General features: G+C 71.8%; 44 protein-coding genes (1 of these 44 cut by a window edge). 21 read left to right on the top strand and 23 right to left on the bottom strand.

Features of this window, described 5'->3' with window-relative positions; translation table 11 throughout:
• Nucleotides 1-96 precede the first annotated feature (96 nt).
• The 5 genes from ACZ43N_RS31580 to ACZ43N_RS31560 form a co-directional block, all read right to left on the bottom strand.
• Nucleotides 97-2,028 carry a protein-arginine deiminase domain-containing protein gene (locus tag ACZ43N_RS31580; protein ID WP_468102466.1) on the bottom strand — a complete coding sequence of 644 codons (1,932 nt, stop codon included), beginning with the start codon at nucleotides 2,026-2,028 and terminating at the stop codon, nucleotides 97-99.
• Between the two features lie 148 nt (nucleotides 2,029-2,176).
• Nucleotides 2,177-3,430, bottom strand: coding sequence for an MFS transporter (locus tag ACZ43N_RS31575; RefSeq protein ID WP_468102463.1), 1,254 nt, complete (start codon nucleotides 3,428-3,430; stop codon nucleotides 2,177-2,179).
• Nucleotides 3,427-4,752 (bottom strand): GH1 family beta-glucosidase, encoded by a 1,326-nt coding sequence (locus tag ACZ43N_RS31570; protein WP_468102462.1) that lies wholly within the window; start codon nucleotides 4,750-4,752, stop codon nucleotides 3,427-3,429. The genes ACZ43N_RS31575 and ACZ43N_RS31570 overlap by 4 nt, the downstream gene beginning before the upstream one ends.
• Nucleotides 4,753-4,839: 87 nt before the next feature.
• Complete coding sequence (locus ACZ43N_RS31565; RefSeq protein WP_468102461.1) at nucleotides 4,840-5,106, bottom strand: protealysin inhibitor emfourin; 267 nt, start codon at nucleotides 5,104-5,106, stop codon at nucleotides 4,840-4,842.
• Nucleotides 5,107-5,126: 20 nt separating this feature from the next.
• Entirely contained in the window at nucleotides 5,127-6,197 is a 1,071-nt protein-coding gene (locus ACZ43N_RS31560) for a M4 family metallopeptidase (RefSeq protein WP_468102460.1), read from the bottom strand.
• Nucleotides 6,198-6,596: 399 nt separating this feature from the next.
• Here ACZ43N_RS31560 and leuA point away from each other — a divergent pair, with 399 nt between their 5' ends.
• The 3 genes from leuA (at nucleotide 6,597) to ACZ43N_RS31545 (ending at nucleotide 10,800) form a co-directional block, all read left to right on the top strand.
• The gene (gene leuA, locus ACZ43N_RS31555) at nucleotides 6,597-8,327 is read left to right on the top strand and encodes a 2-isopropylmalate synthase (protein WP_468102459.1); all 1,731 of its coding nucleotides are present in this window, start codon (nucleotides 6,597-6,599) and stop codon (nucleotides 8,325-8,327) included.
• A 183-nt stretch (nucleotides 8,328-8,510) separates the two neighbouring features.
• Complete coding sequence (locus ACZ43N_RS31550; RefSeq protein ID WP_468102458.1) at nucleotides 8,511-9,263, top strand: tellurite resistance TerB family protein; 753 nt, start codon at nucleotides 8,511-8,513, stop codon at nucleotides 9,261-9,263.
• A gap of 202 nt (nucleotides 9,264-9,465) precedes the next feature.
• The gene (locus ACZ43N_RS31545; protein ID WP_468102457.1) at nucleotides 9,466-10,800 is read left to right on the top strand and encodes a cytochrome P450; all 1,335 of its coding nucleotides are present in this window, start codon (nucleotides 9,466-9,468) and stop codon (nucleotides 10,798-10,800) included.
• Nucleotides 10,801-10,991: 191 nt separating this feature from the next.
• Here the strand turns inward: ACZ43N_RS31545 and ACZ43N_RS31540 are convergent, their stop codons facing one another.
• From ACZ43N_RS31540 to ACZ43N_RS31520, 5 genes are read right to left on the bottom strand one after another with little or no spacing between them, the layout of a single operon-like run.
• On the bottom strand, nucleotides 10,992-11,927 hold the full coding sequence (locus tag ACZ43N_RS31540) for a dihydrodipicolinate synthase family protein (protein WP_468102456.1): 936 nt from the start codon (nucleotides 11,925-11,927) through the stop codon (nucleotides 10,992-10,994).
• 9 nt (nucleotides 11,928-11,936) lie between these two features.
• The gene (locus ACZ43N_RS31535) at nucleotides 11,937-13,010 is read right to left on the bottom strand and encodes an oligopeptide/dipeptide ABC transporter ATP-binding protein (protein WP_468102455.1); all 1,074 of its coding nucleotides are present in this window, start codon (nucleotides 13,008-13,010) and stop codon (nucleotides 11,937-11,939) included.
• A complete protein-coding gene (locus tag ACZ43N_RS31530) occupies nucleotides 13,007-15,058 on the bottom strand; it encodes a dipeptide/oligopeptide/nickel ABC transporter permease/ATP-binding protein (RefSeq protein ID WP_468102454.1) in 2,052 nt (683 codons plus the stop codon). The genes ACZ43N_RS31535 and ACZ43N_RS31530 overlap by 4 nt, the downstream gene beginning before the upstream one ends.
• Nucleotides 15,048-16,007, bottom strand: a complete 960-nt coding sequence (locus ACZ43N_RS31525; protein ID WP_468102453.1) for an ABC transporter permease — start codon at nucleotides 16,005-16,007, stop codon at nucleotides 15,048-15,050. Before ACZ43N_RS31525 ends, ACZ43N_RS31530 begins: the two co-directional genes overlap by 11 nt.
• Before the next feature lies 1 nt (nucleotide 16,008).
• A complete protein-coding gene (locus tag ACZ43N_RS31520; RefSeq protein WP_468102452.1) occupies nucleotides 16,009-17,637 on the bottom strand; it encodes an ABC transporter substrate-binding protein in 1,629 nt (542 codons plus the stop codon).
• Nucleotides 17,638-17,950: 313 nt separating this feature from the next.
• Here ACZ43N_RS31520 and ACZ43N_RS31515 point away from each other — a divergent pair, with 313 nt between their 5' ends.
• Together ACZ43N_RS31515 and ACZ43N_RS31510 are read left to right on the top strand one after the other, a co-directional pair.
• Nucleotides 17,951-18,706: a FadR/GntR family transcriptional regulator gene (locus ACZ43N_RS31515; RefSeq protein WP_468102451.1), complete on the top strand. Its 756-nt coding sequence runs from the start codon at nucleotides 17,951-17,953 to the stop codon at nucleotides 18,704-18,706.
• 144 nt (nucleotides 18,707-18,850) lie between these two features.
• The gene (locus ACZ43N_RS31510) at nucleotides 18,851-19,249 is read left to right on the top strand and encodes a protein-tyrosine phosphatase family protein (protein ID WP_468102465.1); all 399 of its coding nucleotides are present in this window, start codon (nucleotides 18,851-18,853) and stop codon (nucleotides 19,247-19,249) included.
• Nucleotides 19,250-19,466: 217 nt separating this feature from the next.
• Here ACZ43N_RS31510 and ACZ43N_RS31505 read toward each other — a convergent pair whose 3' ends face one another.
• The 3 genes from ACZ43N_RS31505 to ACZ43N_RS31495 all read right to left on the bottom strand — a co-directional run bounded on the left by ACZ43N_RS31505 (nucleotide 19,467) and on the right by ACZ43N_RS31495 (nucleotide 24,438).
• Nucleotides 19,467-20,126: a M15 family metallopeptidase gene (locus ACZ43N_RS31505; protein ID WP_468102450.1), complete on the bottom strand. Its 660-nt coding sequence runs from the start codon at nucleotides 20,124-20,126 to the stop codon at nucleotides 19,467-19,469.
• Between the two features lie 409 nt (nucleotides 20,127-20,535).
• Complete coding sequence (locus ACZ43N_RS31500; RefSeq protein WP_468102449.1) at nucleotides 20,536-23,625, bottom strand: AfsR/SARP family transcriptional regulator; 3,090 nt, start codon at nucleotides 23,623-23,625, stop codon at nucleotides 20,536-20,538.
• Nucleotides 23,626-23,865: 240 nt separating this feature from the next.
• Nucleotides 23,866-24,438: an antibiotic biosynthesis monooxygenase gene (locus ACZ43N_RS31495; RefSeq protein ID WP_468102448.1), complete on the bottom strand. Its 573-nt coding sequence runs from the start codon at nucleotides 24,436-24,438 to the stop codon at nucleotides 23,866-23,868.
• A 289-nt stretch (nucleotides 24,439-24,727) separates the two neighbouring features.
• Here ACZ43N_RS31495 and ACZ43N_RS31490 point away from each other — a divergent pair, with 289 nt between their 5' ends.
• The 4 genes from ACZ43N_RS31490 to ACZ43N_RS31475 are packed head-to-tail and all read left to right on the top strand — an operon-like array spanning nucleotide 24,728 to nucleotide 27,166.
• A complete protein-coding gene (locus ACZ43N_RS31490) occupies nucleotides 24,728-24,958 on the top strand; it encodes a hypothetical protein (protein WP_468102447.1) in 231 nt (76 codons plus the stop codon).
• A gap of 56 nt (nucleotides 24,959-25,014) precedes the next feature.
• Complete coding sequence (gene recO, locus ACZ43N_RS31485) at nucleotides 25,015-25,764, top strand: DNA repair protein RecO (protein ID WP_468070697.1); 750 nt, start codon at nucleotides 25,015-25,017, stop codon at nucleotides 25,762-25,764.
• Between the two features lie 43 nt (nucleotides 25,765-25,807).
• Nucleotides 25,808-26,644, top strand: a complete 837-nt coding sequence (locus tag ACZ43N_RS31480; RefSeq protein WP_468102446.1) for an isoprenyl transferase — start codon at nucleotides 25,808-25,810, stop codon at nucleotides 26,642-26,644.
• A 3-nt stretch (nucleotides 26,645-26,647) separates the two neighbouring features.
• Nucleotides 26,648-27,166: a YcxB family protein gene (locus ACZ43N_RS31475; RefSeq protein WP_468102445.1), complete on the top strand. Its 519-nt coding sequence runs from the start codon at nucleotides 26,648-26,650 to the stop codon at nucleotides 27,164-27,166.
• An 84-nt stretch (nucleotides 27,167-27,250) separates the two neighbouring features.
• Here ACZ43N_RS31475 and ACZ43N_RS31470 read toward each other — a convergent pair whose 3' ends face one another.
• From ACZ43N_RS31470 to ACZ43N_RS31455, 4 genes are all read right to left on the bottom strand, one after another.
• Nucleotides 27,251-27,673: a Fur family transcriptional regulator gene (locus ACZ43N_RS31470; RefSeq protein WP_468102444.1), complete on the bottom strand. Its 423-nt coding sequence runs from the start codon at nucleotides 27,671-27,673 to the stop codon at nucleotides 27,251-27,253.
• A 70-nt stretch (nucleotides 27,674-27,743) separates the two neighbouring features.
• On the bottom strand, nucleotides 27,744-28,688 hold the full coding sequence (locus ACZ43N_RS31465; protein WP_468102443.1) for a metal ABC transporter permease: 945 nt from the start codon (nucleotides 28,686-28,688) through the stop codon (nucleotides 27,744-27,746).
• 13 nt (nucleotides 28,689-28,701) lie between these two features.
• Nucleotides 28,702-29,469: a metal ABC transporter ATP-binding protein gene (locus ACZ43N_RS31460; RefSeq protein ID WP_468102442.1), complete on the bottom strand. Its 768-nt coding sequence runs from the start codon at nucleotides 29,467-29,469 to the stop codon at nucleotides 28,702-28,704.
• Between the two features lie 19 nt (nucleotides 29,470-29,488).
• Complete coding sequence (locus ACZ43N_RS31455; RefSeq protein WP_468102441.1) at nucleotides 29,489-30,451, bottom strand: metal ABC transporter substrate-binding protein; 963 nt, start codon at nucleotides 30,449-30,451, stop codon at nucleotides 29,489-29,491.
• 183 nt (nucleotides 30,452-30,634) lie between these two features.
• On the opposite strand from ACZ43N_RS31455, the gene ACZ43N_RS31450 reads away from it, so the two are divergent.
• Entirely contained in the window at nucleotides 30,635-32,017 is a 1,383-nt protein-coding gene (locus tag ACZ43N_RS31450; RefSeq protein WP_468102440.1) for a glycine--tRNA ligase, read from the top strand.
• A gap of 126 nt (nucleotides 32,018-32,143) precedes the next feature.
• Here ACZ43N_RS31450 and ACZ43N_RS31445 read toward each other — a convergent pair whose 3' ends face one another.
• Entirely contained in the window at nucleotides 32,144-33,259 is a 1,116-nt protein-coding gene (locus ACZ43N_RS31445; RefSeq protein ID WP_468102439.1) for an endonuclease/exonuclease/phosphatase family protein, read from the bottom strand.
• A 222-nt stretch (nucleotides 33,260-33,481) separates the two neighbouring features.
• On the opposite strand from ACZ43N_RS31445, the gene ACZ43N_RS31440 reads away from it, so the two are divergent.
• From ACZ43N_RS31440 to ACZ43N_RS31430, 3 genes are all read left to right on the top strand, one after another.
• Nucleotides 33,482-34,480, top strand: coding sequence for a DUF4394 domain-containing protein (locus ACZ43N_RS31440; protein ID WP_468102438.1), 999 nt, complete (start codon nucleotides 33,482-33,484; stop codon nucleotides 34,478-34,480).
• 78 nt (nucleotides 34,481-34,558) lie between these two features.
• Complete coding sequence (locus ACZ43N_RS31435; RefSeq protein ID WP_468102437.1) at nucleotides 34,559-35,569, top strand: aldo/keto reductase; 1,011 nt, start codon at nucleotides 34,559-34,561, stop codon at nucleotides 35,567-35,569.
• A gap of 26 nt (nucleotides 35,570-35,595) precedes the next feature.
• Nucleotides 35,596-36,183, top strand: coding sequence for a TetR/AcrR family transcriptional regulator (locus ACZ43N_RS31430; protein ID WP_468102436.1), 588 nt, complete (start codon nucleotides 35,596-35,598; stop codon nucleotides 36,181-36,183).
• A gap of 301 nt (nucleotides 36,184-36,484) precedes the next feature.
• Here ACZ43N_RS31430 and ACZ43N_RS31425 read toward each other — a convergent pair whose 3' ends face one another.
• Entirely contained in the window at nucleotides 36,485-36,943 is a 459-nt protein-coding gene (locus tag ACZ43N_RS31425; protein WP_468102435.1) for a VOC family protein, read from the bottom strand.
• Nucleotides 36,944-36,964: 21 nt separating this feature from the next.
• On the opposite strand from ACZ43N_RS31425, the gene ACZ43N_RS31420 reads away from it, so the two are divergent.
• Nucleotides 36,965-37,642, top strand: coding sequence for a CGNR zinc finger domain-containing protein (locus ACZ43N_RS31420; RefSeq protein WP_468102434.1), 678 nt, complete (start codon nucleotides 36,965-36,967; stop codon nucleotides 37,640-37,642).
• A gap of 4 nt (nucleotides 37,643-37,646) precedes the next feature.
• Nucleotides 37,647-38,045: an SRPBCC domain-containing protein gene (locus ACZ43N_RS31415; RefSeq protein ID WP_468102433.1), complete on the top strand. Its 399-nt coding sequence runs from the start codon at nucleotides 37,647-37,649 to the stop codon at nucleotides 38,043-38,045.
• A 13-nt stretch (nucleotides 38,046-38,058) separates the two neighbouring features.
• Here the strand turns inward: ACZ43N_RS31415 and ACZ43N_RS31410 are convergent, their stop codons facing one another.
• Entirely contained in the window at nucleotides 38,059-38,265 is a 207-nt protein-coding gene (locus tag ACZ43N_RS31410) for a hypothetical protein (RefSeq protein WP_468102432.1), read from the bottom strand.
• Nucleotides 38,266-38,568: 303 nt separating this feature from the next.
• Here ACZ43N_RS31410 and ACZ43N_RS31405 point away from each other — a divergent pair, with 303 nt between their 5' ends.
• Nucleotides 38,569-39,603: a helix-turn-helix domain-containing protein gene (locus ACZ43N_RS31405; protein WP_468102431.1), complete on the top strand. Its 1,035-nt coding sequence runs from the start codon at nucleotides 38,569-38,571 to the stop codon at nucleotides 39,601-39,603.
• A gap of 5 nt (nucleotides 39,604-39,608) precedes the next feature.
• On the opposite strand, the gene ACZ43N_RS31400 is transcribed toward ACZ43N_RS31405, so the two are convergent.
• Nucleotides 39,609-41,054 (bottom strand): MFS transporter, encoded by a 1,446-nt coding sequence (locus ACZ43N_RS31400; protein WP_468102430.1) that lies wholly within the window; start codon nucleotides 41,052-41,054, stop codon nucleotides 39,609-39,611.
• A 188-nt stretch (nucleotides 41,055-41,242) separates the two neighbouring features.
• Here ACZ43N_RS31400 and dusB point away from each other — a divergent pair, with 188 nt between their 5' ends.
• Both dusB and ACZ43N_RS31390 read left to right on the top strand, forming a co-directional pair.
• Nucleotides 41,243-42,463: a tRNA dihydrouridine synthase DusB gene (dusB, locus tag ACZ43N_RS31395; RefSeq protein WP_468102429.1), complete on the top strand. Its 1,221-nt coding sequence runs from the start codon at nucleotides 41,243-41,245 to the stop codon at nucleotides 42,461-42,463.
• Nucleotides 42,464-42,710: 247 nt separating this feature from the next.
• A complete protein-coding gene (locus tag ACZ43N_RS31390) occupies nucleotides 42,711-43,787 on the top strand; it encodes a polysaccharide pyruvyl transferase family protein (RefSeq protein WP_468102428.1) in 1,077 nt (358 codons plus the stop codon).
• A 36-nt stretch (nucleotides 43,788-43,823) separates the two neighbouring features.
• Here the strand turns inward: ACZ43N_RS31390 and ACZ43N_RS31385 are convergent, their stop codons facing one another.
• Nucleotides 43,824-45,764, bottom strand: a complete 1,941-nt coding sequence (locus tag ACZ43N_RS31385; RefSeq protein WP_468102427.1) for an amylo-alpha-1,6-glucosidase — start codon at nucleotides 45,762-45,764, stop codon at nucleotides 43,824-43,826.
• Nucleotides 45,761-47,245: an MGH1-like glycoside hydrolase domain-containing protein gene (locus ACZ43N_RS31380; protein ID WP_468102426.1), complete on the bottom strand. Its 1,485-nt coding sequence runs from the start codon at nucleotides 47,243-47,245 to the stop codon at nucleotides 45,761-45,763. The genes ACZ43N_RS31385 and ACZ43N_RS31380 overlap by 4 nt, the downstream gene beginning before the upstream one ends.
• 229 nt (nucleotides 47,246-47,474) lie before the next feature.
• On the opposite strand from ACZ43N_RS31380, the gene ACZ43N_RS31375 reads away from it, so the two are divergent.
• The 3 genes from ACZ43N_RS31375 to ACZ43N_RS31365 form a co-directional block, all read left to right on the top strand.
• Complete coding sequence (locus ACZ43N_RS31375; RefSeq protein ID WP_468102425.1) at nucleotides 47,475-48,674, top strand: ROK family transcriptional regulator; 1,200 nt, start codon at nucleotides 47,475-47,477, stop codon at nucleotides 48,672-48,674.
• 674 nt (nucleotides 48,675-49,348) lie between these two features.
• A complete protein-coding gene (gene ppdK / locus ACZ43N_RS31370) occupies nucleotides 49,349-52,105 on the top strand; it encodes a pyruvate, phosphate dikinase (protein WP_468102424.1) in 2,757 nt (918 codons plus the stop codon).
• A 273-nt stretch (nucleotides 52,106-52,378) separates the two neighbouring features.
• Nucleotides 52,379-52,548 carry the 5' end (the start) of a hypothetical protein gene (locus ACZ43N_RS31365; RefSeq protein ID WP_468102423.1) on the top strand. It continues 196 nt past the right edge of the window, so 170 of the gene's 366 nt are visible here — the first part of the coding sequence; it begins with the start codon at nucleotides 52,379-52,381; its stop codon lies off the right edge, out of view.

Below are 52,548 nucleotides of genomic sequence, written 5' to 3'. Positions count from 1 at the left end.
TGTCGCAATCCACACCAGGCCAGAAGGCCCTCACCCATTTCAAGATCGGTCAGCCGTGAGCCCTGTCACCGTCCACAACCTCCCGGGACAGAACAGCTAGCGCGTCCACCAGGCGGCCGACGCGTCGCGCAGGGTGTTCGTACCGCAGTGGATCTCGCCCATGCCCAAGTGGTACGTCTCCCAGTCGTCGATGTACGACACCTGCATGCCGGCGGCGGTGTACGCGGCCGTCACCGCCTCGGTGAAGATGTCCTTGCCGCCGATGACGGGGCCCCACTGGCGCGGCGCCAGGTAGTGGGTGCGGCCGAGGACGATGCCGTTGACGGCGCCGGGAACGTAGGCGCTGGTCATGACGGGCGGGGCCGGGGCCGCGGGGCTGCCGACGGCGCCGTCCGCCGACGGGGCGGGGCTGCCCGGCGTGGCCCGGTCGAGCTCCCGCTGCTGGCCGTGCTCGCGGGCCACCTCGGGAAGTTCGGCACCCGCGCCGAGGCGGCTCAGCCGGGGGAGGCGCAGCTTCTCGTCACCCGACTCGCCCCGCTGCTCCCGGCCCTGGGTGAACAGGGCCGGGACGCGCACCACCTCGGCGTCCGTGACGCCCGTCTCGCGCTTGAGGATCGCGAGGTTCGCCTCGATGCGGCGCGTGGCGAGGTTGTTGTCGGAGATCAGCGTCTTGGAGGCGAGCGCCTGGTTGATCGTCTCCCGGGGACCGCCCGGCACCGAGAACATCCGCTTGGAGCCGTGACCGGCGCTCTTGGCGTCCCGCAGCAGCCGCAGACCCGCCTCGGGGTCGGCGATGGCGAGCTTCCAGCCGCGCGGGGTGTCGGCGGGCAGGAACTGCACGAACTCGTCGACGTGGCCCACGTGCAGCCAGGAGGTGTCCAGGAACAGCGGGTCCTGAAGGCCCTGCGACTTCAGGAACGTCCGCATCACCTTGGCCGGCTTGGAGCCGACGTCGGGGCGGTGGCCCATGATGATCCGGCCCGCGGGGAAGGAACGGTCGCCGTGGGCGTAGGGCGGAATGGTCTCCACGTTGCCCATGGAGTTGAGCGTCCACTCCTCGGACGGGCGGGCGCCGGTCACCTGCACGGCACCGACGTTCGGGCCGCGCATTTTCTCGAAGAGCTCCCGGCCCGCCTCGCGGTCCATCTGCGCCGAGCGCAGCATCACCCGCATGACCTGCCGCTGGCCGTCCGCGCCGGTCATGCTGACGTAGCCGGGCTCCACGAAGTCCTGGGCCCAGACGTCCTGGTACTTGGTGAACTCGATCGTCGGCTTGGTGATGCCGGCGGCCCGCGCCTCCTTGGCCAGGCCCTCGCGGAAGGCGCGGTTGAGCTTGGCGTAGTCGTCGGTGCCGGGGATCTTGGTGACCAGCATCTGCTGCGCGTTCTGCAGGTGGTGGTGGGTGAGGACCGGCGCCACGCGGAGGGTGACCGTGTCGGAGGAGGTGCCGGCGGAGGACTTCACGGTCAGCCGGATCCGGGCGGTGCCGTCCCACTTGGCGGTGTCCCGGATGACGTCCCGCGCCTCGACGCCGAACTCCACGCCCGCGCGCAGCTCGGCGCGGGTCAGCCGGGTCTTCGCGGTGACGGGCACCCATGTGTCGGCCCGCTTGACGAACACCCGGGCCTTGTCGGCGCCGGCGGTCACCTTCACGGTGCCCTGCGCGCCGGCCGGCAGGCTCCTCATCGGCACGGACCGGATCCGCGCCAGGTCGGCGGCGTCGGCCGTGCCGTTCACCTTGGTGTCGGAGGCGTCGTTGCAGGCGGCCAGCTTGGCGTCGGACAGCGGCTTGCCGCCCGCACCCTTGGTGGGGCAGCGCTTGGTGTCGTCGTCGATGTTGGGCAGCATCAGCGCGCCCCGGCCGACGGTCCAGCCGTTCTCCCCGGCGGTGTCCGTGGTACCGGTGAGGTCGACCTGACCGTCCCGGTTCGCGTCCACCCGCAGATCGGTCGGCGGTGCCCCGTCCGCGAAGGCGACGGGTGCCGCGAGCGACGGTACGGCGAGCAGGGTGCCGGAGACGGCGAGCACGGCTATCGCACGCCGTGCGGGGCGGGTGAGGGCGGATCTCGGTGAACGCGTGGGCACAGGGCGTCCCTTCAGCGACGGGGGTGGTCGTCACAGAAGAGGGCCGAACCGGCGAATCAGTTCCCTGTGCGCCGTCTGTGCGCCGAGTGATCTACTCCACTGCGCGGATCCGCCCCACGAACACCGCCCCCGCCAGCCCGATCACCGCCGCCACGAGGTACAGCGTCCGATAGCCGCCGAGGTACGTCACGATCGGCGCGGCGAGCACCGGCGCGGCCACCTGGGGAAGGGAGTTGGCGATGTTGATGACACCGAGGTCCTTGCCCCGGTCGCGGGCCCTGGGCAGGACGTCGGTCATGAGGGCGAAGTCGACGGAGGCGAACACGCCGAAGCCGAGCCCGAGGAGCGCCGAGGCGACGATCGTGCCGGGCCAGGTCGGCCAGAGCGCGATCAGCCCCGTGGCGGCCGCCATCAGCATGCCCGACCAGTACACGAACGGCTTGCGGCGTCCCACCCGGTCCGACCACACCCCGGCGACCACCACCGTCGCCAGCAGCGTCGCCGCGTTCACCGCCGTCAGGATCAGCACCCCCTGCTCGGGGTCGGGGTACCGGACGCGGTCCCGCAGGTAGAAGAGCAGGTAGAGCAGGCCGATGCTGTTGCTCAGGTTCACCAGGAAACGCGTCAGCCACGCCCAGGCGAAGTCCGGGTGCCGGCGCGGACTCAGCCAGAAACCGGCGAGGAAGCCCCGCCACGACCACACCGGCCGGTCCGTCACCGGCAGCCGCGGGTCGGGGTGGCCCAGCACGTACGGCAACACGCCCGCCAGCGTGAACACCGCGCACGCCGCGTACCCCGTGCCCACACCCCCGCCCAGTGTCGCCAGCCCTGTGCCGGCGACCACGCCCAGGATCTGAGCGGCACCCAACCAGCCGCCCACCGAGCCGCGTTGGAGCCGCGGCACCCGGTCCGGCACCGCCGCGGTGACCGCCGCCCAGGACGCGTTGAGCGTCAGCTGGACCAGACACCAGCCGGCCGCCAGCGTCCACAGCCCGCCCGCGCCCGCGAGGAGCAGCAACGCCACCGCTCCGCCCGCCGAGCCCGCCACGATCCATGGGGTACGGCGTCCCCGGCGGGACGTCGTACGGTCCGACAGCGCGCCGAACAGCGGTGTGGCGACCAGGGAGACGACCGCGCCGGCGCCCGTCACCCAGGCCAGCATCGTCTCCTTCGACATGCCGGCACCCGGCGCGAAGTCCTCCGCCTGGGAGGCCAGCAGGATCTGCAGCGGGCCGTACCAGCCCACCCAGATGGCGGCGTTGGCCAGGGCCAGCGTGGCGGTCCAGCCTGCGCCGACCCGTGCGACGGGTTCGGCGAGGGCGTCGACCGGCTGTGTCGTCGTCATGCCCGGCGCTGCGCTCTGAGCAGGTCCCGGTACCACCCGTACGACGCCTTGGGCGTGCGCTCAAGCGTCTCGTAGTCGACGTGCACGAGTCCGAACCGGCGGGCGTATCCCTCCGCCCACTCGAAGTTGTCGAGCAGCGACCACACGAAGTACCCGCGGACGTCGACGCCCGCCTCCACGGCCCGGTGCAATGCCCGGACATGGCCGTCGAGGTAGGCGATGCGCTCCTGGTCGTCGACTCCCTCGTACGAGCAGCCGTTCTCGGTGATGACCACGGGCGGCAGCCGGTCGCCGTAGCGCTCCCGGAAGCCGGTGAGGAGGTCCGTCAGGCCCGACGGCACGACCGGCCAGCCGAAGTCCGTCGTCGGAACACCCTCGATCTCCTTCACGGTGAAGGGAAGTTCGGCGGGGATCGTCACGCCGCCGAACTCGATGTCCGTGCCCTCGGGGGCGCCCACCCGGGTCGGCGCGTAGTAGTTGATCCCGTACCAGTCGATCGGTTCGGCGATCACCTTCAGGTCCGCCGACACGTCGTCGCCGGGCATCAGCTCGCCGATGCCGTCCGGGTACTCGCCGAGCAGTACCGGTTCCGCGAACAGCCGGTTCAGCAGCAGGTCGTAGAAGGCTGCCGCCTCCACGTCCTGCTGTTCCCCGGACGCGGCCCACGTCGGTCCGTGCGAGTTGGCGATGCCGATGTCCGAGGCCCCGGCCGCGCGCAGCGCCCGTACGGCCAGACCGTGGCCCAGCAGCTGGTGGTGGGCGGCGGGGAGGGCGTCGAACATCAGCTGCTTGCCCGGCGCGTGGGTGCCCAGCGCGTGGCCCAGCAGGGTGTGCTCGGCGGGCTCGTTGAGGGTGATCCACTTGGTGACCCGGTCACCGAGGCGGGCGGCGACGACGGCGACGTACTCGGCGAACCGCTCGGCGGTCTCCCGGTTCAGCCAGCCGCCCGCCTCCTGCAGCGACAGCGGCAGGTCCCAGTGGAAGAGGGTCGGCACCGGCCGTACGCCCGCACCGGCCAGCTCGTCCACCAGCCGGTCGTAGAAGTCGAGTCCGCCGGGTGAGTTCACCCGGGGCCAGGACACCGAGAAGCGGTACGCGTCCACGCCCAGCTCGCGCAGGAGGGCCACGTCCTGCGGGTAGCGGTGGAAGTGGTCGCAGGCCACCGCCGCGTTCGAGCCGTCCTTGATGCGGCCCTCCTCGGCCGTGAAGGCATCCCACACGGAGGGCTCGCGCTGGTCCGCTGCACCCTCGATCTGGTGCGCGGAGGTCGAGACGCCCCACAGGAAGCCGGCCGGGAACTGGGGGATCGGGTTCGTCGCCATGCGCGGATCATCCGTACCACGGGTAACGGAAGTCAACGGCCCAGAGACAATGCCCTGTTACCGCCCGGTATCAAAGGGGTGAGGGACTCATGCCCCTTCCTTGAGCACCCTTCTGATCAGCTCCCGCTGCGCCTCCGTCAGCCCGGGGTCCGCGCAGTGGACGGTCCGCCCGTCGACCGTGATCTCGTACGAGAACCCGTCCGGCACTCCCGGCCCAGCCGCGCCCCGGCCGTCGGCGAGTGCGCCCTCGGCCAGAGCGCGCCAGTCCCGGGCATCGGGCCGCCCGGCGGTGTCCACCACCGCGTGCCGCTCGATGCCCGCGAAACCACCCGTGCGCCGCACCTCAATCCGCATGGGTCATGTCTAGTACGGAACTACAGCGTGCGCACGCCCACCTGCTCCCAGGCCTTCAGCACGGCCGTCAGTTCGTCGCCCTGCCCGTACCGCTCCTTCGTGGCCTTCACCGTCAGCGTCGCGAAGTCCACGAACAGCGCCTGCTGCTTGAGTTCGCCGCCGGTCAGGACGTCGTACCAGATCTGCCCGGCCCGCTCCCAGGCATAGCCGCCGAGCGCGGTGGCCGCCAGGTAGAACGCGTGGTCGGGGATCCCGGAGTTGATGTGCACGCCGCCGTTGTCGCGGCCCGTGCGGACGTAGCCGTCCATCGTCGCCGGCTGCGGGTCCTTGCCGAGGACGTCGTCGTCGTACGCCGTGCCGGGGGCCTTCATCGAGCGCAGTGCGACCCCCGTGACGCGCGGGGCGAGCAGGCCCGCCCCGATCAGCCAGTCCGCCTCGGCGGCGGTCTGGCCCAGCGTGTACTGCTTGATCAGGGCACCGAAGACGTCCGACATGGACTCGTTGAGGGCGCCCGGCTGGCCGAAGTACGTCAGGTTCGCCGAGTACTGCGTCAGGCCGTGGCTGAGTTCGTGGCCGATGACGTCGACCGGGATGGTGAAGTCGAGGAAGATCTCACCGTCACCGTCGCCGAACACCATCTGCTCGCCGTTCCAGAAGGCGTTGTTGTAGTCGCGGTCGTAGTGCACGGTCGCGTCCAGCGGCAGCCCGTTGCCGTCGATCGAGTCGTGTCCGTACGCCTTGAGCAGCAGCTCGAACGTCGCCCCCAGGCCCGCGTAGGCGCGGTTGACCGTGGCGTCCCCGCCGGGCTCGTCGCCCTCGCCGCGCACCTTGCGGCCGGGGAGGTCCGTGCCGTGCTCGGCGTCGTGGATGGTGCGGTGGGGCTTGCCGGCCTCGGCGTCCGCGGGCGCGGCGATGGCCGGGGCGCCGATGACCGTGGTCAGCCGGCGGCGGGTGCGTTCGAGCGCGTCGCGCTCCAGGGTGCGGCGGGCCGCGCCGGAGAGCGCGGAGTCCTCGGCCTGGGCGAGCTTGTCGAGGACGTGGGGCGGTACGACTGTGCAGAAGACGGGCTCTTGGCCCCCGTTGGTCGTCATGTTTCGCACGATCGCACTCCGTTAGGGGTGTGTCACTAGGGGCAACCTTGATTGGTGAAATATGGCCGTATGGGTTGCGTTTCGTCATCGTCGTGTTACGGAGGGTGTCGGTCGGCCTGTGGGTCGGTGTGGCTGGTCGCGCAGCCCCCGCACGCCGCTTCATGGTGGACCGGTGTGGCCTTGCGCACCTTTTGTCCCGGTTGCTTCCTTGGTCCCGCATACTGATACGACCCCGCGCGACAGAAGAGACTCGGCTACGCTGCTCCGCATCATGCGTTTCGGGCTGCTTCTCCTTAGCTGCCGCGGCGAGGGCCTGTAGTCGAGGCCGACCCCCTCCCCGCGGTGCTCTGGCGTTGCGTTGTCGGCCGTCCTTTCGGACCATCGAGGAGCCCACGCATCATGGCGAACCGCCAGCAGCCCACGTCCATGCCGATCCACAAGTACGGGCAGTACGAGCAGGTCGACATCCCCGACCGCACCTGGCCGGACAACCGGATCACCGTCGCCCCCCGCTGGCTCTCCACCGACCTGCGCGACGGCAACCAGTCCCTGATCGACCCGATGTCGCCCGAGCGCAAGCGCCGGATGTTCGACCAACTGGTCAAGATGGGCTACAAGGAGATCGAGGTCGGCTTCCCGGCGTCGGGGCAGACCGACTTCGACTTCGTACGGTCGATCATCGAGGAGCCGGGCGCCATCCCGGACGACGTCACGATCTCCGTACTGACCCAGGCCCGTGAGGACCTGATCGAGCGGACCGTGGAGTCGCTGAAGGGCGCCAAGCGGGCCACCGTGCACCTGTACAACGCCACCGCCCCCGTCTTCCGCCGCGTGGTGTTCCGCGGCTCCAAGGACGACATCAAGCAGATCGCCGTCGACGGCACGCGGCTGGTCATGGAGTACGCCGAGAAGCTGCTGGGCCCCGAGACTGCTGGTACGACGTTTGGCTACCAGTACAGCCCCGAGATCTTCACCGACACCGAGCTGGACTTCGCGCTGGAGGTCTGCGAGGCGGTCATGGATGTGTGGCAGCCCGGACCGGGCCGCGAGATCATCCTCAACCTGCCCGCCACCGTGGAGCGTTCGACGCCGTCCACGCACGCGGACCGCTTCGAGTGGATGGGCCGCAACCTGTCCCGCCGCGAGCACGTCTGCCTGTCGATCCACCCGCACAACGACCGCGGTACGGCCGTCGCCGCCGCCGAGCTGGCGCTGATGGCCGGCGCCGACCGCGTCGAGGGCTGTCTGTTCGGGCAGGGCGAGCGCACCGGCAACGTCGACCTGGTCACCCTGGGCATGAACCTGTTCTCCCAGGGTGTCGACCCGCAGATCGACTTCTCCGACATCGACGAGATCCGCCGCGTGTGGGAGTACTGCAACCAGATGGAGGTCCACCCGCGCCACCCGTACGTGGGCGACCTGGTCTACACGTCCTTCTCCGGCTCCCACCAGGACGCCATCAAGAAGGGCTTCGACGCGATGGAGGCCGACGCGGCCGCCAAGGGCGTCACCGTCGACGACATCGAGTGGGCGGTCCCCTACCTGCCGATCGACCCCAAGGACGTCGGCCGCTCCTACGAGGCCGTCATCCGCGTCAACTCGCAGTCCGGCAAGGGCGGTATCGCGTACGTCCTGAAGAACGACCACAAGCTGGACCTGCCGCGCAGGATGCAGATCGAGTTCTCCAAGATCATTCAGGCGAAGACGGACGCCGAGGGCGGCGAGGTCACCGGCGCCGACATCTGGGCGGTCTTCCAGGACGAGTACCTGCCGAACCCGGACAACCCCTGGGGCCGCATCCAGGTCCGCAACAACCAGTCGACCACCGACAAGGACGGTGTGGACACGCTGACCGTGGAGGCCGAGGTCGACGGCGCGCAGACCACCCTGGTCGGCACCGGCAACGGCCCGATCTCCGCGTTCTTCGACGCGCTGCAGGGCATCGGCGTCGACGCCAGGCTGCTGGACTACCAGGAGCACACGATGAGCGAGGGCGCCTCCGCGCAGGCCGCCTCTTACATCGAGGTCGCCATCGACGGCAAGGTCATGTGGGGCATCGGAATCGACGCGAACACGACGCGAGCCTCCCTGAAGGCCGTCGTCTCGGCCGTCAACCGCGCGACGCGCTGACCAGCCTCACCGGTGGTTTGCAGGCCCCGTTCGCCGAATTCCGGCGGACGGGGCCCGTCGTTTACCGGCCAAACCCTGTGGAGGTCACGGGAAGGCATCGTCCGGAGTACTGACTCCGCCTTGCCGATGTGGCTAACATCACGCAAGCGCGGCGACGTTGCCGTGGAGTTACGGAGGTGCGACGTGCTGCCAGGACGGGGACCAATCGGCCGTGCCGCCGAACTCTCGCGCGGCGGACCGGCCGGACGCGGTGGTCCGACCGGAGGTGCCGCGCGGCTCTCGCGCCTCCTGGGCACCCGGATCGCGTGGACCGGCGTCGGAGACGGCGAGTTCTTCTGCCCCGGCTGCGGAGGCGACCGCAACTACCAGCGCCTCACCGGACGCCGCCGCTTCACCCTCCTCGGCGTCCCCGTGCTGCCGCGCGGCGAGACCGGCCCGGTCGTGGAGTGTGCGGCCTGCCGCCACCACTACGGCACGGAGGTCCTCGACCACCCCACCACCGTCCGCCTCTCGGCGATGCTCCGCGACGCCGTCCACACCGTCGCGCTGGCCGTCCTCGCGGCCGGCGGTACCCGCACCCGTACGTCCCTGAGCGTCGCCGCCGGCGCCGTGCGCTCCGCCGGCTTCGACGACTGCACCGAGGAACAGCTCGACGCCCTCGTCGAGGCCCTGGCCGCCGACACGGGCCGCCTCTTCGGGGAACCCTGCGGTGCGGCCGGGCTGTCCATAGAGCTCCACGAGGCCCTCGACCCGCTCGCCCCCCACCTCGCCCCCGCGGGCCGGGAGGCGATCCTCCTCCAGGGCGCCCGGATCGCCCTGGCGGACGGGCCCTACACACCCGCCGAGCGGGACGTCCTCTCCACGGTCGGGGCGGCGCTCACCATCGGCGGGGACGAGGTGGAACGGCTGCTGGCGGCGGCCCGGACACCGTCCTGACGCCCACCTGGGAATCCAGCCCAGGGGCGCACTCCGTACTGGGGCGTGAACGATCAGGGAGTGGGCGATTCCGTTCACCCATGCGCATTTTTCGATCGCGCAGATGCTTCATGCGCTGTGCACCCACATCCCCATGCGCTTGATGGGACCGGTGACGGCAACGGAGAGTTGAGGTACGTCGCTCCCCGTACTGGAGGTCCCGGTGCCCAAAGTCGACACGGTTCCCGTCGCCGCGGGAGCCCTTCCGCTCATAGGCCACGCGGGACGGCTGGCGCGCGACCGTCTCGGCTTCCTGGAGGAGATACGCGCGCTCGGGCCCGTCGTCCGCATAAGACTGGGGCGCGCGACCGCGTACGTCGTCCACACCCCCGAACTCGTCCAGCGGATGCAGGTCGCCGGCGACGGCATGGAGTTCGACAAGGGCGGCCCCTTCTTCGACCAGGCCGCCCGCATCGTGGGCGACGGGCTCTCCACCGCCACCGCCGAACCCCACCGCCCGATGCGCGCCCGGCTGCGCCCCGTCTTCACCCGGCGACAGGTCGCCCACCACACCGAGCGGTTCCGCGACTGCGCGGACGAACTCTCCGCGCAGTGGCGACCGGGCCTGGTGATCGACGCGTACACGGAGATGAAGCGCTTCGCCGTCGCCGTCCTGGCCCGCACCCTGTTCCTCGCCCCCGGCGACCGGCACACCGTCGAAGTCGTCCAGCGCAACGCGCCGCTGATGCTCTCCGCCCTTGCGCACCGCATGACGGTGCCGGGCAGCCACCTCCTGCCCACCGCCGAGAACGTGCGCTACGCGCGTGCCGCCCGCGAGACCCGCTCCGCCGTCGGCGCGATGGTCCGCCGGCGGCTGAGGGACACCGCCGACCACGGCGACCTGGTGTCGGCGCTGGTACCGCCGGGCCACCCGCACACCGGCACCGAACGGGACGTCTACGACCAGGTCATCACCTTCTTCATCGCCGGCACCGAGACCGTCGCGTCCCTGCTGGCCTGGACCCTGCACCTGCTGAGCGAGCACCCCCGGGAGTACGAGCGGGTGGAGGCCGAACTCGGCGAGGTGCTCGGCGACCGGCCCGTCACCTACCAGGATTTACCCCGGCTGACCCACCTGAGGCAGGTGCTGAACGAGTCACTGCGGCTGCACCCTCCCGTCTGGCTCCTCAGCCGCGTCACCCTCGTCGACACCGAACTGGGCGGCCACCCGCTGCCCGCCGGGGCGGGAGTCCTGTTCAGCCCCTACACCCTCCACCGCGACCCGGACGTCTTCACCGAGCCGGACCGGTTCGACCCCGGCCGCTGGGACGAGGGGAGGGTCGGGCGCCGGCAGCGCGAGGCGTTCATCCCCTTCGGAGCGGGTCCCCGCCGGTGCATCGGCGACAACTTCGGGTTCGCCGAGGCGCAGGTGGCCCTCGCGGTGCTCCTGCGCCGATGGCGCATCCGGCGGCAGCCGGGCGCCCGCCCCGAGCCACTGCTGCGGATGACCATGCGGCCGAAGGGGGTCCGGCTGGTCCTCGACCAGCGGAAGGGCTGAGCCGTCGCCACCCGGCGCACCCACGGCCGGGCTGGTCCCCTGGCAGCACGCCCGGTACTCCCCGGGGAGCAGCCCGCCCCCGGTGCCGCCCGTGGCACGTCCGCACTGCACCCACGGTGCCGCACCGGACTTTCACGCCCCCGGGTCGCCGTCGGGGCCGGCGGCGACACTGCGCGACTGTCAGCGGCCCCCTACAGCAGTCCCGCCGCCGCAAGGAACTTGCCCACCCTCGCGACCTCGTCGTCCGACAGCGGCACCTGGGGCTTGGCCGTGGCCGGACAGGCGATGACGCCGCGCAGGTGCAGGGCCGCCTTGAAGGCGCCCAGAGCCGAGGAGCTGGGGCCCATGCGGTGCGGGTCGCCGGCGTGGACCATGCCGAAGAGCGCGCACAGCCGCTCCTGTTCGGCGCGCGCCCGGTCCCGGTCGCCCGCCCGGTACAGACGGTGGAGGCGCACGTAGCCGGCGGGGTCGACGTTGGCCAGGCCGGGGACCGCGCCGTCCGCGCCCATGGCGAGCGCCGAGTCGACGAGCAGCTCGGAACCGGTGAGCACGGCGAAGCCGACGACGCGGGCGTCGTCGCGGGCGCCCGTGACGACCGTGCGGAACCCGGCCAGATCCCCGCTGGAGTCCTTCAGCCCGGCGATGACCCCGTCGGCCGCCAGCTCCAGCACCACCTCGGCGGGCAGCTTGGTGTGGACGGCGGCCGGGATGTCGTACGCGAGGACGGGAACCGGGGAGCCGGAGGCGAGCAGGCGGTAGTGGCGGGAGATCTCCGCCGGGTGGGTGCCCGCGTAGAAGGGCGCGGTCGCCACGACGGCCTCCGCGCCCGCCGCCGTCACGGCCCGCACGTGGTCGAGGACGCGGGGCGTCGTCATGTCGATCGCCCCGGCCAGCACGGGGAGCTGACCACCGATGTGCCCGACCACCGTCTCCACCACCGTCCGCCGCTGCGCGTCCGTCAGGAACGCCGCCTCCGACGACGACCCCAGCACGAACAGTGCGTCCACACCGCCCGCCACGAGATGGTCGACCAGGCGGACGAGTGAGGGGACGTCCACCTCGCGGTCCGGTGTCAGGGGGGTGCAGACGGGCGGGATGACACCGGTCAGCGGGGCGGGGACGGTCATGGCTGCTCCCTAGGTATCTGGTACGGCGCGCTCCTGTCCGGCCATGGCGGTGGCCGGGGACACGGACGCCGGCCGGGACGCGGCCTCGGCGACCAGGTCCCGTGTCGACTCCGTCTCCTCCACAGGATGGTGGCAGCGGAAGCGGTGTCCGGGGGCCGACGCGGCCGTGAAACCCGGCATCACCTCCGCGCACACCTCGTCCGCCCTCCAGCAGCGGGTACGGAACGGGCAGCCGCTCGGCGGCCGCGTGGCCGACGGCACCGGACCGACCAGCGGGATCGGGTCGATCGGATCCAGCAGCCCCGGCGTCGCCGAGAACAGCGCACGCGTGTACGGGTGCCGCGAACGGCCGGTGACGGCGTCGGCCGGCGACTCCTCAACGATCCGCCCCAGATACATGGTGATCACCCGGTCGCTCATCCGCCGCACCGTCTGGATGTCGTGCGACACGAAGACCAGCGCCAGTCCGAGCCGCTCCTTCAGGTCGAGCAGGAGGTTCAGGATCTGCGCGCGCACCGACACGTCCAGCGCGCTCGTCGGTTCGTCCGCCACGACGAGATCGGGGTCGAGGGCGAGCGCGCGGGCGATCGCGACCCGCTGGCGCTGCCCGCCCGACAGCCGGCCCGGCAGCCCGTCGGCCAGCACGGCGGGCAGACCGACCAGCGCCATCAACTCCTCCACGCGCTCCTCGCGTTCGCCGGGCGTGCCGCGCCCGTGCACATCGAGCGGGTCGCGGAGGATCCGGCGGACGGTCAGCCGGCGGTTCAGGGCCGTGGACGGATCCTGGAAGATCATGCCGCTGCCCCCACCCACGGTCACCCGGCGCTCGGCCGGCGTCATGGACCACAGGTCCCGCCCCCGGAAGGAGACCGTCCCGGCCGTCGGCCGCTGCACCCCCACCAGCAGCCGCGCCAGCGTCGACTTACCGCACCCCGACTCGCCCACCACGCCGACCGTCTCGCCGGGGGCGATCGCCAGATCGGCGCCGGTCAGGGCGTACACCCGGTCCCGGGTGAAGAGGCCGCCGCCGCGCGTCCTGTGGACGACATGGGCGTCGGAGACCTGTACGAGTGCGCTGCTCACCGGGTCACCTCGTTCTCCGCCGCGGTCAGGTCCACCACCGGGTGGTGGCACGCCACCGTGTGGGTGCCGGGGCCCAGCAGGGCCGGGGCGGTCGTACGGCAGGCCTCGCTCGCGCGGAGGCAGCGGTCGGCGAAGCGGCAGCCCGCCGGGAAGTCGGCGGGGGAGGGGACGACCCCCCTGATCTGCGTCATCCGCTCCGCCCCCGACTCCAGCGACAGGACGCTGCCCAGCAGTCCGCGTGTGTAGGGATGGGCCGGTGACTCCACGAGGTCCGCCGTCACCCCCGTCTCGACGATCTGACCGCCGTACATCACGACCACCCGGTCCGTGACGTCCGCGACCAGCGCGAGATCGTGCGACACGAGGACGAGGGCGAAGCCCAGGTCCTCGCGCAGCCGCAGCAGCAGCTCGATGACCTGCGCCTGGACCGTCACGTCCAGGGCCGTGGTCGGCTCGTCGGCCACGATCAGCTTCGGGCCGCGGGACAGGGCGATGGCGATCAGCACGCGCTGGCGCTGGCCGCCGGAGAGTTCGTGCGGGTAGCTGCGGAGGGTGCGCCCCGGGTCGAGGCCGACCATCTCCAGGAGTTCGGCCGGGGTGCGCCCGCCGCCCCGCCGGACGACCTGCTTCAGCTGGGCGCGGATCGTCATCGCCGGGTTCAGCGACGACAGGGCGTCCTGGTAGACCATCGCCATCTCATGGCCGAGCAGCCGGCGCCGCACCCGCATCGGCTCGCCCACCAACTGGCGCTCACCGAACCGGACCCGGCCGCGCACCCGTGCCCCCTTCGGCTCCAGCCCCATCACGGTCAGCGCGGTCAGCGACTTGCCGCACCCCGACTCGCCGACCAGGCCCAGGACCTCACCGGCCCGGACCTCGAAGCTGATCCCGTCGACGATGTCCACGCCCCGGTGCCGCTGCTCGAAGCCGACCGCCAGGTCCTCCACGGCCAGTACCGGCCGCCCGGTGGGCAGGGGCCGCGCCCGCGCCCGCAGCCGCCGTGCCGCCTCGGCCAGCCCCGGCAGCTCCTCCTCCACGGCGGCCTCCAGGTGGTGCTCCTCCGAGTCCCCGGGGCCGGCCCCGGGGGCCGCCGGACGGTCCGGCTCGGGACTTCCGTCCCCCGCCGGGCGTTCCGCGTCCCGCCCCGCCGGCGCCGCCCACGCGTCGGAGACGCCCTCGGAGAGGATGTTGAGCGACAGCACGGTGACCAGCATCAGCAGACCCGGGAAGACGGTCGCCCACCAGCCGCCCGTGAGCACCATGTTCTTGCCGTCGGCGATGACGCTGCCCCACGACGGGTCCGGCGGGCGTACGCCCGCGCCGATGAAGGACAGGGACGCCTCGAAGACGATGGCCTCGGCGACCTGCACCGTGCAGAACACCAGCACCGGCGCGGCACAGTTGACGGCCACGTGCCGGATCACGATGTGCCGGGTGCGGGCCCCGATGACCCGTTCGGCGGTCACGTAGTCCTCGCCGTACTGGTCGAGGACATTGGCCCGTACGACCCGGGCCACCGGCGGGGTGAACAGGAAGGCGATCGCGCAGATCAGCACCTCGATGCCGCCGCCGAAGACCGCGACGAGCACGGCGGCGAGCGCGATGCCGGGGAACGCCATGACGACGTCGAGACAGCGCATCAGCGTCTCGTCGACCGCCTTGCGGGAGGTCGCGGCCACCGCCCCGACGAACGCCCCCACGACCAGGGCCAGCGCGGTGGCCCCGAGCCCGATCGCCAGCGACCAGCGGGCGCCGTACATCAGCCGGCTGAGGATGTCCCGGCCGAGACTGTCCTGGCCCATCCAGTGCTCGGCGGAGGGCGCGCCCGTGCCGCCGGCGAGGCTCTGCTGGTCGAGCGGGTCGTGCGGGGCGAGCAGCGGGGCGAGCAGGGCGGTCAGGACCACGACCGCGAGGAAGCACACGGCCACCCGGGAGAGGACCGGCAGCCCGCGCCAGGAGCGGAGCCGGACGCCGGGCCGGGACAGGGCGTCCGTCAGGCGTTTGCGCGTGGTCACCAGCAGGCCGAACATCAGCGCATCAGCTCGCATCCCTCAGTCGCGGGTTCACCAGCAGGTGGAGGACGTCGATGACGAGGTTGACGACGACGAAGCCCGCGGCCGTGGTCAGGACGACGCCCTGGACGACAGCCGGGTCGCCGTTCTTCACGGCGTCGATCATCAGCTTGCCCATGCCGGGCAGCGAGAAGATCGTCTCGATGACGACCGCGCCGCCCAGCAGATAGCCGACGCGCAGCCCGAGCACCGTGAGCGGGTTGATCAGCGCGTTGCGCAGGACGTTGCGGCCCACGACGACCCGCGGCGGCAGGCCGCTCCCGATCGCCGTCCGCACGTAGTCCTTGTCCAGCTCCTCCACCACGGCCGTCCGTACGATCCGGGTGAGCTGCGCGGCCACCGGCAGCGACAGGGCGAACGCGGGCAGCGTCATCGTCCGCAGCCACCCGGTGACGGAGTCGGCCGGGTTGACGTAACCGCCGGTCGGGAACCACCCCAGGTCCACGGCCAGGTACTGGATCATCAGCAGCGCCAGCCAGAAGCCGGGCGCGGCGACCCCGGTCAGCGACACGACCCGGATGATCTGGTCCGGCAGCCGGTCCCGGTGGATGGCCGCCGCGACCCCGCCGAGCAGCGCCAGCACCACCGCGATCCCCAGCCCCAGGAAGGTCAGCTGGAGGGTGAGCGGAAGGGCGGTGGTGACCTGCTCGACCACCGGGGCCCGGGTGAGCGCGCTGGTGCCCATGTCGCCGTGCAGCAGATCCCCGACGAAGCCCGCGTAGCGCACGGGCAGCGGGTCGAGGAGTCCGTTCTCCTCGCGGAACTCGTGCAGTTGCTCCGGCGTCGGATTGGCGCCCTGGAAGAACGCGGACGCCGGGTCGACGTCCGAGAACCGCATGACGACGAAGACGAACAGCACGATCCCGAGCAGGAGCGGGACCAGCAGGGCGATCCGCCGGAGCAGGATGCGCAGGACAGCGATCACGCTAGGCCCACTTGGCCTGGAGCAGGTTGATCCCCGGATAGGGCTGTGCCCTTATCCCCGACAGCCGCTTCGGATCCCATGCCGTCATCAGCTCGTTGTGCACCACCGGATAGAGCACGGCCTGTTCGGCGACGACGTCGACGCAGTCCTGGACCATCGCCTTCTTCCGGTCGGCGTCCGGCTCCCGTGTGGCCCGGTCCATGTCCTTGAAGAGCTTCTTGGCCACGGCGTCGTCGGCCCATCGCGCGTACTGCATCCACAGGTTCTGCGGCCCGTAGTTGTAACGCATGATCAGATCGGCGTCCAGGCCGAACTGGTTCGGGTTCGAGGCGGCGGCCACGACCTGGTAGTCCTGCTTCTGGTCCATCTTCGTGAACACGGCGGTGGTCTCCTGCGGCGAGAGCGTCGTCTCGACCCCGATCGCGTCCCAGGACGCCTTGATGGTCGGCAGACAGTCGACGATCCAGCTCACGTTGACCGCGAGGAGGTCGATCCTGAGCCCGCGTACGCCCGCCTCGGCCAGCAGCGCCTTCGCCTTCTCGGGGTCGTACCCGTACACCGTTTTCGCCGGCCGGTAGCTGGGATTCTCCTCGTTGAGGAAGGAACTCGCCGGTTTGCCGTGCCCCTTGAGGGCGACCTCGATCATCTTGTCGCGGTCGATGGCGTAGTGCAGGGCCTGCCGTACGCGGACGTCGTCGAAGGGCTTGTGCCGGGTGTTGAACATCAGGAAGAGGTTGTTCATGCCGGAGCCGCCCTGGACGGTCATCCCGCCCTTCTCCAGCTGCCCGATGTTGGCGTACGGGATGTTGTCGGCGATCTGCGCGCCCGCGCTCGCCCCGGAGATCTTCGCGACCCGGGGCGCCGCGTCCACGATGGTCAGCCAGTTCATCTTCTTGAACGCGGCCGGACGCGGCCCGTTGTAGTCGGCGTACGCCTCGAACGTCGTGTTGGACTTCGGGTGGTGGGCGGTCTGCCGGTACGGCCCCGACCCGATCGCCTTGCCCTTGATGGCCTCCTCCCAGGCGCCCGGCCGGGAGAAGACGTGCTTCGGCATGATCTTGGCCAGGGTCAGCCGGGAGATGCCGTCGGGGAAGGGGAACTTGAGGACCAGCTCGACGTTCCGCGCGTCGATCTTGCGGACCTCCTTCAGCCAGCTGGCGAAGAACCCCTTGGCGAGGGTCTGGGTGCCGGGGTCCAGGATCCGCTCGTAGACGAAGACCACGTCGTCGGCGGTGACCGGCCTGCCGTCGTGGAACGTGGCGCCGGCCCGCAGCTCGAACTTCCATGACGTGCCGCCCAGGTCGCCCGGCACGGCCGTGGCGAGCGCCGCGTACGGCTCGCGGGAGATGGGGTCGGTGTCGAGGAGCCCCTCGTAGATGTGGTGGTTGGCGGCCATGCAGAACGCGGACGCCGTCTGGGTCGGGTCCCAGCTGCCGTCGTTGCCGTAGCCGATGACGGCGGTCAGGGTGCCGTTGCGCCCGCCGCCCCCGCCGGTGTCGTTCGTGGACTCCGGCCCGGCCGAACAGGCGGCCAGCGCGGGGGAGAGGGCCACGGCCGCGCCCAGCGCGCCGGAGTGCTTCAGGAACGATCGTCGGGCCGGTGCCGGGGCGTCATGGGTCACATCGCGCACGGTTCCTCCACAGAGGCGGCGAGGGAGCGAAGCGGTGGGGGGCTCGATGACGGAGGTACGACGTCCTACGTCCTACAGGGGGCAGCGTGACCTTAGGAGCGCCGCCGAGGGCGGTCAAGGGATCGCACACGAATGGCGTACTTGCCAGAGGTTCGACCAATGGCGGGGCAAAGTCGTTGTGCCGCACGGGGGTTGAGGGGCCGTTGGCAGGGAGTTCGCCGGGGTGACCGCCTGTTGTTCATCCGGCGTTCTCCCGGCTGCCGCGCCCCCTTCCCGTCCGGAGGTGGCTCGTCGGAGGTCCGGCGAGCGTACGATGCGGCGCATGTCCCAGGAGAGCGGCGGCCGGCGCAGGCCCGAGCGGCGGGTGAGCGGCCAGGTCCAGCGCGAGGTGATGCAGCTGATCCTCGACCGGAAACTGCGGGCCGGGGCGCCGCTGCCCACCGAGGCGGAGCTGATGGAGGACCTCGGTGTCAGCCGCAACTCCGTCCGCGAGGCCCTCAAGGCGCTCCAGGCCCTCGACATAGTCGACATCCGGCACGGCTACGGCACCTATGTCGGCGAGGCGTCCCTGACACCCCTCGTCGACGGCCTGACCTTCCGCACGCTCGCCCGGCCCGACGGTGACACCGCGGCGCTCGCGGAGATCCTCCAGATCCGCGAGGTGCTGGAGGAGGGCCTCGTACGCCGGGTCGCGGGCACGCTCACCGAGGCGGAGCTGGACGCCCTCGCGGCCGTCGTCGACCGGATGGAGGCGGCCGGCCGGGCGGGCGAGCCCGTCGCCGAACTCGACCGCGCCTTCCACGAACTCCTCTACGCCTCCCTCGGCAACGCGCTCGTCCCCCAGCTGCTCGGCGCCTTCTGGACGGTCTTCCTGCGCGTCGCCGGGGCCCGCGGCTGGACCGACGACCCCGCCCCGGAGGTGACCGTCCGCCGCCACCGCGACATCGTCGCCGCCCTGCGCGCCCGCGACGTCGAGGGCGCCCAACGGGCGATGTCCGAGCACTTCCGCGGCGTCGAGGCGCGCGCGGCGACGGGTTCCGCGGAGCGGGCGGCGAGCCGCGACACGTAGTCCTACGCTGACGGGGTGACCGACCCGAACCAGCAGACGGACAGGGACCGCACCGCCGTCGACGGCACCGCCACCGACCGTTCCGGGCCCGCCCCGCGGACCGGTTCCCCCGGGACCGAGCCCTGGGACCCGGGTGCCGCCGGTGTGCTGCGGCTGCCCTCCGGGCGGCTGGTGCGCGGGCGGGGGCTCAGACATCCGCTGCCCGGCGGTCCGGTGCCGACGTACGCGGTGTATCTGCTCGGCAAGGAGCCGCCCGAGGTCCCCTGGAGGACACGCTGGTTGAGGTGGCCCGACTTCCGGCTGCCCGCCGACCGGGCGGAGGCGGCGGGGGTGTTCCGGGACGCCTGGGAACGGGCGGCCGGTGAGCGCGTCGAGCTCGCCTGCGGCGGCGGCCGGGGCCGGACCGGTACCGCGCTGGCCTGCCTGGCGGTCCTGGACGGCGTACCGCCCGAGGAGGCCGTCGCGTATGTGCGCCGGCACTACGACCGGCACGCGGTGGAGACCCCGTGGCAGCGGCGCTACGTACGACGCTTCGGGCGCTGACCGGCAGGGCCCCCGCGCGGCGGGCCGCTCCGCGCACGACGAGGCCCCCGCCGTCCCTGCCCGCCCCATCCGCAGGGTGCTGCCCGGGAACCCCCGCTACGGGGTTTGCCGCCGAGGCGGCAACAGGGGTTCGTGGTACAGCCCTCGGGGATGGGACGGGTAGGGACGGCGGGGGCGGGAGAGGGTCCTGGGCCCCCAGGTCCCCGGACCCTCCCGGCTACGGGCCGCCGAACTCGGCCGGCCCGTAGAGCGCGTGGGGTGCCCCGGTCATCAGCGCCCAGTAGCGGTCGCCGTACGACCAGTGCCACCACTCGGTGGGGTAGTTGACCAGGCCTGCCGTGGTGAGCGCCGCCGAGAGGATGCGGCGGTTGCCACGGGCCGCGTCGGAGATGTGCGGCGCGTCGGTGTAGCAGGCGTCGTCGCTCTCCTCGGGACTCGCGTCGACCCGGGTGCCCATGTCGAGCTCCTCCCCGGTGGCGGTGCACAGCGTCAGATCGACGGCCGCGCCCGCGACGTGCGGCCCGATCTCCGGCGGGGAGAGGGAACGGCTGGTCTGCTCGCGCAGGTACTCCGTGGGCCAGTCCGGGTTGGCGAGCCGCAACTCGGCCGCGTACGCCTCGAAGTACTCGATCTGCAGGGACAGCGGCCGGTACCCCTCGGTCACCAGCAGTCGCAGCCCGTCCGGCAGCAGCCTGGCGGCCCTGGCCAGCCGCCAGGCCACACCCTCCCGCAGGTGCGCGAACGCACCCTCGGCGTCGGCCTGGCGCCGGTCGACCATCACGAAGGGCAGCTCCCTCAGATCGACGAGGGGCTCACCGCAGTCCCGGACGGGGACACGGGCGACCTCGGGGTCGCTCATGAGGATGATCGAAGGCATGCGTCGTCTTCCACAGGGTCCACGAGTCCCGAGTGCTTCCTGGGGCTCGTACCGGAGATGTGATGCGGGGGGCGAGGCCGCGCCCCGGGGAGGGACCTGATCCCCTGATGTCCCTCCCCGGGGGCTTCCCCCCTTGAGTGGTGGTCTGTGGCCTGGCGACGGCGGTGCCCCCCGTCCGTTCTGCCGTTCTGATCCCACTGTGTTCATGTTCCCGCCGGTCCGTCCCCTGTGCGTTCCGGTGGGCCGACCGGCCGGGCGGTGGTCGCCCGGCCGATCCGTTGTTCCCCCGAGAACCACGAGGATGCCGGGCCCCGCTGGAAGTTCTCTGCAAGTCGGCCGCAAGCGAGTTCAAGCCGCGCCGAAGCAGCCGGCGTCCCCGGCGTCTCCCTGCCGTGACCTGCCCGCCGGGCTACGCCGTAGCCCCCGGCCACGGTTCGTACCGCTCCCGGGCCTCGCACGCCTCGAAGACCGCCATGGCCTCGGCGCGCAGCGCGGCGGCGCCCTCCGGGTCACCGAGGGCGGCGCGTACGGCGGACAGATTACGCAGGGCGCGGGCGCGGGGGAGGGGCAGGGCGAGGACGTCCCAGAGGGCGGCCGAGGCGGTCAGCAGCCGGTCGGCGTCCGCCGCCCGGCCCTCGGCGAAGGCGCACTCTCCCAGGGTGCGCAGCGTCAGCGCCTCGCCGAACCGGTCCTCGTGGACCCGGCAGACATCGAGGATCTCCCACAGCTCCGTCTCCGCCTCACGGGTGTGGCCCAGCCGCAGCCGTGCCTTGGCGCGGGCCCGCAGGGCGTACGCCGCCATGTGCGGGTCGCCGAGGGCGCGCAGGATCCGCAGCGCCTGTTCGGCCACGCGCGCGGCCTCCTCGTACGCGCCGAGCGAGCGGTGCACCAGGCTGAGCGTGCGCAGCGCCAGCGCCTCGCCGCGCCGGCTGCCGAGCCGCCGGTACGCCCGGAGCGACTCGTCGAGCAGCGGGAACGCCCCTTCCTGGTCGCCGAGTTCGAGCCGTACGGAACCGCCGTACCGGCAGGCCACCCCGACCCCGGTGTCGTCGCCGACCCGCCGGAAACCGTCGGCCGCGTCGGTCAACGCGCGTTCCGCCTCTCGGAGTTCCCCGACCTCACGGCAGGCGCTGCCGAGTCCGGCGAGCGCGGCGGAACGGCCCCGGACGTGGCCGAGTTCGGTGCAGATCCGCTCGGCGGTGCGGAAGTACTCCTGGGCCTCCGCGATCCGGTCCTGCTCGTACCGCAGCTGTCCGAGGCCGATGATCAGCAGGGCCTCGCCCGAGCGGTCCTCGGCGCGGCGGGCCGCGGCCAGCGCCGCGTCGTGGCTGCGCCACCAGGCGTCGAACCGGTTCTTGATGGCGAAGGAGGAGGAGCACAGGGCCGCAGCCGCCTCACAGGCGAGGGTGTGCAGGCCGAGGGCTGCCGCCCGCTCGACCGCCGAGGTGAGGGCGTCGGCTTCCGTGTCGAACCAGGAGAAGGGGTCCGCAAGAGCGAGGCGAGTGGTTCGGGCGCCCACGGGGCAGGGGCGGTTCGAGGGGTCGCGGCCGCCGGTCGAGTGCGGTGGTTCGCGCAGTTCCCCGCGCTCCTCGAGGGCGAAGCTCTGCCTGAGGACCACCGCGCCTGAAGGCGCCGCCTGCGTCACCCGGTCCATCAGCCACAGGCCGGCGGACAGTGCCCGGCCCACCGCCGCCGTGCGGTCCCCGGGCGGATCCTCCGTCTCGGCGCGCTCGGCGGCGTAGACGCGCACCAGGTCGTGGAGACGGTAGCGGGGCTGCCCGATCTGGTCGGTGCCGGGGCAGTCGATCAACTGGGCGTCGAGGAGCCGCTCCAGGATCTCCTCCGCCTCGTCCTCCGAGGTGTCGGCGAGCGCGGCCACCGTCCACACGGCGACATCGGCCGAGCCCAGCGTGGCGATGCGCCGCAGCACCCGGCGCGCGCACTCGTCCAGCGCCTGGTAACTGAGGCCCAGGCTGGCCCGTACCGCCAGGTCGCCGACCGCGAGCTCGTCGAGCCGGCGGTGTTCGTCGGCGAGGCGCGCGGCGAGCACGCTGGGCGTCCAGTGCCGGCGGGTCGCCAGCCGGGCGCCCGCGATCCGCAGTGCCAGCGGCAGCCCGCCGCACAGCTCGACGATGCGCCGGGCGGCGGCCTCCTCCCGGGGCTCGTCCGGGGTGCGTTCCGGGCCGGTCACCCGGGTCAGCAACTCCAGGCCGCGCACGTCGTCCAGCACGTCGAGGTCGGTGCGCCGGGCCCCGATCAGGCCGCCGAGCCGGGCCCGTGAGGTGACCAGCACCCCACAGGTCGCGCTGCCCGGCAGCAGCGGCCGGACCTGTGCCTCACCGTTCGCGTCGTCCAGCACCAGCAGGATCCGCCGCCCGGCGACGAGACTGCGGAACAGGTCGCCGCGCTCGGCGGTGTCCTCCGGCGGATCGGCGCCGAGGGCACGCAGCAGCCGGCCCAGCACCTCGGCGGGCGGTACGGGCTCACTGAATCCGTGGAGTTCGGCGTAGAGCTGCCCGTCGGGATACTCGCCCGCCACCCGGTGCGCGGCCTGCACGGCGAGCGCCGACTTCCCGACCCCGGCGGCCCCCGACACCACCACGACGGGCATCGCCTCCCGCTCCCCGGACAGTCCCCCGACGACCCCCGCCAGTTCCTCCTCACGCCCCGTGAAGTCGCCGATGGCGGGCGGCAGGAGGGACACGGTCCGGGGAACGGCGGCACCCCGCGCGGCGGTGGTGCCGGCTGCCAGCAGCTCCGGATCGGCCCGCAGGATCGCCTCGTACAGCCCGGTCAGTTCCGGGCCGGGGTCCAGCCCCAGCTCCTCGGCGAGGACCGCACGCGCCTGTGCGTAGACGGCGAGCGCGTCCGCCTGCCGGCCCAGCCGGTACAGCCCCAGCATCAGCTGCCCGCGCAGCCGCTCCCGTGTCGGATGCGCCCCCACCAACGCGGTCAGCTCGGTGACCAGTTCCGCCTCGTGGCCCCCGGCCTCCAGCTCGGCGGCGATTCGTTCCTCCAGTGCCGCCTGCCGGGCCTCCTCCAGCCGCCCGGCCTCACTCCTCAGCGCGTCACCGACGCCGCCGAGCGCGGGACCGCGCCACAGTGCCGCCGCGGACCGCAGCAGCAGCGCGGCGCCCTCGTGATCACCCCCGGCGGCGGCCAGCCGGCCTTCTGCCGTCAGCGCCTCGAACTCCACCAGGTCGACCCGCCCGACCCCCGGCCGCATCAGATACCCGGGCGGCCGGGTCTCGATCGCGTCCGCGGCCTCGTCGGGCAACGCCCGCCGCAGCGCCGACACATACGTCTGCACCAGCGCCCGCGCGGTGTCCGGGGGATCCTCGCCCCAGACGGCGTCCACCAGCACGTCCGCGGGCACCACCTGGCCGGCCCGCAGCAGCAGCACGGCCAGCAGCGCGCGCGGCTTGGGGCCGCCCAGCCGCAGAGGTCTCCCCGCATGCCACGCCTCGACCGGGCCGAGCAGTCGGAATTCCAGCTCCACGGGTCCCCATCTTCCGTGCCGTCGGACCGCCGGGACAGCGGTTGCTCACGCAACGTTCGACGCTGGTGTACGCCGAGTGGTTTCCCAGGACGCATGATGCGCCAGAGAGTTGTCGTAAAACGGGGGAACCAGGGGGAATCTTAGGTGGACGACGCGGAGATTCGACATGTCCCTGTGGGTGAACTGTGCGAGTGATGTGGGGGAGGCGGGGACGGCGGCGGTCGCGCGGGCCGGTGCGCCTCATCGCCCGGACGAGGGCGACGGATACAGCCACCGCCGCAGCACCCTGCTCAGGAACGGCATGACCGCGAACGTCAGCGTCGGCAGCAGGACCATGGGGAACACCGCCGCGCGCAACGGCAGCGGCCAGCCGGCGGTGTGCGGGGCCACGAGCCACTGCACGAGCAGGGTGAACGGGTAGGCGCCCAGGAACGTCGTCAGCGCCATCTTCCAGCGCGGCGGGGCCTGTCCGGTCGTACCCGGCAGATCGAACCAGGTCTCCATGCCGGTGGTGGACTGCCGTTCACTGCTCACCTCCGTGGCGACGCCGTCGATGCGCGCGTGCCAGCGCGCCCGTTCGTCGGAGGTCAGCCAGGCGCCCAGCCGCCCCGGGTCGGAGAAGCGCAGCACCGCGTGGAAACGGTGCCCCTCCTCGGGCCGCAGCCAGGCGACGCCCTCGTTGCCGGGGAACCGGGAGGCGCTGCGCGTCACGCCCCGGGTCCACTCCTCGAAGACGTCCTCCTTCCCCGGCCGCACCAGCCAGGTGAACACCGTGGTGACGGGCTCGCCGCACCGGACTCGCGAGGTGTGCATGAGGACCAGGTGCCACACCGGGCGCCGATCATGCGGCGTCGGCGGCCCCGCGGGCCTGGAGCACAGACTCCTGCCGAGTCTAGACACAGCAGGTCACCACGGGGATGCGAAGAGTGAAACTCGCGGCGGCGGGGGTAGCACCGTGAAGGCAATGGGCGAGGGGCTCGGGGGACGAGACCCGGCGCGGTGCGTCGAGCGAGGCGGAGGAGACGGTGGAGCAATTGCGGCGGGGACCCGCGAGAACCGCGGGAGCGCGGCCCGCACCGGGACAGCCTGCGGCGGCCCCGCGGTGAACGGCAACGGCAGGAAGCCGCCGATCGGCACCTATGCGGTGGACACCCGCACCGGGCAAGTCGGCCGCGTCATGGGCCACGAGGGGCCGTACGTCCAACTACGGCCCGTGGGCGGCGGACGGGAGTGGGACTGCCCGCCCAGGGCCGTACGGGCCGCGACGACGACGGAGCGGCTGCGCGCCGCGACCGCCCACGACAACGGCCGCAACCGCGGGGAGGTCCCTTGAATCCCGCCCCCTGAGCACGGTCCGTCGCGGCGCCGTCGTAGGCGAGAATGGGCCCCATGAGTCTGTTCCGCGACGACGGCATCGTGCTGCGCACCCAGAAGCTGGGCGAGGCGGACCGGATCATCACGCTGCTCACCCGCGGTCACGGACGCGTACGGGCCGTGGCCCGCGGGGTGCGGCGCACCAAGTCGAAGTTCGGGGCGCGGCTGGAGCCGTTCTCCCATGTGGACGTGCAGTTCTTCGCACGGGGCAGCGAGCTGATCGGCCGCGGGCTGCCCCTGTGCACCCAGAGCGAGACGATCGCCCCCTACGGCGGCGGCATCGTCACCGACTACGCCCGCTACACCGCCGGGACGGCCATGCTGGAGACGGCCGAACGGTTCACCGACCACGAGGGCGAGCCCGCCGTGCAGCAGTACCTGCTGCTCGTCGGCGGGCTGCGCACCCTCGCCCGCGGCGAACACGCCCCGCATCTCGTCCTCGACGCCTTCCTGCTGCGCTCCCTCGCCGTCAACGGCTACGCGCCCACCTTCAGCGACTGCGCCAGGTGCGGGCTGCCCGGACCCAATCGGTTCTTCTCGGTCGCGGCGGGCGGTTCGGTCTGCGTGGACTGCCGGGTACCCGGCAGCGTCGTACCCTCTGCGCAGGCCCTGGAACTCCTCGGCGCGCTGCTGACGGGGGACTGGGCGACCGCGGACGCCTGTGAGCCGCGGTATGTCAGGGAGGGGAGCGGACTGGTGTCCGCCTATCTGCACTGGCATCTGGAGCGCGGACTGCGCTCCCTTCGGTACGTGGAAAAGTCCTGAGCGGCCACAGCGCCGCAAGCACCACAGAGGAGACGAGACACACATGGTGGTACGCGGGTTCCTGGGGCGTCAGCGCCGCGAGTACAAGACGCCCGAGCCGCACCCGTCCGGTGCCCGCGCGCCCAAGCTCCCCGGCGAACTCGTCCCCCAGCACGTGGCGATCGTCATGGACGGCAACGGCCGCTGGGCCAAGGAGCGCGGGCTGCCGCGCACCGAGGGCCACAAGGTCGGCGCCGAGCGCGTCCTCGACGTCCTCCAGGGCTCGATCGAGATCGGCGTGCGCAACATCTCCCTCTACGCCTTCTCCACCGAGAACTGGAAGCGCTCGCCCGACGAGGTCCGCTTCCTGATGAACTTCAACCGCGACTTCATCCGCAAGACCCGCGACCAGCTCGACGAACTCGGCATCCGGGTCCGCTGGGTGGGCCGGATGCCCAAACTGTGGAAGTCCGTCGCCAAGGAACTCCAGGTCGCCCAGGAGCAGACCAAGGGCAACGACCTGCTGACGCTGTACTTCTGCATGAACTACGGCGGCCGCGCCGAGATCGCCGACGCCGCGCAGGCCCTCGCGGAGGACGTCCGGGCCGGACGGCTCGACCCCTCCAAGGTCACCGAGAAGACCTTCGCGAAGTACCTCTACTACCCCGACATGCCGGACGTGGACCTCTTCCTGCGCCCCAGCGGGGAGCAGCGCACCTCCAACTACCTGCTCTGGCAGAGCGCGTACGCGGAGATGGTCTTCCAGGACGTCCTCTGGCCGGACTTCGACCGCCGCGACCTCTGGCGCGCCTGCGTGGAGTTCGCCTCCCGCGACCGCCGCTTCGGCGGCGCCATCCCCAACGAGGAACTGCTGGCGATGGAAGGGCGACAGGAGGACTGACCCGTGGCCGAGGCCGGTGGGGAGCACGTCGAGTTGGTGTACCACGCGACGGTCGGGGACTTCCGCGAGGCGCTGCGCGTCGCCACGCGGGCCTCGGCCGCCGGCCGCTGGGGGCAGGGCCTGCTGTTCTTCGCCGCCGGCGCGGGGGCCTTCGTCGCCGCCGTCTCCCTGGCGCTCGGCGGCACCCCGGGCGCCCAGGCCCTCGCGGGCCTGGCCGCGGCCCTCGTGGGCCTGATCGTGCTGCCCCGGGCCCAGGCCCGCCGCCTGCACCGCCGGGCGGCGGCCAGGGGCCTGCACCGCACGGTGCTGGACCTCTGGGGCGTGACGACCACCACGGACCGGGGCGCGCCCCGCATGTCCCGCTGGAGCGAGATCACCCGCTACGCGGAGACCCGCGGCACCTTCGTCCTCCTGGACGCGCACGAGTACGCCCCGGCACCCATCCTGCTCCCGAAGAGGGTCACGAGAGATGTGGACGCCCTGCGAGCCCTTCTCGACAAGAGGCTCAGCCGACCCAGCTAGTGGCGCGGGGAACTGCGCGCCCAGCCCCCACGAACTCGCGGTCGCGATCGGCGCTCACTCGGCACCCAGGGACGCGACCGGCGCTTACTCGGCACCCGCGGACGCGCGAGCGCAGTCCGCGCACGTGCCGAAGATCTCCACCGTGTGGGCCACATTCACGAACCCGTGCTCCGCAGCGATCGCGTCCGCCCACTTCTCCACAGCGGGCCCCTCGACCTCGACGGCCTTGCCGCACTTACGGCACACCAGGTGATGGTGGTGCTCCCCGGTGGAGCACCGCCGGTACACGGACTCCCCGTCGGACGTCCGCAGGACATCGACCTCACCGGCGTCCGCGAGGGACTGCAGCGTGCGGTACACGGTGGTCAGCCCCACCGAGTCCCCACGGTGCTTCAGCATGTCGTGGAGTTCCTGCGCGCTGCGGAACTCGTCGACCTCGTCGAGTGCCGCGGCCACGGCCGCCCGCTGCCGGGTGGAACGACCTCGTACAGGTCCAGCGGTCGTCACCGTTGCCTCCTCATGTCGCGGTCCTGCCGGGCCATTGTGCCAGCCCGGCAGGGCCCCGTTCGGACGCCGGTCAGCCGGCGGAGCCCTCGGCGGAGCTCCGGCCGGCCGGAACCGTGTCCCTGGCGCCCCCCGCCCCGGCGGCGTCGCCGGCCGCCGGGATCACACACTCCGCGGGATCGCCCGCGGCCGTCTCCAGTGCCCTGGCGCGCCGCCTGGCCAGCGGTGTCGCCAGCGCCGTCAGCAGCATGAACGCGGCGATGGCGAGCAGCACGATCGTCGCGCCGGGCGGCACGTCCTGGTAGTACGAGGTGACGGTGCCGCCGATGGTCACGGACACCCCGATGGCCACGGCGATCGCGAAGGTCGCCGCGAAGCTGCGGCTGAGCTGCTGTGCCGCCGCGACCGGCACCACCATCAGCGCCGACACCAGCAGCAGGCCGACGACGCGCATGGCGACCGTCACCGTCACCGCCGCCGTGATCGCCGTGAGCAGGTTCAGCGCCCGCACCGGCAGACCGGTGACCCGGGCGAACTCCTCGTCCTGGCTGACGGCGAACAGCTGCCGGCGCAGTGCGAGCGTCATCACGATCACGAACGCGGCCAGGACGCAGATCGCGGTGATGTCCTCCTGTGACACGGTCGACAGGGAGCCGAAGAGGAACGACATCAGGTTGGCGTTGGTGCCGCCGGGCGCGAGGTTGATGAGCATCACACCGCCCGCCATGCCCCCGTAGAACAGCATGGCGAGGGCGATGTCGCCGCGTGTCCTGCCGTACCAGCGGATCAGCTCCATGAGCACCGCGCCCAGCACGGACACCAGGGTCGCCATCCAGACCGGGGACCAGGAGAGCAGGAAGCCGAGGCCGACGCCGGTCATCGCGACATGGCCGATGCCGTCGCCCATGAGGGCCTGGCGGCGCTGGACGAGGTAGACGCCGATCGCGGGGGCGGTGATGCCGACGAGGACGGCGGCGAGCAGGGCCCGTTGCATGAAGGCGTAGTTCAGGATTTCCATGATCGGTGCCTTCTTAGCTCAGCAGACCCGTGCGGACCGGTTCGGTGCCGGGTGCCGCGTGCGGGTGGACGTGGTCGTGGCCGGGCAGCGCGTGCTGGCCGACCGCCTTCGGGGGCGGGCCGTCGTGCAGGACGCAGCCGTCGCGCAGGACGACCGCGCGGTCGATCAGCGGCTCCAGCGGGCCGAGCTCGTGCAGGACGAGCAGCACGCTGGTGCCGCGGGCGACCTCGCCCCGCAGGGTGCGCGCCAGCACCTCCTGGCTGGCCAGGTCGACGCCCGCCATCGGCTCGTCCATGATCAGCAGTTCGGGTTCGGAGGCGAGGGCACGGGCGATGAGGACGCGCTGGTGCTGGCCGCCGGAGAGGGCGTTCACGGAGTCCTTGGCCCGGTCGGTGAGGCCGACGAGGTCGATGGCCCGGCGGATCGCCTCGTGGTCGGGCCTGCGGAGGATGCCGAGGCGGGCGCGGGAGAGCCGGCCCGAGGTGACGACCTCCGTCACCGTCGCGGGCACGCCGCCCGCGGCCGTGGTGCGCTGCGGTACGTAGCCGAGCCGCCGCCAGTCGCGGAACCGGCGCCTCGGGGTGCCGAAGAGTTCGATCTCGCCCTCGGTGACCGGCACCTGGCCGATCACCGTGCGGACGGCGGTGGACTTGCCGGAACCGTTGGCGCCGAGCAGGGCGACGACCTCACCGCGGTTCACGGTGAGGTCGATGCCGCGCAGGACCGTGCGCGAGCCCAGTTCGGCGCGTACTCCGCGCAACGAGATGACGGGCTCGGTCATGCCTGCTTCCTCCGGATGATCACTTGGCTCCCAGGGCCGTCTGAAGCGCCTTGAGGTTGGCTTCCTGGACCGAGAAGTAGTCCTTGCCGCGGGACTTCTCGGTGATGCCCTCGATCGGGTCGAGGACGTCCGTCTTCAGTCCGGCGTCGGCGGCGATGGTCTTCGCGGTCCTGTCGCTGACCAGTGTCTCGTAGAACACGGTGGTGACGTCGTCGGCCTTCGCCATCTTCTCGAGTTCCCGGACGCGGGCGGCGCTCGGCTCGGACTCGGGGTCGAGGCCGGAGATGGCCTCCTCGATGAGACCGTAGCGCTCGGCGAGGTAGCCGAAGGCGGCGTGGGTGGTGATGAACACCTTGGTCTTCGTGTTCTTCAGACCGCCCTCGAACTGGTCGTTCAGCGCGCCGAGTTTCTCGACCAGGGCCTCGGTGTTGGTCTTGTACGTGGAGGCGTGGTCCGGGTCGGCCTTCTCGAAGGCGGCGCCGACGCCCTTGGCGATCTCGGCGTACTTCACCGGGTCGAGCCAGACGTGGGGGTCCTTGCCCGACAGTTCCTCGTGCTCGTGGTCGTCGTGCTCGGCGGCGTGCCCGCCGACCTCGTCGCCGTGCTCCTCCAGGGAGGTCAGCGAGGTGGCCTCGATCTTCGTCTTGATCCCCGACTGGTCGACGGCGTCGTCGACGGCGGGCTGGAGGCCCTTCAGATACAGGACCGCGTCCGACTCCTGGAGCTGCGCGGTCTGCTGGGCACTGATCTCCAGGTCGTGGGGCTCCTGGCCGGGCTCGGTGAGGTTGGTGACGTTCACGTGCTTCCCGCCGATCTGCTCGGCGAGGAAGGCCATCGGGTAGAACGACGCGACGACGTCGAACTTGTCCGTGTTGCCCGCGGCGGCGCTGTCGGTGGAGCAGGCCGAAAGGGTGGTGAGGCTGAGGGCGGCGGCCGCGGTCGCCGCCGCGGGTATCAGGAGGCGTCGTCGTACTACGTTCATGACAGTCATTTTCAGCTTTTCTGGAAACGATTGTCAACAAGCCTGTTGGTAAGCCCTGGGTAAGGCCTATGTCCGGTCTGATCCCGAACCGATTTGATTGGAAGGCAGCCTCCGCCGGTAACCTGAAGCATTCGCTCTGAAGCGCATCGCTTCGTCGCCCGTCGTCGTAATGAAGAGAGCACCGTGGCCGCCGACAAGATCGACACCATCGTCAGCCTGAGCAAGCGCCGTGGCTTCGTATTCCCGTGCAGTGAGATCTACGGCGGCCAGAAGGCCGCCTGGGACTACGGACCGCTGGGTGTCGAGCTCAAGGAGAACCTCAAGCGCCAGTGGTGGCGCTACATGGTGACGTCGCGCGAGGACGTGGTCGGTATCGACTCGTCCGTCATCCTGGCCTCCGAGGTCTGGGTCGCCTCCGGTCACGTCGCCACCTTCTCCGACCCGCTCACCGAGTGCACCTCCTGCCACAAGCGGTTCCGCGCGGACCACCTGGAGGAGGCCTACGAGGCGAAGAAGGGCCGCCTGCCGGAGAACGGCCTCGCGGACATCAACTGCCCGAACTGCGGCACCAAGGGCCAGTTCACCGAGCCCAAGCAGTTCTCGGGTCTCCTCTCCACCCACCTCGGTCCCACCCAGGACACCGGCTCGATCGCCTACCTGCGCCCCGAGACCGCCCAGGGCATCTTCACCAACTTCGCCCAGGTGCAGACCACCTCGCGCAAGAAGCCCCCGTTCGGCATCGCCCAGATGGGCAAGTCCTTCCGCAACGAGATCACGCCGGGCAACTTCATCTTCCGCACCCGCGAGTTCGAGCAGATGGAGATGGAGTTCTTCGTCAAGCCGGGCGAGGACGAGAAGTGGCAGGAGTACTGGATGCAGGAGCGGTGGAACTGGTACACCGGCCTGGGTCTGCGCGAGGAGAACATGCGGTGGTACGAGCACCCGAAGGAGAAGCTCTCCCACTACTCCAAGCGCACCGCCGACATCGAGTACCGCTTCCAGTTCGGCGGCAACGAGTGGGGTGAGCTGGAGGGCGTCGCCAACCGCACGGACTACGACCTCACCGCGCACTCCAAGGCCTCCGGCCAGGACCTCTTCTACTTCGACCAGGAGGCCGGCGAGCGCTACACCCCGTACGTCATCGAGCCCGCCGCCGGTGTCGGCCGCACGATGCTGGCGTTCCTGCTCGACGCCTACACCGAGGACGAGGCGCCCAACGCCAAGGGCAAGCTGGAGAAGCGGACGGTGCTCCGCCTGGACCACCGCATCGCCCCGGTGAAGGTCGCGGTGCTTCCTCTCTCCCGCAACGCCGAGCTGTCCCCGAAGGCCAAGGGTCTCGCGCAGGCGCTGCGGCAGCACTGGAACATCGAGTTCGACGACGCGGGTGCGATCGGGCGCCGTTACCGCCGCCAGGACGAGATCGGTACGCCGTACTGCGTGACCGTGGACTTCGACACGCTCGACGACAACGCGGTCACTGTTCGTGAGCGTGACTCGATGAAGCAGGAGCGGGTGTCGCTCGACCAGATCGAGGGGTACCTCGCCGGGCGGCTCATCGGCTGCTAGGTCGTTTTCGCGGGTCGGCGTCTGCCCGGCCTGTGTTGTCGGCCGGCCGCGGGTTCGTTCGCGGCCGGCCGCGCAGTTCCCCGCGCCCCTGCACCGGGGCCGGGGACTGTTTCGTTTTGCGGCGCCCTAAAGGTTCAGATCCGCGAACAGGGCCGCGTGGTCCGAGGCCTGGTCGATCTTCGAGGTGACCGTGGTGAAGGACGGGAAGGTCCTGGGGGCCCAGATGCCCCGGCGTTCCACGCCCACATGGGTCACCGTGTACCACAGGTCGGGGGAGAGCAGGAGGTAGTCGAGCTTCTGCTCGTCGCGTTTGCCGGTGCCATGGGTGCCCGGCAGGACCCCGTCGTAGCTGTCGTGGGTCATCGCCTCGCGGAGGCCGGTGTCGAGGAGGAGCTTGACGGGGGCGCTGTCGAGTGAGTCGTTGAGGTCGCCGGCGACGACGACGCGGGGCGAACGGCTCAGCGCCGCCTCGTAGATCTCCTTGACGCGCCGGGCCTGTGCCTTGCGACGTTCGTCGTTCTCGGCGGCACGGCCGAAGCCCTTGCTCTTGAAGTGGTTGCCGAGGATCCACAGGGGCTCGCCCGGGACCTCGATCTCGAACTCGGGGCAGTCCCGGCTGAACACCGGCTGCCCGGACTCGCCCGGGTCGAAGATGTGCGACCGCACGGACGTGATCGGGAAGCGGCTGAGGATGCCCACGTCGATGCCCCGGCTGTCGTTGCCGTCGACCAGCAGGTTGAACGGATAGGGGCGGTTGCCCAGCGCCGCGCCGAGGACCTGGGAGTTGAAGCGGTCCAGGGTGATGCGGTCCTCCACCTCGACGGTGAGCAGGATGTCCGCGTCGACCTCCGCCATCACCCGGGCGGTGTTCTCCACGGCCTGCCAGCTGAGGTCGCCGCGTACCATCTCGGCCCAACCCGCCCACTTCGAACGGCCCTTGGCGACGATCCGGATGTCGGAGCCACCCGGCCGGCCGACCGTGAACAACTTGGCGCCGCCCCGTGGCTGGTTGATGAGGAACGGACGGTCACCGCCCTCGGTCGAGTCGTGTGCGCCGTGCCTCACGATCAGTTCGGCGATCCGCTCCTTGTCCGCCTCCTGGTAGATGTCCTTGTCGAGGAGGGCGACCAGTTCGCTGAAGTCGTCCAGGATCTCCTTGCGTCGCTCGGGATCCTGAAGGCCGAACACCTTGGGTCGGCGGAAGAGGTTCTCGGCGTTGAAGGTGGCGATACGGATGGTCATGCGCCCTCCAGGGAGCCGCGCGGCCGGCGGGGCGCCGTGACCGCGCCCCGACCCTTCGCATTGTCCGAGAGCGGACGAACCGTGTCCAACGGAACGTCAGGACGACTTCCGTAGTTCCCGGAAATTTCCCGTACGCCGCACCCATCCCTGTCCGTCCCCGCTCCGAAGGGAAGGGCATGAGGCCCGCAGGGGGCGGGCCGCGCATCTTCCACGGGGGCGCACATGCGCAAGCAGGCAGTCATCGGCGTACTCACCATGGCCGTCGCGATCGGCACGGTCGGCGCGGTCGGATCGGGGGTGCTGGATGGATCGTCACCGGCGTCCGGGGCGTCCATGTCCGAGGCGTCGATCTCCGAGGCGTCGATGTCCGGGTCGGCGACTGACGCGGCCGGTGCCGGCAGTGGTGCCGGTGTCGAGGCCAAGGGCGGTGTCCCGGCCGGCGGGGCGCGGGTCCCGAGCGGGCTGAAGGCCATCGGGCTCACCGCCGACCAGCGGCTCGTCGTCTTCCGCGTCGACAACCCCGGTGCCGCCGTCCCGCTCGGCAGGGTCGGCGGCCTCAAGGGCGACACGAAGCTCGTCGGCATCGACTACCGCGTCCAGGACAACAAGCTGTACGGCGTCGGGGACAGGGGCGGCATCTACACGCTGCGTGAGGCGGGCGCCAGGGCCACCAAGGTCTCGCAGCTCTCGGTGGCACTCCGGGGCCGCTCGTACGGCGTCGACTTCAACCCGGCGGCCAACCGGCTCCGGGTGATCAGCGACACCGGGCAGAACCTCCGCCACAATCTCGACGACCTGCAAGGCGCCCCGGCCGCCGGGACGACCGCCGTCGACGGCACCCTCATCAACCCGCCGGTCCCGCCCGCCACCGGCGGCGCGACCGCGCGGGGGGTGACCGGGGTGGCGTACACCAACAACGACCTGGACGCCGGCACCGCCACCACGCTCTTCGACCTCGACACCGCGCTGGACCGGATCTCCGTGCAGTCCCCGGCCAACGCGGGGAACCTCGCGCCCACCGGCGGGCTCGGCGTCGACGTGCCGCCGACCGCCGGGTTCGACATCTACGGCTCCGGCCGGAACGGGGTGAACGCGGGGTACGCGGTCACCGGGTCGCGGGTGTTCGGCGTGAACCTGCTGACCGGGAAGGCGAGCGCGCTGGGGAGCTTCCCGAAGGCGAGGCAGGTGATCGATCTGGCGATACCGCTGCGGCAGGGCTGACGGCGGCCCTGAGAATCGAGTGACAGATGACAGCTGACAGATATTGAAATCTGTCAGCTGTCATGTCAGGGTGGTGGCATGACGACGCCAATGCGCACCCTCGGAACCACCGGCCCCCAGGTCTCCGCCCTCGGTCTCGGCTGCATGGGCATGTCCGCGCTGTACGGCGGGGCCGACCGGGCCGAGTCCATCGCCACCATCCATGCGGCCCTCGAAGCCGGGGTGACCCTGCTCGACACCGGCGACTTCTACGGAATGGGCCACAACGAGCTGCTGATCGGCGAGGCCCTGCGCGCCGCACCGGCCGCGCACCGGGAACAGGCGCTGCTCAGCGTCAAGTTCGGGGCCCTGCGCGACCCGGACGGCGGCTGGGCCGGCTACGACGGCCGGCCTGCCGCCGTGAAGAACTTCGCCGCGTACTCGCTCCAGCGCCTCGGCACGGACCACATCGACATCTACCGGATCGCCCGCGTCGACCCCGACGTCCCGATCGAGGAGACGGTCGGCGCGATCGCCGAACTGGTGGAGAAGGGGTACGTGCGGCACATCGGTCTCAGCGAGGTCGGCGCGGAGACCATCCGCCGTGCCGCGGCCACCGCCCCGATCACCGACCTGCAGATCGAGTACTCCCTCATCTCGCGCGGCATCGAGGACGACATCCTGCCGACCGCCCGCGAACTGGGCATTGCCGTCACGGCGTACGGGGTGCTCTCCCGCGGTCTGATCTCCGGCCACTTCACCCGTGACCGGCAGCTGGCGGCGGGCGACTTCCGGGCCTTCTCGCCCCGCTTCCAGGGCGACAACCTCCGGCACAACCTGGATCTGGTCGAGGCGCTGCGGAAGATCGCCGAGCAGAAGGGCGTGACTGTCGCGCAGATCGCGATCGCCTGGGTCCTCTCACGCGGCGAGGACATCGTCCCGCTGGTGGGCGCCCGCCGCCGGGACAGGCTGGCCGAGGCGCTGGCCGCGCTGGAGGTGCGGCTGGATGCGGCCGACCTCGCGGCGATCGAGGAGGCCGTCCCGGCCGGCGCGGCGGTGGGCGACCGTTACCCGGCGGCCCAGATGGCACACCTCGACAGCGAGCGCTGAACCCCGCTCCGGGTACGGTTCCGGATATGGCGCCGACCACCGAGACCCTGACCCCCGAGCGCATCCTCGAAGCGACCGAGGAAGTACTGCGCCGCCACGGCCCGGCCAAGGCCACCGTGGTCGACGTCGCCCGCGCGCTCGGCGTCAGCCATGGCAGCGTCTACCGCCACTTCCGTACGAAGGCGGCGCTGCGGGAGGCGGTCACCAAGCGGTGGCTGGACCGTACGTCCGCGTCCCTGACCGGCGTCGCCGCCGAGGACCGCGACCCGGAGGCCCGGCTGCGCGACTGGCTCGCCGCGCTCTTCACGGCCAAGCGGCGCAAGGCGGGCGACGACCCCGAGCTGTTCGCCACCTACCAGGTACTGACCGGTGAGAACGTCGAGGCCGTCGGCGCCCACATCACCGACCTGACCGGCCAGCTGGCCCGGATCATCCGCGACGGGGCGGACACCGGCGCCTTCGCCGCCACCGACCCGACGGTCACCGCCCGCGCCGTCTTCCACGCCACCGCCCGCTTCCACGACCCCGGCTACGCCCAGGAGTGGGGACGGCCGGACATCGACGCCGAGTTCGAGGCCGTCGTGGACCTGGTGGTCCGGGGCCTGCGGGCCTGAGCCGCGAGGCGCGCACGGCGCACGGCGCTCGGCGTCAGGTGCCAGGTGCCAGGTGCCAGGTGCCAGGCTCGCTGTTCGGTGCTCGGCGTGCGCGTTCCTCCCTGCCAGTGCTGTGACCGGAAAGGTGTGCCGGACAGCTCGCGGCGTCCGGTGCCGGCGGCACCTCGCACGCCGTTCAGGCAGTGGGGGAGCATCGCAAGGCGGAGTATCACCCGCGTACGGGATGTACGCGGGTGCTGCGACAACGCGGCGAGGTGCCGTGCCGGGCGCCGCGAGCCGGTGAACCTTTCCGGTCACAGCACTAGGCGACGCAGAACTCGTTGCCCTCCGGGTCGTGCATCACCCACCAGTGACCCGCCGGGCCCTTGTTCACCTCGTGCAGCCGGGTCGCGCCCAGGTTCTCCAGCCGGGCCACGAGCTCGTCCAGGCCTCCGGGTTCGGCGTGGACGTCGATGTGGAGGCGGTTCTTCACCGTCTTCGGCTCGGGGACGTCCTGGAAGAGGAGGCGGCGGCCCCGGCCGATGCCGGTGAAGGGGTCGTACGGGTCGTCGGGGTGGCGGACGGCTGCGTAGCCGCGGAAGACGGTGTGGCCGTCGTGCTCGCCGACGGCCTCCTCCGGGAGGTCGCCCGTGGAGCGGAGATGGGCGATCAGCGCGCTCGGGTCCTCCACCTCGTAGCCCAGCGCGGCGGCCCAGAAATCGGCCAGGTGCTGGGCGTCCCCCGTGTCGATGACCAGTTTCCAGCTCAGTGCGGCAGTCATGTAACCGGTTATAGTGGTTACATGCCCTCGCCGTCCACAGCAGCCACGCCGGAAGGGTCCCCTGAGGGGCCGGGAATCCGCCTGCGGTCGTACACCGGCCATGAATTCCGGTTCGATCCGGGCGCCCTCTGCCTGGAACTCCTCGTCACCGGCGGCCCCGGCGCCCTCACCCGCTACGAGGTGCTGCACACCCCCGAGGACCTGGCCGCCTGGGTCGGACGGTCCCGGCTCACGCCCACCCCCTCGACCCTGGAACTCACCGACGCCGACGTGGAGCACATCCGGCGGCTGCGCGACGCCCTGCTGCGCACCGTGGTGTCCCGCCTCCATGAAGGCGGGCTGCCCCAGTTGGACATCCCGGCGGCCGACCCGGCCGACCTGCACGTCATCAACGACGCGGCCGCCTGGCCGTCGCTCGCCCCCGCCATCGGCGAGGGCGGCGCCCGGTGCTGGTCGCCCCACCCGGCGAGCGGGACCCGGCTCGCCTCCACCGTCGCCCGCGACGCCGTCGACCTGCTCACCGGGCCCCACGCGGACCGCATACGCATGTGCTCCGGAGAGCGCTGCTACCTGATCTACGTCGACACCTCGCGGCCCGGCCGCCGCCGCTGGTGCTCCATGGAGCACTGCGGCAACCGCAGCAAGGTACGCGCCCACCGCGCGCGCCGCACGGCAGAGCCCGACCCGAACGAGGAGTGATCCCATGGCGACAACCGGACTCACCCAGGACGCGGGATGGGAGATCGGCGTCTCCCGCACCCTCTCCGAACCGCCCTCCGTCGTCTGGGAGTTCATCAGCGGGCCGCGAGGGCTGGAGCTGTGGCTCGGGGCCGGGGCGCGGCTCACCCCCGAGCGCGGCGCCCCGTACACCACCGACGCGGGGGCCGGCGGCGAGGTGCGCGGGTACCGACCCGGCGACCGCATCCGGGTGACGTACGGCGACACGACCGTCCAGGTCACCGTCTCGCCCGCCGCCGGCGGCAGGGCCGTCCTCCGCTTCCATCAGGAGCGGATGGCGAGCGCCGAGGAACGTGAGCGGCGCAGGGCGCACTGGCAGCGGGTGATGGACCGGGTCGCCGAAGCCCTCGACGAACCGGCCTGACCTCCCGGCCGGTTCAGGAGCCCGTGGGGTCCACCGTCGCCTGGTGGGCCTCGGCGAGGTGCTCCTCGGCCTTCAGCCACGGCAGGAACTGCGCACCCTTGCGCCAGCCGCAGGTGTCGCATCGGATCGTGCGCTGCACCCCGGAGCGCTGGACCCGCACCACATGCTGCCGCCCGTGCTGGTCCCAGCGGCTCACCTTGCTCGAGTTGATCTCCGACATGACCTCTCCAGCCGACACTTCGAGGGTCGTCGGCTTTTCACCGACCGCTGCCCGTGAGGAGTGTGCAGCAAGACCAACATCAACAGGGCGCTTCCGGCCATGAGTTGTCCCACCCCTCGCGCCGAACCGCGCGCGACGCCCAGCGCGGGCACCGTCCCGCCGGCCGGTCGGCGGGCGGGGGCCGGCGGACCCGCGTCCTCCGCACGCGATGCCGCTGCGATCCCCGAGTGACGGCCGCGCGGGTACCGCGTGCGAGGATGACGGCTGTTTTGAGACAGGCAGGGCGGCGGAGATTGGGACGCGATGATCGGGACGGTGTTCCGTAGCGAGGACGTGCCGGCGGACGACAGGTTCGACCACTGGCGGGAGATGGTCGGCCGGATGCGCTCGCCCAGCGACATCATCAGCGCTCACACCGCCGACTTCTGGGCGGAGTTCCGGCTGATGGAGCTGGGCCCGGTGACCGTGTGGCCCACCTCGTTCCTGCCGACACGCTACCGGCGCAGCCAGCGGATGGTGCGCCAGTCCGACCCCGAGCTGTACCACCTGTCGCTGCTGCTGGACGGCGAGCTGACCCTCGATCACGCCGGACGCAACGGCACGTTCGGCGCGTTCGACCTGCACCTCGCCGACAGTTCGCAGCCGTACGACCTCCGGCCGACGGACGACCTGCGGCCCGCGCCCGTGCGGGGCGTGGGCGTCGACTTCCCCAAGGCGCTGCTGCCGCTCCCGCCGGACCGCGTGGAGGAGTTGCTGGGCCGCGGCATACCGGGCCGGGAGGGCATCGCCGCCCTGCTGACGGACTTCCTGCTCGGCCTGGAACGGCAGGCCGACACCCTCAGCCCGTCCGACGCGCCTCGCCTCGGCACGGTCGTCCTCGACCTGGTGTCCGCCGTACTGGGCCAGGCGCTGGACGCGGAGGCCGCGCTGCCGCCGGAGACCCGCCAGGAGGCCCTCGCCCGGCGCATCACCGCGTTCATCCGGCAGAACCTGCACGACCCGGAGCTGACGCCGCCGGTGATCGCCGCCGCGCACCACATCTCCGTCAGCTATCTGCACCGTGTCTTCCAGCAGCACACCCGGGGCGAGACGGTCGCTGCCTGGATCCGCGGCCGCCGCCTGGAAGGCGCCCACCGCGACCTCGCCGACCGCTCCCTGCGCACCACGCCGGTCCACGTCATCGCCGCCCGCTGGGGCTATCCCCGCGCCTCCGACTTCACCCGCGCCTTCCGCGCCGCGTACGGCGTCCCGCCCACGGAGTACCGCCAGGAGGCGCTGGCCGACCGGAACCAGGCCCTGTCGTTTGGATCCCGCCTGGGCAGAGACAAGGCACCGTAGCCCGCCTACGACCCGACGCCCGCCGCGTCCCGTACCTCCGCCGACTCCAGCCGGGCGGCCGTCCGCTCGGCCGTGCCGCGGGCCCAGGTGCCGGTGGTCAGGGCGCCCAGGGCCAGTACGGCGAAGCCGCACGCGGCGACGATCCACCACGCGGGGCGGGCCGCCGAGCCGAACGACTCGGCGTACGAGGACGCCCCCACGCCCGCCGCCAGCACCGCCCCGATCACGGCGACGCCCAGGGTCTGGCCGATCTGCCGGCTGGTGGAGGCGACGGCGGCGGCGACACCGGCCTGGGCGCGGGGCATGCCGGAGACCGCCGTGTTGGTGATGGGCGCGTTGACGAAGCCGAAGCCGATGCCGAAGAGGACGTACCCGATGACCAGGGTGACGTTCGCCGTCTCGGCCTGGAACGCGGCGAAGAGCACCCCGCTCGCGGTCATCGTCACTCCCGCGACGAGCAACGGCAGCCGAGGACCCCGGTTGCCGACCAGCCGCCCGGCGACCGGCGCGCACACGAAGCACAGGAAGGCCATCGGGAGCATCCACAGCCCGGCGTGCAGGGCGTCCAGCCCGCGTACGTTCTGCAGGTACAGCGTCGACAGGAACAGGAAACCGCCGAGCGCCGCGAACGCGCTGACCGCGATCACGGTCGCCCCACTGAACGGAGCCGAGCGGAAGAAGCGCAGGTCGATGAGGGGTTCGTCACGGCGGGGCTCGTAGCGGAGCAGGCCGAGCAGCGCGGCGAGGGCCGCACCGCCGAAGGCCAGGGTCCGCCCAGCGGGCGCGGTCGGCGCCTCGATGATCGCGTACGTCAGCGAACCGAGCAGCGCGATGACGAGGAGCTGTCCCACGGGGTCGGGGCGGCGGGCCTTGGGCGCGCGGGACTCAGGGACGAACCGCCAGGTCAGCGCGAGGGCGGCGAGACCGACCGGGAGATTGATCCAGAAGATCGAGCGCCAGCCGACCGATTCCACCAGGACACCGCCGATGATCGGCCCGGCCGCCATCGAGATGCCGACCACCGCGCCCCACACCCCGATCGCCCGGGCGCGCTCACGCGGGGCGGTGAACGTGTTGGTGATGATCGACATCGCGACCGGGTTGAGCATCGAACCGCCGACCGCCTGCACCATCCGGAACACCACGAGCGCGTCGAGGTTCGGGGCGAGGGAGCAGAGCAGCGAGCCGAGGCCGAAGACGACGAGCCCCGCCATGAAGACCCGCTTGCGTCCGATCCGGTCCGCCATGGAGCCCGCCAGCATCAGCAGCGAGGCCAGGACCAGGGTGTACGCGTCGATCGTCCACTGGAGACCGGCGACGCTCGCGTCCAGGTCGCGCTGCAGGGTGGGCAGGGCGACGTTGAGGACGGTGTTGTCCAGGCTCACGATCAGGAGACTGGTGCAGCAGATCGCGAGCACCAGCAGATGGTGGCGACGGCTGAGCTCGGGCATGTACTCCATCGTACGCCCAAGTCGATAGTGCGCCTAACTAATGAATGGGGTGTCCGTCGAAGCCCCGTCCCGAGGAGGCCTCGTCCCGAGGCCGCCATCGGCCCCGTCCCGAGGCCGCCATCGGCCCCGTCCCGAGGCCGCCATCGGCCCCGGGACGGGGCTCTGGCGGCGTGCGGGACAATGGGGGAATGCCCACGCCCTCGACCCCCGCCTCGACCACGGCCGCCGCGCCGCTGCAGATCGGCCCGCACACCGTCACCCCGCCCGTCGTCCTGGCCCCCATGGCCGGGATCACGAACGCGCCCTTCCGTACCCTGTGCCGGGGCTTCAGCGGCGGCAAGGGGCTCTTCGTCAGCGAGATGATCACGACGAGGGCGCTGGTCGAGCGCAACGAGAAGACCATGCAGCTGATCCACTTCGACGCGACCGAGAAGCCGCGCTCGATCCAGCTGTACGGCGTGGACCCGGTGACCGTCGGCAAGGCCGTCCGCATGATCGCGGAGGAGGACCTCGCCGACCACATCGACCTGAACTTCGGCTGCCCCGTCCCCAAGGTCACCCGCAAGGGCGGCGGCTCCGCCCTCCCGTACAAGCGGAACCTGCTGCGCGCGATCCTCCGGGAGGCCGTCGGCGGTGCCGGCGACCTTCCGGTCACCATGAAGATGCGCAAGGGCATCGACGACGACCACATCACCTACCTCGACGCCGGCCGTATCGCCGTCGAGGAGGGCGTCACCGCCATCGCCCTGCACGGCCGCACCGCCGCCCAGCACTACGGCGGCACGGCGGACTGGGACGCCATCGCCCGGCTGAAGGAGCACGTCCCCGAGATCCCCGTCCTCGGCAACGGCGACATCTGGTCGGCCGAGGACGCGCTGCGCATGGTCCGCCAGACCGGCTGCGACGGCGTGGTCGTGGGGCGCGGCTGCCTGGGCCGGCCGTGGCTGTTCGCGGACCTGGTGGCGGCCTTCGAGGGCCGTACGCAGGACATCGCGCGTCCGTCGCTGCGCGAGGTGGCCGACGTCATGGTCCGGCACGCCACCCTCCTCGGCGAGTGGATCGAGAAGGGTGGGGCGGCCCAAAGGGCCACCGTTGAGGGTGGTGGCGGGAGACGGGCGGGCGAGTCCAAGGGGGTCGTCGACTTCCGCAAGCACGTGGCCTGGTACCTCAAGGGCTTCGCCGTCGGCTCCGAGATGCGCAAACGGCTCGCCGTCACCTCGTCCCTCGCCGAACTCCGCGCGGGACTCGACGAGCTGGACCTGGACCAGCCGTGGCCGGCCGGCGCCGACGGTCCCCGCGGCCGCACCTCCGGAAACAACCGCGTCGTCCTCCCCGACGGCTGGCTCAGGGACCCCTATGACTGCGCGGGCGTCGGCGAGGAAGCCGAACTCGACACGTCCGGCGGCTGACCGAGCCGTACCGCGCTCCCGGCCGCTGCCCGCAACTGGACACGAATGAGGGCCTGTTGCCCTGTTTCGCCGGTGTTCCGGTCGTTGTGCGGCCGGTTTCCGTCATCTCGGAATGAGTGGGGAAATGTCCGGGTAGCGCGTTTCGGTGTGCGGAGCGAACGAGGCATCGAAGAGGACGACGAAGAGGCCCACCCGTCGGACCGCGCGGAAGCCGGCGGCACGGCCGAGCCGCCCCTCCCCGCCTCCCGTGCCGTCCCCGCCCCCGCCGGCCTACGTCCCGCACTGCTCCCACCATGTCTCCTACCTCCTGACCGTCCTGGACCGGCTCGTGCCCGTCGGCACCCGGTGCGCGGTCATCGGCGCCCCGCTCACCTCCAACGTCGGCGACAGCGCGGTCTGGCTCGGCCAGCGGGCCCTGCTCGGCGCGCTCGGGGCGGAGGTGCGCTACGCCTGCGACCTCATGTCGTACGACGCCGCGCACCTCACGGCGTGTGTGCCGGAGGGGCCGATCATGCTGACGGGCGGCGGCACCCTCGGTGATCTCCGGAAGGACAGCCAGCTGCTGCGGGAGCGGGTGCTGCGCGACTTCCCCGACCGTCGGATCCTCCAGCTGCCCCAGTCCGCCCACTTCACGGACCACGCCGGCCTCACCCGCGCCCGGCGGGTCTTCGACGCCCACCCCGACCTCACGCTGCTGCTGCGCGACCGGCGGAGCCTGCACCGCTGCCGCACCGTCTTCGAGGCGCCCGCGCTGCTCGTCCCCGACCTCGCCGTAGCGGTGCCCCCGGACGCGCTGACCGGCGGCGCGGCCAGCCATGACGTCGTCTGGCTGGCCCGGGAGGACAAGGAGTCCGGGCAGGGTTCGCCGGCCGGGCGGGGCACGGCCGGCGGACGGAGCGGCGGCCCGTACGTCGTCGACTGGACCCACGAGACCGCGGACGCCAAGTGGCGGCAGGCGAAGGAGACCCTGTGGCGGTGCCGGGCCCGCGCCCTGTGCCGGGCCTCCTCGGGCGACCCGGCGGGAGCCGTACCCGGTCTCCTCGCCGCCTACGACGGCCTCGCCCGCCTTCAACTCGCGCGCGGCTGCCGCCTGCTGACGTCCGGCCGGGTCGCCGTCACCGACCGCCTCCACGGCCATGTCCTCGGCCTCCTCCTCGCCCTCCCGCACGTCCTCGTCCCCGACCGCTACGGCAGGATCCGCAGCTACTGGGACACCTGGACCGCCCACGGGCCCCCGACGGCGCCGGGAGCGACGGTGGCATGGGCGGGCACGGAGGCGGAGGCGAGGGAGACAGCGGGAAGGCTGCTGGCGGACCTGCCCTGAGGCGCGGCGCGCCAGGGGCGCCCCCGGGGGCCGGCCCTACGCACCCCCGACCGCGGTCAGCAGCGCCAGCGGAGCCGCCGCCGAGCGGGACTCCCGCACACACGCGTGCGGGTACGGCACCGGCTCGGGGTGGGTGTCCCTGCCGTACCCGGCGAGCACCTCCGGCAGCCGGTGCCCCATGGCCGTGGCCGCGTCCACCAGGCCGCCCGCGACCGTGCGGGCCTCGTCGTGCAGCCCGTACCGGGCCAGACCCAGGGTGATCAGCGCGTTGTCGTGCGGCCAGACGGAACCCCGGTGGTACGACAGCGGATGGAACGCGGGCTGCCCCGCGGCCAGGGTCCGCACGCCCCACCCGGAGAAGAAGTCGGGTTCGAGCAGCCGCCGGCCGACCGTCTTTCCGTACTCCTTGTCCAGCAGCCCCGACCACAGCAGATGCCCCGCGTCGGAGGCGAGCGCGTCCGTCCGGCGCCCCTCGCTGTCCAGTGCCAGCGCCGGGAAGTCGTGTTCGGGCATCCAGAAGTCCCGCTGGAAACGGTCGCGGAGATCACCGGCGGCCTGTTCGAGGAGGGCCGCGTAGACCTCGTCCTCCCAGACCGTACGGGCCAGCGCGGCGGTCCGGCGCAGCGCGTCGTACGCGTAGCCCTGGGCGCCCGCCGCCATCACCGGCCCGGCGGGCGGGCGGCTGCCGTCGGCGGAGCAGATGGCTCCGGGGGAGTCCTTCCAGTTCTGGTTGGCGAGGCCGCCCTGGTCCGCACGGTAGACGAGGTAGCCGCGGGAGGTGAGGCCGCCGTGGTCCAGCATCCAGCCGACCGCGGCCCGGGCGTGGGACTCCAGCCGACGGGCCAGGGTGACGTCACCGGTCTGCTCCACATACGCCCCGAGCAGGACGAGGAACAGCGGCGTGGCGTCGACCGAGCCGTAGTAGCGGCCGTACGGCACCTGCCCGAAGTGGGCCAGCTCGCCGTGCCGTACCTCGTGGACGATCTTGCCTGGCTGGGCGATGGCGTCCACGCCGATCTCGGCGGCCTGGGTGGCGGCGAGGGCGAGGAGCGTGGCGGCGGCCGGTTCCGGGCGGTAGGGCAGGGTGAACAGCGAGGTCAGCAGGGCGTCGCGGCCGAGGAGGGCGAGGAACCAGGGCGCTCCGGCGGCGGGCACCCGCAGGTTCTCGCCGTCCGGGCCGGTCGCGGGCACCTGGAGCGCGGCGAGATCGGCGAGGCCGCGTGCACAGGCGGCGGCCAGCTCGGGCCAGCCGGTCGGGAAGGCGACACCCGCCATGAACTCGCCCTCCGCGGCGAGGACCTGGTGCGTCACGGCGGCCGGGGAGGCCGGCACCCGCAGGGGGCGCCGGTCGCCGTGCGGCCTGGCCATCACCCGCAGGATCAGTTCCACGGAGCCGTGCGGCTCCAGGTCCAGGGCCCAGACGAGGCGTCGCGCGCCCGTTCCCGTCTCCTCCACGGCGTCCGGCGCGGGCTCGGCCGTGACCGTCGTGCAGGACCGCCACTCACCGCGCCGGTAGCTGAACTCCACCCCGTCGTCGAGAACCTCACGCCCCCTCACGGCACCGGTCTTGGCGTACGTACGGAAGTCGGAGCGCAGCTCGAACTGGTCGGTGAAGTCCGCGTCCACGGTGAGCGCGATCCGGACCGTCGTCGGCACCGGACGGTTGCTGGTGACGCCGAGCGACTCGACGAACGAGCTGTCGGCGACGGCCTGTTCCCGGAAGAGCGTGTACGCGGGCGGCTCCTGGCGACCGCCCCGGGGGACGAGCACACACCGCGCGGAGTCGCCGTCGCCCACCGGAGTGAGCGTCTCGGGGACCGCGCCGTCGACGGTGAGCTGCCACCGGCTCAGATGCCGGGCGTCCCGTACGAACAACCCGTCCGGGGAGCTGCCGCCCCGCCGCCCGCTGATGTCGCCGCTGTCGCCCACGGCGGCGAACGTCCCGCCGCGCACGAGCAGATGATGCCGGTCCGTCATCCCCGGTCCCCTCCCTGGTCACTCATGTCGCACGTGTCGAATCCGGCGTGGTCGTGGTGCTGGTCGCCGGCGTGGTCCGGTCCGTCGCCGCTTCGGAGACCGTGGTCGTCCTGGTGCAGCAGATCGAGGGCGAGCGCGGCGGTCCAGCTGAAGCCGAGGGCGCCGCACGGCTCGCCGGTGTACGGGTCGACGTACTCGGCGAACCCGGACGCGCCCGCGGTCTCCAGCAGCGCCGTCCGCAGGGCGTCCGCCCGCCCCAGCTCCCCGTGGATCCTGAGCCCTCGCTCCAGCATCCAGTTGGTGTTGAACCAGGCGGGGCCCCGCCAGTACCGGTGCGGATCGAACGCCTCACCCCTGAGGTCGTACGACGGCACGAGCCGGGTCGTGTCCCCGAGTCCGAAGTGCGGCCCGTGCACCGTCCGCACGAGGGCGGCGACGATCTCACGGGGGAGGCCGGGGAGGAGCAGGGGGAGCAGACCGGAGACGCCGCGCTCGGGAACGAGGGCGTCATCGATGACGTCCCGGCAGAAGAACATCCCCTGCGCCGGATCCCACAGCCGTTCCACCAGGGCGGCCGTCAGCCGCTCGGCGCGGGCGTCGCGTGCCGTGCCGGTCGCCCCCAACTCCGCGGCGATACGGGCGAGGGCGTGCTCGGAGGCGATGAGGAGGGCGTTGAAGGCGGGGTCCTCGACGGCGAACCCGCTCCGTCCGTCGGCGTACCCCCCGTCCCGGTAGTCCGTCGCCAGCCGCACGTACCGCCCGTAGTCCAGATCCGTCGGACGGTCCCCGGCCGCGCCGTGGTCCAGGTCGGCGCGGCGGAACGAGCGGGCCGGGGCCGGGGCCACCCGGGACAGGGGCGCGTCCCAGGCGGGGCTGTTGTCCATGCCCTGCTCCCAGGGGTGGACGACCGAGGCCAGCCCGCCGCCGCCCAGGTCCCGGCGGTGCAGCAGATAGCGGTGCCAGGCCGCGAGCCGCGGATACACCCGGGGCAGGAAGCCGCGCGCCCGGGAGAGCCCCGGGTCCGAGCGGTGCACCAGCCACGCGGCCAGCGCGTGCACCGGCGGCTGCACGATGCCGGAGGTCTCGGTGGTGCGCGGGGCGCCCGCAGCGCGCCCCGCGGTCGAGGAGCGCCAGAAGTCGGGGCTCGGGAAGTACGCCTCCAGCGGTACCGAGGGGTTGAAGACGATGTGCGGGATCCGTCCGTCCCCCCACTGCGCGTCGAGCAGCGTCTCCAGCTCGGTCTGCGCCCGCAGCGGCGACAGATGGCGCAGCCCGATCGCGATGAACGCCGAGTCCCACGACCACTGGTGCGGATACAGCCGGCGGGACGGCACCGTGGACGTCCCCGTCCAGTTGCCCTCCAGCACCTCGGCCGCCCCGCGGTGCAGGGATCCGGGCGGGCCGCCCGGATCGTATACAGCGCCATCACGGCGGACGCCCGTGCCTGGTCGGCGGGCGGTGAGCTGGGTTGTGCGGTCCACTCAGGGCTCCCCGAGGACAAGGTGCCGACCGGTTCGGCAGTGGCTACCGTAGGGTTACGCCTATTTAACACGCAAAACTCAATATGTAATGCAGAGTTGGTGAACGCAAGAGGGTGAGCGGCAGAGGTCGAGCGGAACGGTGCGCGCACGATCCCCTGAGGGGCGCGCCGCCCGCCCCCGATGCCGGGGATGATCGTGTGAGTGACCGCGCGAACGGGAGGTAGTGAAGGTGGGTAGTCACGCCGGTGCAGGAGACCTGCTGGAGTTGGTCCGCAGCGGCCGGGCCACCACCCGCGGCGCGCTCCAGCAGGCCACGGGCCTGTCCCGGGCCACCGTCGGCCAGCGTCTGGACCGGCTCTTCCGCGCGGGCTGGCTCCGCGAGGGCGCCGGCGGCCCGGTCGGCTCGCCGCTCGGCGGACGCCCTTCCATCACCCTGGAGTTCGACGACGAGCACGCGGTCGTCCTCGCCGCAGACCTCGACACCCGTCACGCCCGCGCCGCCGTCCTCTCCCTCACCGGCGAGTTGCAGGCCGAGCACACCGGCACGCTCGTCATCGAGGACGGCCCCGAGGCCGTCCTGGACGAACTGGGGCGCTGGTTCGCCGAACTGCTGGAGAAGGCGGGGCAGTCGGCCGGCGCGGTCTGCGGCATCGGGCTCGCCGTCCCCGGCCCGGTGGACACGGACACCGGCCGGGTGGTGCAGCCGCCGATCATGCCCGGCTGGGACGGCTACGACATACGCGGCCGGCTGGCCCGCGCCTTCACCGACCACGCGGCCGGCCCCGCCGGTGTCCCGGTCCTCGTCGACAACGACGCCAACCTCATGGCGTACGGCGAACAGCGCACGGGATACCCGGACTGCTCGGCGTTCGCGCTGGTCAAGGTGTCCACGGGTATCGGCGCCGGCGTGGTGGTCGGCGGCTCGATCTACCGGGGCGTCGACGGCGGCGCCGGCGACATCGGCCACATCCGGGTGCCCGGCGGCGCGGACGCGCTGTGCAAGTGCGGGTCCTACGGCTGTCTGGCGGCGGTCGCGAGCGGCGGTGCCGTCGCGCGGCGGCTGAGCGAGGCCGGGGTTCCGGCGGCCTCCGGCTCGGACGTGCGCGATCTGCTGGTCGCCGGGCACCCGGGGGCGACCGCGCTGGCGCGGGAGGCGGGCCGGGCCGTGGGGGACGTGCTGGCGACGGTCGTGACCCTGCTGAACCCCGGCGTGCTGATGATCGCCGGAGACCTGGCCGGAACTCCCTTCCTCACGGGCGTGCGCGAACTCCTCTACCAACGGGCGCTGCCCCGCTCCACGGCCCACCTGGACGTGGTCACTTCCCGGCTGGGTGAGCGGGCGGGTCTGATCGGGGCGGGCGCCCAGGTCGTCGAGTACCTGTACGCGCCCGAGCGGGTCGAGCAGCGGCTGGCGGCGCTGGGGGTGTGACAGGTGGGTCCGCCGGGGGTCTGATGCAAGGGTCCCGCCGGACGCCGGGGGTCTGATGCAAGGGTTCCGCCGGACGCCGGAGGTCTGATGCCAAGGGTTCCGCCGGACGCCGGGGGTCTGATGCAAGGGTTCCGCCGGACGCCGGAGGTCTGATGCCAAGGGTTCCGCCGGACGCCGGAGGTCTGATGCAAGGGTTCCGCCGGACGCCGGAGGTCTGATGCCAAGGGTTCCGCCGCGGGTGTGATGGGCGGGGTTGCCGGGGGTGTGACAGGCGGGTTTCCATCCCGTGCGACGGTCCGGATAGTGAAATCCCGGCTTCTGTGAATGCGTGATTCTCGCCACCCCTGATAAGGGTTGCGCTCAGATGAGCGGATCTTGGGTGGTTCTGGGTATTCAAAGGGTGGCACTCAGTGCCACACTTTGATCGTTCATCGCGCGAACTCAGACGTGTGGATTGCTGCTCATTTGAGCGCTGAGGTGGGTCCTCGATCTCCGCCGCCTTCAAGAGGTGAACGCATCGGCGTTCAACTCCTTGCCAAGCTTTGACTTTCGATCTGCTGGCGGACGGGTGGTTACAGGCGCATGACGCACAAGTGGACGTACCCAGGAGCCTTTGATCTGGGTATGTTCCTCGCCGTCAGGGCAGCCACCGCGTCCTCAAGGAGTTGGGACCTGTGTCGGAAAACAAAGATCCCCACGTAGGCCACGTAGGCCACGTAGCTCAGAGCGTTGAGGGCGTGAAGTTCGTCTATGACTTCACCGAGGGCAACAGGGACCTCAAGGACCTCCTCGGTGGCAAGGGTGCGAACCTCGCCGAGATGACCAACCTCGGTCTCCCCGTGCCGCCCGGCTTCACCATCACCACCGAGGCATGCAAGGTCTACCTCGACAGCGGCGAGGAGCCCGCGGCACTGCGTGACGAGGTGACCGCCCACCTGGAGGCCCTCGAGAAGCGCATGGGCAAGAAGCTCGGCCAGGGCGACAACCCGCTCCTCGTCTCGGTCCGTTCCGGCGCCAAGTTCTCCATGCCCGGCATGATGGACACCGTCCTGAACATCGGCCTCTCGGACAAGTCCGTGAAGGGCCTCGCCGACCAGGCCGGTGACGAGCGCTTCGCGTGGGACTCCTACCGCCGGCTCATCCAGATGTTCGGCAAGACCGTCCTCGGCGTCGACGGGGAACTCTTCGAGGACGCCCTCGACAAGGCCAAGGAGACCAAGAACGTCACGGTAGACACCGAGCTGGAGGCCGCCGACCTCAAGAAGCTGGTCACCACCTTCAAGAAGATCGTGAAGAAGGAGGCCGGCCGGGACTTCCCGCAGGACCCCCGCGAGCAGATGGACCTGGCCATCAAGGCCGTCTTCGACTCGTGGAACGGCGACCGCGCGAAGCTCTACCGCCGACAGGAGCGCATCCCGCACGACCTCGGCACCGCCGTCAACGTCTGCTCCATGGTCTTCGGCAACCTCGGCCCCGACTCCGGCACCGGCGTCGCCTTCACCCGTGACCCCGCCTCCGGCCACCAGGGCGTCTACGGCGACTACCTGCAGAACGCCCAGGGCGAGGACGTGGTCGCGGGCATCCGCAACACGGTCCCCCTGGCGGAGCTGGAGTCGATCGACAAGAAGTCGTACGACCAGCTGATGCAGATCATGGAGACGCTGGAGAACCACTACAAGGATCTCTGCGACATCGAGTTCACCATCGAGCGCGGCCAGCTGTGGATGCTCCAGACCCGCGTCGGCAAGCGCACGGCGGGCGCGGCCTTCCGGATCGCCACCCAGCTCGTCGACCAGGGCCTCATCGACGAGGCCGAGGCGCTCCAGCGCGTCAACGGGGCGCAGCTCGCGCAGCTGATGTTCCCGCGCTTCGACGAGGACGCGAAGGTCCAGCAGGTCGGCCGGGGCATCGCGGCGTCGCCGGGCGCGGCCGTCGGCAAGGCGGTCTTCGACTCGTACACGGCCGTGAAGTGGTCCCGGTCCGGCGAGAAGGTCATCCTGGTCCGCCGGGAGACCAACCCCGACGACCTCGACGGCATGATCGCGGCCGAGGGCATCCTGACCTCGCGCGGCGGCAAGACCTCCCACGCGGCCGTGGTCGCCCGCGGCATGGGCAAGACCTGTGTCTGCGGTGCCGAGGAGCTGGAGGTCGACACCAAGCGCCGCCGGATGACGGTGCCCGGCGGCCATGTGGTGGAGGAGGGCGACGTGATCTCCATCGACGGGTCGTCCGGCAAGGTCTACCTGGGCGAGGTCCCGGTCGTCCCGTCCCCCGTCGTGGAGTACTTCGAGGGCCGGATGCACGCCGGCGCCAACGACGCCGACGAACTGGTCGAGGCCGTCCACCGGATCATGGCCTTCGCGGACCGCAAGCGCCGGCTGCGGGTGCGGGCCAACGCGGACAACGCCGAGGACGCGATGCGCGCCCGTCGCTTCGGCGCCCAGGGCATCGGCCTGTGCCGTACGGAGCACATGTTCCTCGGCGACCGCCGTGAGCTGGTCGAGCGGCTGATCCTGGCCGACACGGAGGCGGAGCGCGAGGAGTCCCTGAAGGCGCTGCTGCCGCTGCAGAAGCAGGACTTCGTCGAGCTCTTCTCGGCGATGGACGGCCTGCCGGTGACGATCCGTCTGCTCGACCCGCCGCTGCACGAGTTCCTGCCGGACATCACCGAGCTGTCGGTCCGGGTCGCCCTGGCGGAGTCCCGCCAGGAGCCCCACGAGAACGAGCTCCGTCTCCTCCAGGCCGTCCACCGGCTGCACGAGCAGAACCCGATGCTGGGTCTGCGCGGCGTACGCCTCGGCCTGGTCATCCCCGGCCTGTTCACCATGCAGGTCCGGGCCATCGCGGAGGCGGCGGCCGAGCGGAAGAACGCCAAGGGCGACCCGCGCGCCGAGATCATGATTCCGCTCGTCGGGACGGTCCAGGAGCTGGAGATCGTCCGCGAGGAGGCCGACCAGGTCGTCGCGGAGGTCGAGGCGGCGACCGGTACCCGGCTGAAGCTGGCGATCGGCACGATGATCGAGCTTCCGCGGGCCGCGCTGACCGCCGGTCAGATCGCGGAGGCGGCGGAGTTCTTCTCCTTCGGCACGAACGACCTCACCCAGACGGTGTGGGGCTTCAGCCGGGACGACGTGGAGGCCTCCTTCTTCACCGCGTACCTGGAGAAGGGCATCTTCGGCGTCAGCCCGTTCGAGACGATCGACAAGGACGGTGTGGGCTCCCTGGTGAAGCTGGCCGCCGAGGCCGGCCGCGCCACCCGCCCCGACCTGAAGCTCGGCGTCTGCGGCGAGCACGGCGGTGACCCCGAGTCGGTCCACTTCTTCCACGAGGTCGGTCTCGACTACGTCTCCTGCTCCCCGTTCCGCATCCCGGTGGCCCGCCTGGAGGCCGGCCGCGCGGCGACCCACTCGGAGGGCAGCGACCACCGCTAGTGCACTGGCGGGCACCGCGAGGCACCCGCCTCGCACCCCGGACCCCGGAACCGCCGCTTGTCCCCGACCGACCCTCACCGATGGGCGGCGGTTCCGGATCACGAGAAGAGGGCGGCACCCCGTGCGGGGGGTGCCGCCCTCCGCCCGTACGGCCCGCCCGGTGTCGATCACGGGCAGGGAAACTCCCTGGCAGCCGGGGCGCGGCTGTCGGTAGCGTCGGGCGTTCCGCCGACCGCGATCCGGCAGTCGGCCCGTTCCCCGAGGGTGAGTTCCGTGAGTACGCCGCGCCAGACGCCGTCCGAGACGACCACGCTGTGGCGTCCCACCGGCCCCGAGGAGCTCGCCCTGGTGCGGGAGTCGGGGTGGAGGGCCTGGCCGCCGCGCCTTCCCGAGCAGCCGATCTTCTACCCGGTGCTCAACGAGGAGTACGCCGTGAAGATCGC

Source organism: Streptomyces sp. NPDC030814 (genome assembly GCF_055572155.1).
Note: the sequence above shows the minus strand (reverse complement) of the source record. Positions and strands in the feature narration are given on the sequence as shown.

Excerpts from the sequence above, each read along its gene's own strand:
- ACZ43N_RS31575 (WP_468102463.1), bottom strand. The coding sequence starts at position 3,430 with ATGACGACGACACAGCCGGTCGACGCCCTCGCCGAACCCGTCGCACGG.
- ACZ43N_RS31570 (WP_468102462.1), bottom strand. The coding sequence starts at position 4,752 with ATGGCGACGAACCCGATCCCCCAGTTCCCGGCCGGCTTCCTGTGGGGC.
- ACZ43N_RS31565 (WP_468102461.1), bottom strand. The coding sequence starts at position 5,106 with ATGCGGATTGAGGTGCGGCGCACGGGTGGTTTCGCGGGCATCGAGCGG.
- ACZ43N_RS31560 (WP_468102460.1), bottom strand. The coding sequence starts at position 6,197 with ATGACGACCAACGGGGGCCAAGAGCCCGTCTTCTGCACAGTCGTACCG.
- leuA (WP_468102459.1), top strand. The coding sequence starts at position 6,597 with ATGGCGAACCGCCAGCAGCCCACGTCCATGCCGATCCACAAGTACGGG.
- ACZ43N_RS31540 (WP_468102456.1), bottom strand. The coding sequence starts at position 11,927 with ATGACCGTCCCCGCCCCGCTGACCGGTGTCATCCCGCCCGTCTGCACC.
- ACZ43N_RS31530 (WP_468102454.1), bottom strand. The coding sequence starts at position 15,058 with ATGCGAGCTGATGCGCTGATGTTCGGCCTGCTGGTGACCACGCGCAAA.
- ACZ43N_RS31515 (WP_468102451.1), top strand. The coding sequence starts at position 17,951 with ATGCGGCGCATGTCCCAGGAGAGCGGCGGCCGGCGCAGGCCCGAGCGG.
- ACZ43N_RS31505 (WP_468102450.1), bottom strand. The coding sequence starts at position 20,126 with ATGCCTTCGATCATCCTCATGAGCGACCCCGAGGTCGCCCGTGTCCCC.
- ACZ43N_RS31495 (WP_468102448.1), bottom strand. The coding sequence starts at position 24,438 with ATGCACACCTCGCGAGTCCGGTGCGGCGAGCCCGTCACCACGGTGTTC.
- recO (WP_468070697.1), top strand. The coding sequence starts at position 25,015 with ATGAGTCTGTTCCGCGACGACGGCATCGTGCTGCGCACCCAGAAGCTG.
- ACZ43N_RS31480 (WP_468102446.1), top strand. The coding sequence starts at position 25,808 with ATGGTGGTACGCGGGTTCCTGGGGCGTCAGCGCCGCGAGTACAAGACG.
- ACZ43N_RS31465 (WP_468102443.1), bottom strand. The coding sequence starts at position 28,688 with ATGGAAATCCTGAACTACGCCTTCATGCAACGGGCCCTGCTCGCCGCC.
- ACZ43N_RS31460 (WP_468102442.1), bottom strand. The coding sequence starts at position 29,469 with ATGACCGAGCCCGTCATCTCGTTGCGCGGAGTACGCGCCGAACTGGGC.
- ACZ43N_RS31455 (WP_468102441.1), bottom strand. The coding sequence starts at position 30,451 with ATGAACGTAGTACGACGACGCCTCCTGATACCCGCGGCGGCGACCGCG.
- ACZ43N_RS31445 (WP_468102439.1), bottom strand. The coding sequence starts at position 33,259 with ATGACCATCCGTATCGCCACCTTCAACGCCGAGAACCTCTTCCGCCGA.
- ACZ43N_RS31440 (WP_468102438.1), top strand. The coding sequence starts at position 33,482 with ATGCGCAAGCAGGCAGTCATCGGCGTACTCACCATGGCCGTCGCGATC.
- ACZ43N_RS31435 (WP_468102437.1), top strand. The coding sequence starts at position 34,559 with ATGACGACGCCAATGCGCACCCTCGGAACCACCGGCCCCCAGGTCTCC.
- ACZ43N_RS31430 (WP_468102436.1), top strand. The coding sequence starts at position 35,596 with ATGGCGCCGACCACCGAGACCCTGACCCCCGAGCGCATCCTCGAAGCG.
- ACZ43N_RS31425 (WP_468102435.1), bottom strand. The coding sequence starts at position 36,943 with ATGACTGCCGCACTGAGCTGGAAACTGGTCATCGACACGGGGGACGCC.
- ACZ43N_RS31420 (WP_468102434.1), top strand. The coding sequence starts at position 36,965 with ATGCCCTCGCCGTCCACAGCAGCCACGCCGGAAGGGTCCCCTGAGGGG.
- ACZ43N_RS31415 (WP_468102433.1), top strand. The coding sequence starts at position 37,647 with ATGGCGACAACCGGACTCACCCAGGACGCGGGATGGGAGATCGGCGTC.
- ACZ43N_RS31410 (WP_468102432.1), bottom strand. The coding sequence starts at position 38,265 with ATGTCGGAGATCAACTCGAGCAAGGTGAGCCGCTGGGACCAGCACGGG.
- ACZ43N_RS31405 (WP_468102431.1), top strand. The coding sequence starts at position 38,569 with ATGATCGGGACGGTGTTCCGTAGCGAGGACGTGCCGGCGGACGACAGG.
- ACZ43N_RS31400 (WP_468102430.1), bottom strand. The coding sequence starts at position 41,054 with ATGCCCGAGCTCAGCCGTCGCCACCATCTGCTGGTGCTCGCGATCTGC.
- dusB (WP_468102429.1), top strand. The coding sequence starts at position 41,243 with ATGCCCACGCCCTCGACCCCCGCCTCGACCACGGCCGCCGCGCCGCTG.
- ACZ43N_RS31385 (WP_468102427.1), bottom strand. The coding sequence starts at position 45,764 with ATGACGGACCGGCATCATCTGCTCGTGCGCGGCGGGACGTTCGCCGCC.